Origin of the sequence: Rhizorhabdus histidinilytica (assembly GCF_900167915.1) — a bacterium.
In the GTDB taxonomy this organism is placed as follows: Bacteria; Pseudomonadota; Alphaproteobacteria; order Sphingomonadales; family Sphingomonadaceae; genus Rhizorhabdus; species Rhizorhabdus histidinilytica.
Window position 1 is genome coordinate 281358 of sequence record NZ_FUYM01000002.1, and the last position, 57671, is coordinate 339028.

The 57671-nt window shown below is 68.7% G+C and carries 46 protein-coding genes (1 of these 46 only partly in view); 17 read left to right on the forward strand and 29 right to left on the reverse strand.

The features are described from left to right. Positions 1-43 precede the first annotated feature (43 nt). From rbfA to rimP, 6 genes are all read right to left on the reverse strand, one after another. Complete coding sequence (rbfA, locus tag B5X82_RS05090; RefSeq protein ID WP_079647029.1) at positions 44-442, reverse strand: 30S ribosome-binding factor RbfA; 399 nt, start codon at positions 440-442, stop codon at positions 44-46. Between the two features lie 117 nt (positions 443-559). Beyond that, complete coding sequence (gene infB, locus B5X82_RS05095) at positions 560-3133, reverse strand: translation initiation factor IF-2 (protein ID WP_079647030.1); 2574 nt, start codon at positions 3131-3133, stop codon at positions 560-562. Positions 3134-3154: 21 nt separating this feature from the next. After that, positions 3155-3895 (reverse strand): DUF448 domain-containing protein, encoded by a 741-nt coding sequence (locus B5X82_RS05100; protein ID WP_079647031.1) that lies wholly within the window; start codon positions 3893-3895, stop codon positions 3155-3157. After that, positions 3882-4112 (reverse strand): tautomerase family protein, encoded by a 231-nt coding sequence (locus tag B5X82_RS05105; protein WP_012050002.1) that lies wholly within the window; start codon positions 4110-4112, stop codon positions 3882-3884. Before B5X82_RS05105 ends, B5X82_RS05100 begins: the two co-directional genes overlap by 14 nt. 5 nt (positions 4113-4117) lie before the next feature. Further along, positions 4118-5707, reverse strand: coding sequence for a transcription termination factor NusA (nusA, locus tag B5X82_RS05110; protein ID WP_079647032.1), 1590 nt, complete (start codon positions 5705-5707; stop codon positions 4118-4120). Between the two features lie 6 nt (positions 5708-5713). After that, the gene (rimP, locus tag B5X82_RS05115; RefSeq protein WP_079647033.1) at positions 5714-6274 is read right to left on the reverse strand and encodes a ribosome maturation protein RimP; all 561 of its coding nucleotides are present in this window, start codon (positions 6272-6274) and stop codon (positions 5714-5716) included. Positions 6275-6500: 226 nt separating this feature from the next. Between rimP and B5X82_RS05120 the strand changes: the two genes are divergently transcribed. Both B5X82_RS05120 and B5X82_RS05125 read left to right on the forward strand, forming a co-directional pair. Then, positions 6501-6815 (forward strand): hypothetical protein, encoded by a 315-nt coding sequence (locus B5X82_RS05120; protein ID WP_079647034.1) that lies wholly within the window; start codon positions 6501-6503, stop codon positions 6813-6815. Beyond that, complete coding sequence (locus B5X82_RS05125) at positions 6812-8362, forward strand: methyl-accepting chemotaxis protein (RefSeq protein WP_139385028.1); 1551 nt, start codon at positions 6812-6814, stop codon at positions 8360-8362. The genes B5X82_RS05120 and B5X82_RS05125 overlap by 4 nt, the downstream gene beginning before the upstream one ends. A 292-nt stretch (positions 8363-8654) precedes the next feature. Here the strand turns inward: B5X82_RS05125 and hemA are convergent, their stop codons facing one another. Together hemA and murI are read right to left on the reverse strand one after the other, a co-directional pair. Beyond that, a complete protein-coding gene (gene hemA, locus B5X82_RS05130; protein ID WP_079647036.1) occupies positions 8655-9869 on the reverse strand; it encodes a 5-aminolevulinate synthase in 1215 nt (404 codons plus the stop codon). A gap of 125 nt (positions 9870-9994) precedes the next feature. Then, positions 9995-10789: a glutamate racemase gene (gene murI / locus B5X82_RS05135; RefSeq protein ID WP_079647037.1), complete on the reverse strand. Its 795-nt coding sequence runs from the start codon at positions 10787-10789 to the stop codon at positions 9995-9997. A gap of 155 nt (positions 10790-10944) precedes the next feature. Between murI and plsY the strand changes: the two genes are divergently transcribed. The 3 genes from plsY (at position 10945) to topA (ending at position 15227) form a co-directional block, all read left to right on the forward strand. Further along, positions 10945-11532 (forward strand): glycerol-3-phosphate 1-O-acyltransferase PlsY, encoded by a 588-nt coding sequence (gene plsY / locus B5X82_RS05140; RefSeq protein ID WP_079647038.1) that lies wholly within the window; start codon positions 10945-10947, stop codon positions 11530-11532. Between the two features lie 5 nt (positions 11533-11537). After that, on the forward strand, positions 11538-12635 hold the full coding sequence (gene dprA, locus B5X82_RS05145) for a DNA-processing protein DprA (protein ID WP_079647333.1): 1098 nt from the start codon (positions 11538-11540) through the stop codon (positions 12633-12635). A 66-nt stretch (positions 12636-12701) separates the two neighbouring features. Further along, positions 12702-15227 carry a type I DNA topoisomerase gene (topA, locus tag B5X82_RS05150; RefSeq protein ID WP_079647039.1) on the forward strand — a complete coding sequence of 842 codons (2526 nt, stop codon included), beginning with the start codon at positions 12702-12704 and terminating at the stop codon, positions 15225-15227. A 177-nt stretch (positions 15228-15404) separates the two neighbouring features. Here topA and trpS read toward each other — a convergent pair whose 3' ends face one another. The 3 genes from trpS to secB form a co-directional block, all read right to left on the reverse strand. Continuing rightward, on the reverse strand, positions 15405-16400 hold the full coding sequence (gene trpS / locus B5X82_RS05155) for a tryptophan--tRNA ligase (RefSeq protein WP_079647040.1): 996 nt from the start codon (positions 16398-16400) through the stop codon (positions 15405-15407). 50 nt (positions 16401-16450) lie between these two features. Beyond that, entirely contained in the window at positions 16451-18028 is a 1578-nt protein-coding gene (gene murJ, locus B5X82_RS05160) for a murein biosynthesis integral membrane protein MurJ (RefSeq protein ID WP_079647041.1), read from the reverse strand. Between the two features lie 175 nt (positions 18029-18203). Further along, on the reverse strand, positions 18204-18704 hold the full coding sequence (gene secB, locus B5X82_RS05165; RefSeq protein ID WP_079647042.1) for a protein-export chaperone SecB: 501 nt from the start codon (positions 18702-18704) through the stop codon (positions 18204-18206). A 252-nt stretch (positions 18705-18956) separates the two neighbouring features. Between secB and B5X82_RS05170 the strand changes: the two genes are divergently transcribed. The 3 genes from B5X82_RS05170 to B5X82_RS05180 are packed head-to-tail and all read left to right on the forward strand — an operon-like array spanning position 18957 to position 21416. Continuing rightward, positions 18957-19607 (forward strand): Tim44/TimA family putative adaptor protein, encoded by a 651-nt coding sequence (locus tag B5X82_RS05170; RefSeq protein ID WP_047166407.1) that lies wholly within the window; start codon positions 18957-18959, stop codon positions 19605-19607. Then, complete coding sequence (mltA, locus tag B5X82_RS05175) at positions 19604-20851, forward strand: murein transglycosylase A (protein ID WP_079647044.1); 1248 nt, start codon at positions 19604-19606, stop codon at positions 20849-20851. Before B5X82_RS05170 ends, mltA begins: the two co-directional genes overlap by 4 nt. Beyond that, positions 20829-21416, forward strand: a complete 588-nt coding sequence (locus B5X82_RS05180; RefSeq protein ID WP_079647045.1) for a Smr/MutS family protein — start codon at positions 20829-20831, stop codon at positions 21414-21416. The genes mltA and B5X82_RS05180 overlap by 23 nt, the downstream gene beginning before the upstream one ends. Here B5X82_RS05180 and cml read toward each other — a convergent pair. The 3 genes from cml to B5X82_RS05195 form a co-directional block, all read right to left on the reverse strand. Beyond that, positions 21413-22612 (reverse strand): CmlA/FloR family chloramphenicol efflux MFS transporter, encoded by a 1200-nt coding sequence (gene cml, locus B5X82_RS05185; RefSeq protein ID WP_079647046.1) that lies wholly within the window; start codon positions 22610-22612, stop codon positions 21413-21415. The genes B5X82_RS05180 and cml overlap by 4 nt on opposite strands. A gap of 263 nt (positions 22613-22875) precedes the next feature. Continuing rightward, positions 22876-23718: a hypothetical protein gene (locus B5X82_RS26680; protein ID WP_079647047.1), complete on the reverse strand. Its 843-nt coding sequence runs from the start codon at positions 23716-23718 to the stop codon at positions 22876-22878. Positions 23719-23828: 110 nt separating this feature from the next. Next, complete coding sequence (locus B5X82_RS05195; RefSeq protein ID WP_235862598.1) at positions 23829-25094, reverse strand: S8 family serine peptidase; 1266 nt, start codon at positions 25092-25094, stop codon at positions 23829-23831. Positions 25095-25225: 131 nt separating this feature from the next. Here B5X82_RS05195 and B5X82_RS05200 point away from each other — a divergent pair, with 131 nt between their 5' ends. The 4 genes from B5X82_RS05200 to B5X82_RS05215 all read left to right on the forward strand — a co-directional run bounded on the left by B5X82_RS05200 (position 25226) and on the right by B5X82_RS05215 (position 28943). Then, entirely contained in the window at positions 25226-25717 is a 492-nt protein-coding gene (locus B5X82_RS05200; protein WP_079647049.1) for an RNA polymerase sigma factor, read from the forward strand. Continuing rightward, a complete protein-coding gene (locus B5X82_RS05205; protein ID WP_079647050.1) occupies positions 25714-26415 on the forward strand; it encodes an anti-sigma factor family protein in 702 nt (233 codons plus the stop codon). Before B5X82_RS05200 ends, B5X82_RS05205 begins: the two co-directional genes overlap by 4 nt. A 106-nt stretch (positions 26416-26521) precedes the next feature. Beyond that, positions 26522-26734, forward strand: a complete 213-nt coding sequence (locus tag B5X82_RS05210; protein ID WP_079647051.1) for a hypothetical protein — start codon at positions 26522-26524, stop codon at positions 26732-26734. A 106-nt stretch (positions 26735-26840) separates the two neighbouring features. Continuing rightward, positions 26841-28943 carry a malate synthase G gene (locus B5X82_RS05215; protein ID WP_079647052.1) on the forward strand — a complete coding sequence of 701 codons (2103 nt, stop codon included), beginning with the start codon at positions 26841-26843 and terminating at the stop codon, positions 28941-28943. 75 nt (positions 28944-29018) lie between these two features. Here B5X82_RS05215 and B5X82_RS05220 read toward each other — a convergent pair whose 3' ends face one another. From B5X82_RS05220 to B5X82_RS05265, 10 genes are all read right to left on the reverse strand, one after another. Further along, a complete protein-coding gene (locus B5X82_RS05220) occupies positions 29019-29414 on the reverse strand; it encodes an EF-hand domain-containing protein (protein WP_079647053.1) in 396 nt (131 codons plus the stop codon). 85 nt (positions 29415-29499) lie between these two features. Then, positions 29500-30222, reverse strand: a complete 723-nt coding sequence (locus B5X82_RS05225) for a hypothetical protein (RefSeq protein ID WP_079647054.1) — start codon at positions 30220-30222, stop codon at positions 29500-29502. A 39-nt stretch (positions 30223-30261) separates the two neighbouring features. Further along, entirely contained in the window at positions 30262-31737 is a 1476-nt protein-coding gene (locus tag B5X82_RS05230; protein ID WP_079647055.1) for an efflux transporter outer membrane subunit, read from the reverse strand. Continuing rightward, a complete protein-coding gene (locus B5X82_RS05235; RefSeq protein WP_079647056.1) occupies positions 31734-34880 on the reverse strand; it encodes an efflux RND transporter permease subunit in 3147 nt (1048 codons plus the stop codon). The genes B5X82_RS05230 and B5X82_RS05235 overlap by 4 nt, the downstream gene beginning before the upstream one ends. Before the next feature lie 10 nt (positions 34881-34890). Next, entirely contained in the window at positions 34891-36087 is a 1197-nt protein-coding gene (locus B5X82_RS05240; protein WP_079647057.1) for an efflux RND transporter periplasmic adaptor subunit, read from the reverse strand. A gap of 158 nt (positions 36088-36245) precedes the next feature. Continuing rightward, the gene (locus B5X82_RS05245) at positions 36246-36521 is read right to left on the reverse strand and encodes a hypothetical protein (RefSeq protein WP_223811024.1); all 276 of its coding nucleotides are present in this window, start codon (positions 36519-36521) and stop codon (positions 36246-36248) included. 99 nt (positions 36522-36620) lie between these two features. Then, complete coding sequence (locus B5X82_RS05250; RefSeq protein ID WP_079647058.1) at positions 36621-37115, reverse strand: GNAT family N-acetyltransferase; 495 nt, start codon at positions 37113-37115, stop codon at positions 36621-36623. Between the two features lie 8 nt (positions 37116-37123). Beyond that, entirely contained in the window at positions 37124-38251 is a 1128-nt protein-coding gene (prfB, locus tag B5X82_RS05255) for a peptide chain release factor 2 (RefSeq protein WP_079647059.1), read from the reverse strand. Positions 38252-38340: 89 nt separating this feature from the next. Next, positions 38341-40815 (reverse strand): penicillin-binding protein 1A, encoded by a 2475-nt coding sequence (locus tag B5X82_RS05260; protein ID WP_079647060.1) that lies wholly within the window; start codon positions 40813-40815, stop codon positions 38341-38343. A gap of 359 nt (positions 40816-41174) precedes the next feature. Then, a complete protein-coding gene (locus B5X82_RS05265; RefSeq protein ID WP_079647061.1) occupies positions 41175-42410 on the reverse strand; it encodes an N-acetylmuramoyl-L-alanine amidase in 1236 nt (411 codons plus the stop codon). 463 nt (positions 42411-42873) lie between these two features. Between B5X82_RS05265 and B5X82_RS05270 the strand changes: the two genes are divergently transcribed. The 3 genes from B5X82_RS05270 (at position 42874) to B5X82_RS05280 (ending at position 47748) form a co-directional block, all read left to right on the forward strand. Next, positions 42874-45525: an Rne/Rng family ribonuclease gene (locus B5X82_RS05270; RefSeq protein WP_079647062.1), complete on the forward strand. Its 2652-nt coding sequence runs from the start codon at positions 42874-42876 to the stop codon at positions 45523-45525. 82 nt (positions 45526-45607) lie between these two features. Then, positions 45608-46990 (forward strand): M48 family metalloprotease, encoded by a 1383-nt coding sequence (locus tag B5X82_RS05275; RefSeq protein ID WP_079647063.1) that lies wholly within the window; start codon positions 45608-45610, stop codon positions 46988-46990. Positions 46991-47004: 14 nt separating this feature from the next. Then, positions 47005-47748 carry a DsbA family protein gene (locus tag B5X82_RS05280; RefSeq protein ID WP_235862599.1) on the forward strand — a complete coding sequence of 248 codons (744 nt, stop codon included), beginning with the start codon at positions 47005-47007 and terminating at the stop codon, positions 47746-47748. A gap of 128 nt (positions 47749-47876) precedes the next feature. On the opposite strand, the gene B5X82_RS05285 is transcribed toward B5X82_RS05280, so the two are convergent. From B5X82_RS05285 to B5X82_RS05295, 3 genes are read right to left on the reverse strand one after another with little or no spacing between them, the layout of a single operon-like run. Then, positions 47877-48320, reverse strand: coding sequence for a DUF4112 domain-containing protein (locus tag B5X82_RS05285; RefSeq protein ID WP_079647065.1), 444 nt, complete (start codon positions 48318-48320; stop codon positions 47877-47879). A gap of 35 nt (positions 48321-48355) precedes the next feature. Further along, positions 48356-49843 carry an ABC transporter substrate-binding protein gene (locus B5X82_RS05290; RefSeq protein ID WP_079647066.1) on the reverse strand — a complete coding sequence of 496 codons (1488 nt, stop codon included), beginning with the start codon at positions 49841-49843 and terminating at the stop codon, positions 48356-48358. Then, entirely contained in the window at positions 49840-51426 is a 1587-nt protein-coding gene (locus tag B5X82_RS05295) for a peptide ABC transporter substrate-binding protein (RefSeq protein WP_079647067.1), read from the reverse strand. Before B5X82_RS05295 ends, B5X82_RS05290 begins: the two co-directional genes overlap by 4 nt. 168 nt (positions 51427-51594) lie before the next feature. Here B5X82_RS05295 and B5X82_RS05300 point away from each other — a divergent pair, with 168 nt between their 5' ends. Both B5X82_RS05300 and B5X82_RS05305 read left to right on the forward strand, forming a co-directional pair. Then, positions 51595-53325 (forward strand): DUF885 domain-containing protein, encoded by a 1731-nt coding sequence (locus tag B5X82_RS05300; protein ID WP_235862600.1) that lies wholly within the window; start codon positions 51595-51597, stop codon positions 53323-53325. Positions 53326-53430: 105 nt separating this feature from the next. Further along, on the forward strand, positions 53431-54348 hold the full coding sequence (locus B5X82_RS05305) for a DUF481 domain-containing protein (RefSeq protein WP_079647069.1): 918 nt from the start codon (positions 53431-53433) through the stop codon (positions 54346-54348). Between the two features lies 1 nt (position 54349). On the opposite strand, the gene B5X82_RS05310 is transcribed toward B5X82_RS05305, so the two are convergent. Next, positions 54350-55567, reverse strand: coding sequence for a spinster family MFS transporter (locus B5X82_RS05310; RefSeq protein ID WP_079647335.1), 1218 nt, complete (start codon positions 55565-55567; stop codon positions 54350-54352). A gap of 56 nt (positions 55568-55623) precedes the next feature. Beyond that, positions 55624-57671, reverse strand: the 3' portion of a protein-coding gene (locus B5X82_RS05315; protein ID WP_079647070.1) for a TonB-dependent receptor. 184 nt of this gene lie beyond the right edge of the window; the window shows 2048 of its 2232 coding nt (coding positions 185-2232); its start codon lies off the right edge, out of view; the stop codon is at positions 55624-55626.

Sequence of the window (57671 nt, forward strand, 5' to 3'; positions counted from 1 at the left end):
CGACAATCCATCCGGCGTGGCCGGATGGTGAACAATCCTTGCGTCAGTCGGCGTCTTGGTCGAGATCGCGGGCGATCGACGGATCGCGCAGCAATCGGTCGATATGGCTGCCCTCGTCGAAGCTTTCGTCGGCGAGAAATTTCAGCTTCGCCGCATATTTGGTGTTCACCCGCCGCGCCACCTCGCTCTGGAGGAAGGCGGTGTTGGTGCGCAGTGCCTTGATGACGATATCCTCGTCACCACCGAGCAGCGGCTTCACGAACACCGTCGCATGGCGCAGGTCGGGCGACATGCGCACCTCTGTCACCGACACCATGTGGCTGGCCAGCACGTCGTCATGCACGTCGCCGCGCATCAATATGTCGGACAGGGCGTGGCGCACCTGCTCGCCGACGCGGAGCAGGCGGACCGAGCGGCCTTCTGGGGTCTCGTTACGGCGCATGGCGCGGCCTTTCCAAAGGGTGCGTCACCCGGCGGAGGGCCGAGGTCTCAGGCGGCAGGAACGGGCCTGCGTGCAATCTCCCGAGATGCCGGCCTCCGCCGGGGTGACGCCTGACTCTTACAGCGTCCGCTCACGCTCCTCGACCTCGAACGTCTCGACGATGTCGCCGGGCTTGATGTCGGTCGTGGCTTCGAGCGTGATGCCGCACTCCAGGCCGGCGCGAACCTCGGGAACGTCGTCCTTGAAGCGGCGCAGCGACGCGATCGAGCCATTGTAGATGATGACGTCGTCGCGCATGACGCGGGCGCGCAGCTTCTGGCGGATATAGCCCTCGAGCACGAGCAGGCCGGCGGCCTTGCCGTGCTTGCCCGCCGAGAAGACTTCGCGGATCTCGGCGCGGCCGACGACATGCTCCAGATATTCGGGGCCGAGCTGGCCCGCCATCGCGGCGCGGATCTCGTCGAGCAGGTCGTAGATCACGTCATAATATTTGAGCGCGACCCCGTCCCGCGTGGCGATCTCGCGCGCCTTGGCGTTGGCGCGGACGTTGAAGCCGATGATCGGCGCCTTCGAGGCGGCCGCCAGGCTGACGTCGCTCTCGGTGATGCCGCCGACGCCCGCATGCAGGATGCGGACCTGGATCAGGTCGGTCGAGATCTTGTTGAGCGAGCCCACGATCGCTTCGACCGAGCCCTGGGCATCGGCCTTCACGACCACCGGATATTGCTGGGCCTTCTGCTCGCGCAGCGCCGAGAACATCGATTCGAGGCTGGCCGGGGCGGCGGTGGTCCGCTTCTGGTGGATCACGCCGGCGCGATAGGCCGCGACCTCGCGGGCGCGCGCCTCGTTCTCGACGACCGAGAGCTGGTCGCCCGCGCTCGGGACGCCCGACAGGCCGAGGATCTCGACCGGCAGCGACGGGCCCGCTTCCTTGATGTTGCGGCCCTTGTCGTCGATCAGCGCGCGGACCTTGCCGCTCTCGGCGCCGACGACGAAGATGTCGCCGACCTTGAGCGTGCCGCGGCCGACCAGGATCGTCGCGACGGCGCCGCGGCCCTTGTCGAGGGTGGCCTCGACCACGGTGCCTTCGGCGGCGCGATCGGGGTTGGCCTTGAGCTCGAGCAGTTCGGCCTGCAGCTCGATCTTCTCGATCAGCTCGTCGAGGCCGGTCTTCTTGAGCGCCGAGACCTCGACCTCCTGCACGTCGCCGCCCATGCTCTCGACCTGGACGTCGTGCTGTAGCAGCGCCTCGCGGACGCGCTGGGCGTTGGAGCCGGGCTTGTCCATCTTGTTGATCGCGATGATCATCGGGACGCCCGCCGCGCGGGTGTGGCTGATCGCCTCGATCGTCTGCGGACGCAGGCCATCGTCGCCGGCGACCACGATCACGACGATGTCGGTGATGTTCGCGCCGCGCGCGCGCATCTCGCTGAACGCCTCGTGGCCCGGGGTGTCGAGGAAGGTGATCTTGGCACCGCTCTTCACCTGCACCTGATAGGCGCCGATATGCTGGGTGATGCCGCCGGCCTCGCCGCTGGCGACGTCGGTGCCGCGCAGCGCGTCGAGCAGGCTGGTCTTGCCGTGGTCGACATGGCCCATGATCGTGACGACCGGCGGACGCGGCTGCAGCGTCTCCGCCGCATCGACGTCGTCGGAGGTGATCAGGTCGACGTCCGAATCCGACACGCGCTTGATGTTGTGGCCGAACTCGGTGACGAGCAGCTCGGCGGTGTCCTGGTCGATCGACTGGTTGACGGTGACGGGCATGCCCATCTTGAACAGCGCCTTGACCAGGTCGGCGCCGCGCTCGGCCATGCGGTTGGCGAGCTCGCCGACGGTGATCGTCTCCGGCACCGCGACGTCGCGAACCTGCTTCTGCTGGACGGTGCCGGCCTGGTGGGCGCGCTTGTCCTTCTCGCGGGCGCGCTTGAGCGCGGCGAGCGAGCGGGCGCGGGCGCCGCTGTCGTCGTCGAGCGCGCGGGTGACGGTCAGCTTGCCCGACTGGCGGCGATCGTCGCCCTTGCGGTCGCGCTGCTGCGGACGCGGCGGCTCGGGCCGCTTCGGGCTCGGAACCGGCGTGAAGCGACGCGGCGGCGGCATGGTGCTGCTGCTCGTGCGCGGAGCCTCCTCGGCGGTCTCGGCCGCGGCCGGGGCTTCCTCGCGCGGGGCTGTGGCGGCGGCTTCGGCCTCCGCGGCCGCGGTGGCGGCAGCCGCTGCGGCGGCGCGCTCGGCCTCTTCCTCGGCGCGGCGATTCTCTTCGGCGCGGCGGCGTTCCTCTTCGGTCGCCTCGGCCTTGGCGCGCTCCTCGCGGCGGCGCGTTTCCTCGAGCGCGGCCATGCGCGCTTCCTCGGCCTCGCGCAGCAGGCGCTCCTGCTGCTCGCGGCGCTCCAGCGGCGTCATCGGCCGGCCGGTGGGCGCCGGGGCCGGGGTGGGGCGCGGTGCGGCCGGAGCCTGCGCGGCGGGGGTGGGGGCCGGGGCGGGCGCCGCGGGCGCCGCCGCTGCGGTCTCCTCGGTCACCTGCGGCTCCGCCTCGCCCGGCCGGCCGGGCACGATGCGGCGGCGCTTGACCTCGACGACCACGGTGTTGGAGCGGCCATGGCTGAAGCTCTGCTTCACCTGGCCCGTCTCCACCGTGCGCTTGAGGCCCAGCGGTGCACGCATTCCCAGTTTCGGCTTGTCGTTGTCGCTCATCTGGTAACCGAACCCTTCACTTCAAATTTCCGTAGCGCCGATGGACCCTGCGGATCGGTTCCGCAAGGCTGAAGCGCTCTCCGAACGTCCTATGAAACCGCACCAGCGGCCCAAAGCGTCAGCAACGCGCGCGGCGGCAGCCGGCACGGTCACGCCGATATGTACCACATTGTCCCGCCCCAGCGCCATCGACAATATGGTGCGATCCGCCGGGATTACTACCCCGCGCAGGTCGCTGCCCTCCGCATCGCGGCCGACGCGAAGCGCCTGGTCGAGCTTGCGGTTGCCGTCTTCCGAGGCGTCCGCCGCGTGGAGCAGCAGCTGGACCTGCCCCCGGCGCGCGCCCTCGGCGATGCGGTCGGATCCGGTCAGCACCGCGCCGCCGCGCAGCTCCAGGCCGAGCCGGTCGAGCGCGGCGCGGCACAGGCCCTGCTCGATCCGCTCGGGCAGGTCGGCGGGGATGGTGATGTCGCCGGTCTTGAAGGCGCGGGCGAGCGCGCCCTTGAGCTTGCCTTTGGCGATCGCCGTCTCCAGCGCCGCGCGGTCGACGCCGATCCAGGCACCGCGTCCCGGCGCCTTGGCGCGCAGGTCGGGCAGCACCGAACCGTCGGGGGCGAGGGCGAGGCGGATCAGATCGGTGCGAGCGCCATGCGCGCCCGACAGGATGCATTTCCGTTCGGGAACTTGCTTGCCCGGCCGCCCCATGTCGGGGGCGGTCCCGGAAACCGGCGCTACCGCGTGCCGCTGCTCATCGTTTGCCATCCGCAGAAGCGACCTCCTGCGCAGGGCTTGCCGGGCGGTCGGCGATCAGGATGCCGCCGGCTCCGTAATTCTCGGTCGAGACTTCGATGATGTTCACCTGCACCGCGCTCGCCGGCTTGCCGAGATGCGCGCCGAGGGCCTTCGTCACGTCGGCGACGATGGCGGATTTCTGCGCACGGGTGGCGGTGCCGGCGATGCGGATGTCGACGAACGGCATTGGGCTCAGGCCTCGTCGGTGAACCAGTGGGCGCGGGCGGCCATGATGATCTCATTGCCCTGCTCTTCGCTCAGGCCATATTCGGCCAGGACGCCGCCCTTGTTCTCCTCGCGCTCGCCGCGCTCGGGGCGATCGCTGTTCTGGCGGCGGCGCTGCTCGGCGCGCTTCTTCTGGATCAGCTCGTCGGTCGCCAGGTCGGCGAGGTCGTCGAGCGTCTTGATCCCGGCCTTGCCGAGCGTGACCAGCATCGCCTCGGTCAGATAGGGCAGCTCGGCCAGAGCGTCCTCGACGCCCAGCGACCGGCGCTCCTCGCGGGCGGCGGCTTCGCGGCGGTCGAGCGCTTCCTGCGCGCGGCTCTGCAGCTCGGCGGCGAGTTCCTCGTCGAAGCCCTCGATCGAGGCGAGCTCGTCGAGCTCGACATAGGCGACTTCCTCGAGCGCGCCGAAGCCTTCGGCGACGAGCAGCTGGGCCAGCGTCTCGTCGACGTCCAGCTCGTTCTGGAACATCTCGCTGTTCTGGAGGAATTCCTTCTGGCGCTTCTCGCTGGCGTCGGCCTCGGTCAGGATGTCGATCGCCTTGCCGGTAAGCTGGCTGGCGAGGCGGACGTTCTGGCCGCGGCGGCCGATGGCGAGGCTGAGCTGATCGTCGGGAACGACCACCTCGATGCGCTCCTCCTCCTCGTCGATGACGACGCGCGAGACCTGCGCGGGCTGCAGCGCGTTGACGACGAAGGTCGCGGTGTCGGGCGACCAGGGGATGATGTCGATCTTCTCGCCCTGCATCTCCTGGACGACCGCCTGGACGCGGCTGCCCTTCATGCCGACGCAGGCGCCGACCGGATCGATCGAGCCATCATGGCTGATCACGCCGATCTTGGCGCGGCTGCCCGGGTCGCGGGCGGCCGCCTTGATCTCGATGATGCCGTCGTAGATCTCGGGCACTTCCTGCGCGAACAGCTTCTTCATGAACTCTGGATGCGCGCGGCTCAGGAAGATCTGCGGCCCGCGATTCTCGCGGCGGACGCTCAGGATCAGGCTGCGGACGCGATCGCCGACGCGGACCACCTCGCGCGGAATCTGCTGGTCGCGGCGGATGACGCCTTCGGCGCGGCCCAGGTCGACGACGACATGGCCGAACTCGACGCGCTTGACGACGCCGGTGATGATCTCGTTGGCGCGGTCCTTGAACTCTTCATACTGGCGCTCGCGCTCCGCATCGCGGACCTTCTGGAAGATCACCTGCTTGGCGGCCTGGGCGGCGATGCGGCCGAACTCGATCGGGGGCAGCGGGTCGACGATGAAGTCGCCGATCGCGGCGTCCTTCTGCAGCTTCTGCGCGTCGGCGACCGAGACCTGCTTGAAATAGTCGTCGACCTGCTCGACCACCTCGACGACGCGCCACAGCCGCATGTCGCCGGTCTTGCCGTCGATCTTCGCACGGATATCGTTCTCGGCGCCGTAGCGGGCGCGGGCGGCGCGCTGGATCGCGTCCTCCATCGCCTCGATCACGATCTCGCGATCGATCAGCTTTTCGCGCGCGACGGCGTCGGCGATCGCGAGCAGCTCGGCGCGGTTGGCGGAAATGGCGGTGGCCATGGCGACTTATCCTTCCAGTTGAATCTTGCCGGCGCCGCGACGCGGCGCATCTTCCACAATCTGATCGACGCCCTCGGTCGAGAGCGGCGCGGTGGCCTTGATGAGAGCGTCGGTCAGGATCAGCTTCGCGCTGGCGATCTGCGCCAGCGGCACCGTCACCTCACCCAGCTTGTTTACACCCAGCGTCACCGAGTCGCCATTGCTGGCGACGATGCGCCCGTCGAACTGCTTGCGGCCGTCGAGCGGCGCGGCCAGCTTGACGCGGGCGTCGAAGCCCGACCAGTCGGCCCAGTCCTTGACGCGGGTCAGCGGCCGGTCGATCCCCGGCGAGCTCACTTCGAGCCTATAGGCGTCCTCGATCGGGTCGAGCTCGTCGAACTTGTCGGAGATGCGCCGCGACAGGGCTTCGCAATCGGCGATGTCGAGCTGGCGGGTATCGGGTCTTTCGGCCATCACCTGCAGCGTCGGATCGCTCTTGCCCCCGAAGAAGGCGACGCGCACGAGGTCGAGGCCGAGGGCCTTGGCCTCCGGCTCGATCAACTTCGTCAGCGCGGCGATGTCCGCCATTCCAGCTCCCGTTCGAAACGCAGCACTTCTTGCGCCGGAAGCTTCCGCAACCGGCCTCGGCAAAGTTTCCAATGTCGAGAAGTAGGGGCGATATAGGCCAAGACTCCGGACAGGGCAATATCCGATCGGGGAAAGGCCGACTTTGGTCGAATGTCTGGTCCGCCGCCGGGAAAGCCGCGCTTCGGTTAGTCCTTCGCTAACCACTATCCCTTTACGGCGCCCCGCAATGGATGGTCGAACGCCTTTAACCCTGGCCCAGATCGGTATGGTCGTCGCGGTGATGCTCGGTCTCGCTTTCGCGCCCCCGGCGCGCGGGCGGATGCTGCTGGTGCCGCTGTCGACACGCGCGGCGGCGATGTTGCCGGCGGCGGCGGTCGACGGGGGAGCGAGGCTGCTCGGGGTGGGGCCGTTTCGCGGATCGCTGGTCATTGTCGCCGATCGAAAGCGGCTCGGGGGTGTGTCGTTGGCCGACGGCATGATCATCCTGTCGGCACCTCCCTTGTTGTGCGGTGCTGCCGAGGCGAAGGGGCAGGTGACATGAGAGTGGTCGAACTGGACGAACTGCGTATGCGGGGCATCCGGCTGATCACCTTGTGCAGCCTTGGTTTCAGCGCGTTGCTGGGGCTGGCGATGCTGGCGGGCATGATCCGCTCCGACACGTCGGCCTTCCTCCTTTCCGTACTCGTCAACATCCTGCCGAGCTGGGTCGTGCTGCGCCGCCGTTTCGACGGCCATGCGCGGATGATCATCGGCGTGCTGGCCGCCGTCCAGCCCGCGATCCTCGTCTATATGTTGCAGGGTCATCGCTGGCAGATGGACATGCACATGTATTTCTTCGTCGCGCTCGCCGCGCTGACGATCATGTGCGACTGGCGCCCTATCGTGCTGGCCTCCGGCCTGGTCGCCATCCATCACCTGCTGTTCGACTATGCGGCGCCGCATTGGGTGTTCGCAGGCGGCGGCGACCTGTTGCGGGTCGCGATCCACGCCATCGCCGTCGTGCTGCAATGCGCCATGCTGATTCATGTCACCGGCCAGTTGCGGACGCTGCTGCTCGACCAGGGGCAGGCCCGCTTCGACAGCGATCGCCTCGCTCGCGAGGCCGAGGCCGCGATGATCGAGGCGCGGGTAGCGCAGAAGGCGGCCGAGGAGGCGCTCGCCGCCACCGCCGATGCCGAGGCACGTGCCGCTGCCGAGCGCAACCTGCGCCAGGAAAGCGAGGAGGCAGCCAGCGCCGCGCGGGCGCGCGACCTGCTGGCGCTGGCCGAGCAGTTCGAAGGATCGGTCCAGCTGGTGGTCAGCTCGGTGGGCTCGGCGGCGGCGCAGCTCGAGACGACCGCCGCTTCGCTCAGCGAGCTTGCCAATGACAGCGGCCGGCAGAGTGCCGCCGTGGCCGAACGCGCCGCCCGCGCATCGGACGCGGCGCGCGCCGTTGCCGGCAGCGTCGCCCAACTGTCCACCTCGATCGCAGGAATCGCGGCGAGCGTCGACCGGCAGGCCGAGCTCGGCGCCCGCGCGCGGGCCAATTCGGCGACCGGCGACCAGGCGGTGCGCGCCCTGTCGGGGCGCGCCACCGACATCGGCGAGTTTACCGGGCGTATCCAGGCGATCGCCCGGCACACCAACCTGCTCGCGCTCAACGCGACGATCGAAGCTGCCCGGGCGGGCGTCGCGGGGCAGGGTTTCGCCGTGGTCGCGACCGAGGTTAAGACGCTTGCCGGCCAATGCGCCCGGGCGACGTCGGAGATCAGCGCATTGATCGATGGCGTCCATGCCGGCGCCCGCATCGCCGAAGGTTCGCTGGGCGACGTTTCGCGCGTCGTCGAGGAGTTGGCCGTCGCGGCGATGCGGATTCGCGAAATGCTGTCCGAACAGCGGCGCACCGCCGAGATGCTCGAAGCCAATGCGCAGAGCACCGCCGAAGGTGCCGACGAGATGGCCGACCGCATCGGCAAGGTCGCCGAGGTCGCCAACGAGGCGGGCAAGCTGTCGAGCCAGGTGCGCGGCGCGGCGGGCGACCTGCTCGGCCAGGCGATGAGCCTGAAGCAGGCAACGCAGAGCTTCGTGCAGCAGCTACGGGTGGCGTAGTTTTTGTCAGCGCCTCAGGCGCCGGCGTGCGCATCCGCGCACTTGGCTTCCCTCGGATAAGCTCGGGCGCGCGTTCGCGCTTGCGGAGCCCTGTCGGGCTCCGACGCAGAACTCATGCGGTGGAACGGGACGCGTAGCGTCCCGCAAGGATCGAAGCCGGTCCGCGGACTGCCGGGGGCAGTCCGTAGGCGGAGATCGGCTCGCAAAGCGAGCCGTGGCGGCCGCCCGAGCTTATGCGAGGAAAGCCAAGCCGGGCGGATGCCCGGCGCCCGGCGCTTGAGGGCCAAACAAACTAAGCGGCCAGCTTCATCTCCATCCGGTCCCAGATCTCCAGCAGCGCCTGGGTCAGCTCGCGCATCATTTCCTCGCTGTGCGCGGGGCCCGGCGTGAAGCGCAGCCGCTCGGTACCGCGCGGCACGGTCGGATAATTGATCGGCTGCACATAGACGCCATATTCGGCGAGGAGGATGTCCGAGACCTTCTTGGCCTTGACCGGATCGCCCACCATCAGCGGGACGATGTGCGTGTTGGTGTTCATCACCGGCAGGCCGGCCTCGGCGAACAGCCGCTTGAGGGTTGCGGCAGCGGCCTGCTGGCCGTCGCGCTCTTCCGACGATTGCTTGAGATGCTTGACGCTGGCAAGCGCGCCCGCGACCAGCACCGGCGACAGCGAGGTGGTGAAGATGAAGCCGGGCGCATAGGAGCGGATCACGTCGATGATCATCTGGTCGGCGGCGATATAGCCGCCCATCACGCCAAAGGCCTTGCCCAGCGTACCTTCGATCACGGTCAGCCGCTTCGCCGCCGCGTCGCGATCGGAAATGCCGCCGCCGCGCGGGCCGTACATGCCGACGGCATGGACCTCGTCGAGATAGGTCAGCGCATTATATTTGTCGGCCAGGTCGCAGATCGCGTGGATCGGGGCGACGTCGCCGTCCATCGAATAGACGCTCTCGAACGCGATCAGCTTGGGCGCCTCGGGGTCCTCGGCGGCCAGCAGCTCCTCGAGATGCTCGAGGTCGTTGTGGCGGAACACGCGCTTTTCGCAGCCCGAATTGCGGATGCCCGCGATCATCGAGGCGTGGTTGAGCTCGTCCGAGAAGATGATGCAGCCGGGCAGCACCTTGGCGAGCGTCGACAGCGTCGCTTCGTTGGAGACGTAGCCCGAGGTGAAGAGCAGCGCGCCCTCCTTCTCGTGAAGATCGGCCAGCTCGCTTTCGAGGTCGACGTGATAATGGGTGTTGCCGCCGATGTTGCGGGTGCCGCCCGAACCGGCGCCGACATCGTGGAGGGCCTCCTCCATCGCAGCGATCACCTTGGGGTGCTGGCCCATCGCCAGATAGTCGTTCGAACACCAGACGGTGACCGGCTTCGGCCCGTTATGACCGGCAAAGCAGCGCGCGTTGGGGAACATGCCCTTGTTGCGGAGGATGTCGATGAAAACCCGGTAACGGCCTTCGGCGTGCAGGCGGTCGATCGCCTGGGTGAATACGCGCTGGTAATCCAAGAGCCTTGCTCCACAGTGCCCCGCTTTGCCAAGGGGCTGAATCGGGTGCCTTTTACGGCCTGGCCTCGCCAAAAGCCAGTGCGAACGATTCCCAATAGTCCCTGCCGGAAAATCCCGTCTGCCGGTCACAGGATCGATATGGTGGCGAGTCCACGCGCCGCAAGCCCGGTCCGCAACGCGTCGCCGACGTCGAGCGGGGCGGTGAACACCGCTTCGCCCTTCGGCAGAGCGGGCCAGTCCTGCCCTTCGGTCAGATAGGCGACGCGCCGGGCGATGCCGGGGCCGCCGTCGACGAAACGCAGCGGTCGCGGCGCGGCGGCGGCGAGTTCGGCCTCGACCAGCGGGAAATGGGTGCAGGCGAGCACCACCGTGTCGATCCGGTCGCCACCCGGCTGGCCGAGCAGACCGTCGAGCACGGCGCGATAGGCGGCCGGGTCGGTCGGCTCGCCGCGCAGCTTCGCCTCGGCCAGTTCGACGAGCCGCGCCGAACCGTGGCGCAGCACCAGGCAATCGGCCGCGAAGCGGGCCGACAGGTCGTCGACATAGGGCTGGCGGACGGTGGCGTCGGTGCCGAGCACGCCGATCGCGCGCGCCGCCGACTGCTCGGCGGCGGGCTTGATCGCGGGTACCGTACCGACGATCGGCAGGTCGAGCGCGGCGCGCACGGCGGCCAGCGCGATCGTCGAAGCGGTGTTGCAGGCGATCACCACCAGCCGCGGGCGGTAGCGTTCGACCAGCCGGCCGAGCAGCGCGGGAACGCGCGCGGCGATCTCGGCTTCGGTCCGGATGCCATAGGGAAAGCCCCCATTGTCCGCCGCATAGACATAGGCGGCATGCGGCAGCAGAGCGCGGGTCGGGGCAAGGACCGAAAGCCCCCCTACACCGGAATCGAACATCAGGATCGGGCGGTCGTCGGCCATCGCGTCTCACTTAGGATGGTGCAGGGACGCTCGCAACAGCGACGCACGCTGCGAGCGGACATCGTACCGTTTCCGTAACTTTGTGCATTAGTGCGTGTTGCGCCAAGGGGCGCTTCGATTATGCTGTAGCCGCCATCTGGGAGAAGCCGTCGTTCATGCCGTCTGTGACCACCTTTCTGTTGCCGATCGGGGCCTATCTGCTCGGTTCGATCCCGTTCGGGATCGTATTGACGCGGCTCGGTGGCGCCGGCGACCTGCGCCAGATCGGCTCGGGTAACATTGGCGCGACCAACGTTCTGCGCACGGGCCGCAAGGGGCTCGCGGCGGCGACCCTGCTGCTCGACGGCGGCAAGGGCGCGGCGGCCGTGCTGATCGCGCAGATGGTGCAGCCGGACATGGCGCTGTGGGCAGGCGCCGCTGCGTTCATCGGTCATCTCTACCCGGTCTGGTTGAAGTTCGACGGTGGCAAGGGGGTGGCGACGATGCTCGGCATCTCGCTCGCCGCCTGGTGGCCAGCCGGCGTCGCTTTCGCGGTCGTCTGGCTGGCGATGCTGGCGCTCACGCGGCGCTCGTCGGTCGGCGGACTCTCGGGCGCCGTGGCCGCACCGATCGCGGCAGCGGCGGGGGGGCAACCCGATGCGGTGCTGGTGATGCTAGGCATGGCGCTGTTCGTCGTCTGGAAGCATCGCGGCAACATCACGCGCCTGCTCGACGGCACCGAGCCCAGGGTCGGCGAGCGCTGATCCGGATAGCCGATCTGGACGAGGGCGAACGCCTTGCCCGGCTGCGGCTGGTTCGCACGCCCCGTATCGGTCCGGTCGCCTATTCGCAGCTGATCCGCCGCTTCGGTAGCGGGATCGAGGCCCTGGCGGCCTTGCCTGCTCTCGCCCGGCGAGGGGGCGGTGCGCTGCCCGCTATCCCACCGCAGGCTGCCGCCGAGACGGAGGTTGGCTTTGTCGCGCGATTGGGCGCGCGCCATCTTTTCCGGGGAGAGGCCGGCTATCCGGTATTGCTCGATCGGATCGATACGGCGCCTCCTGTGCTGATCGTCCGGGGAGACATTGGCCTGTTCGATCGCCGCACGGTCGCGATCGTCGGTGCGCGCAACGCCAGCGGCGCCGCGATCCGTTTCGCACGAACCTTGGCGCATGACCTTGGAGAGGCAGGGTGGCTGGTCGTATCGGGCCTGGCGCGGGGGATCGATACCGCGGCGCATGCGGGATCGATCGCCACCGGCACTGCGGCGGTCATCGCCGGCGGCATCGATGTCGTCTATCCGCCGGAGAATGCGGCGTTGCAGGAGGCGATCGCCGACCGTGGCCTGCTGGTCGCCGAACAGCCACCGGGGATCGAGCCGCGTGCGCGGCACTTCCCCTATCGCAACCGGATCATCGCCGGCATTGCGGCGGGCACGGTCGTAGTTGAGGCGGCGCCGAAATCGGGATCCCTGATCACCGCGCGCCTCGCTGCCGAGTTCGGACGCGAGGTAATGGCGGTACCCGGATCGCCGCTCGACCCGCGCGCGCAGGGCTGCAACCTCCTCATCCGCGAGGGTGCCACCCTGATCCAGTCCGCGGCCGACATTGCGGAAGCGCTAAGTCCGATCGCCGGTGTCGCCGCCCGGCCCAGCGAGGCCTTCGCTCCGGTTCCCCCACCGGCCGAGGCGGACGAGCCGGCGCGTGCCATGCTGGCGGGTCTGCTGGGGCCGGTGCCGCTGCCCGTCGACGAACTGATCCGGCAGAGCGGGGTGCCCGCCGCCATGGTGCAGATGGTGCTGCTCGAATTCGAACTGGCCGGCAGGCTCGATCGCCATGCCGGCGGCCGGGTCAGCCTGATCGCCTCTTGACGACTCTTCGGCGTCCTATCCACCCTCGTACGTGTACGCATGCGTAAGAGGACAGCCTGAATCGCCATGAAGCTCGTCGTCGTCGAATCCCCCGCCAAGGCCAAGACCATCGAAAAATATCTGGGGCCGGGCCATCGCGTCCTCGCCTCCTATGGCCATGTCCGCGACCTGCCGGCCAAGGACGGATCGGTCGATCCCGACAACGGCTTCGCGATGGAGTGGGAGGCCTATGCCGACAAGACCCGCCAGCTGAAGGCGATCGCCGACGAGGCGAAGGGCGCCGACACGCTGATCCTCGCCACCGACCCCGATCGCGAGGGGGAGGCGATCAGCTGGCATGTCAAGGAAGTGCTGGGCAAGCGCCGCGCGCTGCCGAAGGACGTGCGCCGCGTCACCTTCAACGCGATCACCAAGGCCGCCGTCACGGAGGCGATGGAGAATCCCCGCGACCTGGACGAGGATCTGATCGACGCCTATCGCGCCCGCCGCGCGCTCGACTATCTGGTCGGCTTCACCTTGTCGCCGGTGCTGTGGCGCAAGCTGCCCGGCGCCAAGTCGGCCGGCCGCGTCCAGTCGGTGGCATTGCGTCTCGTCGTCGACCGCGAGCGCGAGATCGAGCTGTTCAAGCCGCAGGAATATTGGTCCGTCACCGCCGACATGGAGCATGACGGCATCGGTTTCCTGACCCGGCTGGTCCGCTGGAAGGGGCAGAAGATCGATCGGCTGACGATCGGCAACGGCAAGGATGCCGAAGCCGCCAAGGCCGATGTCGAGGCCGGCCGCTTCACCGTCGCCAGCGTCGAGACCAAGCCGCTCACCCGCAACCCGCCGCCGCCCTTCACCACCTCCACGCTGCAGCAGGAGGCCGCTCGCAAGCTCGGCTTCTCGGCCAGCCACACGATGCGGATCGCCCAGGCGCTCTATGAGGACGGCGCGATCACCTACATGCGGACCGACGGCGTGCAGATGGACGGCAGCGCCATCTCCGCCGCGCGCGGCGCGATCGCCAATCGCTACGACGCCTCCTACGTGCCCGACAAGCCGCGCCAGTACAGCGCCAAGGCCAAGAACGCGCAGGAAGCGCACGAGGCGATCCGCCCGACCGATTTCTCGCGCGATCGCGCCGGCAGCGGCGACCATGCACGGCTCTACGACCTGATCTTCAAGCGTGCGCTGGCCAGCCAGATGGCGTCGGCACGACTCGAGCGCACCACCGTCGACCTAGTCGACGGCACCGGCCAGCACGCGCTGCGCGCGACCGGTCAGGTCGTCCTCTTCCCCGGCTATCTCGCGCTCTACGAGGAAGGACGCGACGACGAGACTGACGAGGACAGCCGCCGCCTGCCGCGGATGAAGGAGGGCGACAGCCCAGCCAAGAAGAAGGTCGACGCCGAGCAGCACTTCACCCAGCCGCCGCCGCGCTACTCGGAGGCGAGCCTGGTCAAGAAGATGGAGGAACTTGGCATCGGCCGGCCGTCGACCTATGCGTCGATCCTCCAGACGCTCAAGGACCGCGACTATGTCTCGGTCGAGAAGAACCGCTTCATCCCGAACGAGAGCGGGCGCCTGGTCACCAGCTTCCTCGAACGCTTCTTCGAACGCTATGTCAGCTACGACTATACGGCGCATCTCGAAGAGGAGCTCGACGACGTCTCGGGCGGCCGCGCCGGCTGGCAGCAGGTGCTCGAGGCCTTCTGGAAGGATTTCAAGCCCAAGACGGCTGAGGTGATGGAGCAGAAGCCGTCGGAGGTCACCGCGGCGCTCGACGAGTTCCTCGCGCCCTATCTCTTCCCCGACAAGGGCGACGGTACCGATCCGCGGCTCTGTCCGGTCTGCCAGGAGGGGCGGCTGTCGCTGCGCGGCGGGCGCTTCGGGGCGTTCATCGCCTGCTCCAACTATCCTGAGTGCAAGTTCACCCGCCGCTTCGCGCAGGCGGGAGCCGCGAACGACGGCGCCGATGCGGGGCCGGTGGTGATCGGCACCGATCCGGCGACCGGGCTCGAAGTATCGAAGCGGGCGGGGCGGTTCGGGCCCTATATCCAGCTCGGCGAGGGCAAGGACGCCAAGCGTTCGTCGATCCCGAAGGACGTGCCAGGCGAGGATCTCGACCTCGGCTGGGCGCTCAAGCTGCTGTCGCTGCCGCGCCTGATCGGCCCGCACCCCGAGACGGGGCACCCGATCACCGCCTCGATCGGCCGCTTCGGCCCCTATCTGGCCCATGACGGCAAATATGCCCGGCTGGGATCGACCGCCGAGGTGTTCGAGACCGGCATGAACGCCGCCGTCGTCAAGCTCGCCGAGGCGGCCAATGGTGGCGGGCGCCAGCGCGGCAAGGCCGAGCCACTCAAGACCTTCGGCGCCAGCCCGGTGACGGGAAACGAGGTTAAGCTGATGGCGGGCCGCTTCGGCCCCTATGTCACCGATGGCGAGACCAACGCGACCCTGCCGAAGACCGCGAATCCCGACGATCTCACGGCTGAAGCCGCGCTCGAACTGCTCGCCGCCCGCGCGGCGAAGGGCCCGCCGGCCAAGGGCAAGAAGAAGGCGCCGGCGAAGAAGGCTCCAGCAAAGAAGGCCGCGCCGAAGAAGTAGCGATCAAGAACAAAATCTCTCCCTCCCCTTCAGGGGAGGGATGCAAGGGTTGGGGTACGGAGTGAAGGGGCTCGATGCCCCTTCACGAAGTTCTACGCGACGAACGAAGCAGGCTCGCTGCGCTCGCCACCCACCCCTTCCCCCTCCCTTGAAAGGGAGGGGCTTATTTTTTTCTTCTTACAACCCCATCGCCTTGTACGCCGCCGCCAGGGTCGGCGCGGCCAGCGTGCGGGCCTTCTCCGCGCCCTTGGCGAGGATCGCGTCGAGCTCGGCCGGGTTGGCCTTCAGCTCCCGCAGGCGCTCGGCGATCGGGCCGAGCTTGCTGGCGAGCAGCTCGCCGAGCGCCGGCTTGAACGCGCCGAAGCCCTGGCCGCCGAACTGGGCGAGCACATCGGCCGGGGTCGCATCGGTCATCGCGGCATAGATCCCGACCAGGTTGCGCGCCTCGGGCCGGCCCTCCAGCCCCTCGACCGTGTCCGGCAGCGGCTCGGGATCGGTTTTGGCCTTGCGGACCTTCGACATGATCGTCTCGGCGTCGTCGGTCAGGTTGATCCGGCTCATGTCCGACGGGTCGGACTTGGACATCTTGGCGGTGCCGTCGCGCAGGCTCATGACCCGCGCGGCGGGGCCACCGATCACCGGCTCGGGCAGGGTGAACAGCTCGACGCCGAAGTCGGTGTTGAACTTGGTCGCGATGTCGCGGGCCAGCTCCAGATGCTGCTTCTGGTCCTCGCCCACCGGGACATGGGTCGTCTGGTAGAGCAGCACGTCGGCCGCCTGCAGCACCGGATAGGCATAGAGGCCGATCGAGGCGCCCTCGCGGTTCTTGCCCGACTTCTCCTTGAACTGGGTCATGCGGTTGAGCCAGCCGATGCGTGCGGTACCGTTGAGCAGCCAGCACAGCTCGGCATGGGCGGGCACGTCGCGCTGGCGGAACAGGACCGCCTTGTCGGGGTCGATCCCGCACGCGACGAGCGCCGCCGCCATCTCTCGGATGTTGTTGGTGAGCGTCGCCGGCTCGTTGTGCACGGTGATCGCGTGCAGGTCGGCGAGGAAGAACAGGCACTCGCCCTCATGCTGCATCTGCACCCAGCGCCGGATCGCGCCGAGATAATTGCCGAGATGCAGGTTGCCGGTGGGCTGGATGCCCGAGATGGTGCGCTGATGTGTCATGACCGCGCGGCTATTGGGGCGCGGCGGCGGCGAGTCAAGCGGACTCGCGATCAGCGCCGGCGGCGGAGCTGTCCCTTGAGCGTGGCCAGCGAATAGGCTCCGAGAGCGAAGACCAGGCCGAAATAGACGATGACCGCAGCCGCGATCATCGCACCCAGCGCGGCGACGCGTTCGATCAGGCTGCGGCCGGTCCACGGGTCGATCCACGGATTGAGGACGAACAGGAGGGCCGCCATCGCCAGCGTCGCCGCGATCAGGCGGACGCCGGTGCGGCGCAGCCGGTCGTCGATCGCGAAATGATCGCGGCGACGGAGCGTGAGGTAGAGCAGCACCGCGTTGACCCAGGCCGAGATCGCCGTCGACAGCGCCAGGCCGACATGCGCGAGCGGCCAGATCAGGACGAGGTTGAGGACGAGGTTGACCAGCATCGCCACCAGCGCGATCCGCACCGGCGTCCTCGTGTCGGCGCGCGCGTAGAAGCCGGGGGTCAGCACCTTGATCAGCACATAGGCGGGCAGGCCGAGCGAGAAGGCGGCGAGGGCGCGGGCGCTGGCGATCGTGTCATGGGCGGTGAACACGCCGTGCTGGAGCAGCGCGCGGATCAGCGGGGTCGCCGACACCATCAGCGCGGCGGTGGCGGGCAGGGTGAGCAGCAGCACCAGCTCGATAGCGCGGTTCTGCGTGTCGAGCGCGGCCTTGGTATCGCCGCCGCCGAGCTGGCGCGACAGGCTGGGCAGCATCGCGGTGCCGACGCCGATACCGATCAGGCCGAGCGGAAGCTGGTTCAGCCGATCGGCATAATAGAGATAGGAGACCGAGCCCTGCGGCAGGAAGCGTGCGGCGAGGGTCGTCGAGATCAGCAGGTTGAACTGGACGGCGCCAGCGCCGATCGCGGCCGGGCCGATCAGCGCGAGCAGCCTGCGCACCTCGGGGCTGAGGCGCGGCAGGCGGATGCGCAGCCGGACGCCGGCCTGCCAGCAGGCGAGCACCAGCCAGGCGAGTTGCAGCGCGCCCGACACGGTGACCGCGATCGCCTGGGTCCGGGCGGTCTCGACTTCGCTATGGCCGCGGAAGAACAGCAGGCCGACGATCAGGCAGATGTTGAGAAGGATCGGCGCGGCGGCATTGACCCAGAAGCGGTTGAGCGAATTGAGGATGCCGCCGAGCAGCGACACCAGCGAGATCAGCATCAGATAGGGGAAGGTGATCCGGGTATATTGCGTCGCCAGCGCGAATTTCTCGGGGCCTCCGTCGGGGAAGCCGCCGGTCATCGCCCATACGATCGGCCCCGCCGCCAGCATCATGGCGACGGTGAAGACGATCAGGAAGGGGAGGAGGACCGACAGCACGTCCTCGGCAAAGCGCAGCGCGATATCGAGGCCGTTGCCCGGCTCCTTCGCCTCGGCCTCGGCGACGGTGCGGTTGAACATCGGCACGAAGGCGGCCGAGAAGGCCCCTTCGGCGAACAGCGCGCGGAACAGGTTGGGCAGGCGCCAGGCAATCAGGAAGGCGTCCGACGCGAAGCCCGCGCCGACGAAGCGCGCCATCAGCATGTCGCGCAGGAAGCCGAGCACCCGGCTGACCAGCGTCAGCCCGCCGATCGTCGCGCTGGCGCGCAGCAGGCTCATGCCTCAATTCCTCCCTGTCCGCAGGATGGGGAGGGGGACCACCCGCAGGGTGGTGGAGGGGTCGGCGACCCCGCCTCCTGCCTTATGAAGGTGATGTCGTGGCGCATTACCCCTCCACCGGCTTCGCCGGTCCCCCTCCCCGAGCTCGGGGAGGAATGGGGAGGGACGTCCGCTGTCAGGCTTCGCCCGCCGGCTGCGATTCGGCGAGGGCGTTCTGCTGCTCGGCCTGTTGCATGTAGAGTGCGCCGAAATCGATCGGCTCGAGCACCAGCGAGGGGAAGTTGCCGTCGCGAATCGCGTCGGCGGCGACGCGGCGCGCGAACGGGAAGAGCAGGCGGGGCGCTTCGGCCAGCAGGAAGGGAGCCAGATGCTCCTCGGGCACGTTGCGGATACCGAACAGGCCGGCATAGACCAGCTCGACGGCATAGGCGGTCAGGTCGCCCTGGGTCGCCTTGATCTCGATCTTGAGCGCGACCTCGTAGACGTCCTCGCCGGCGAGCTGCGAGCCGATGTTGAACTGAACGTCGATCTTCGGCTGCTCGGGCGCCTGGTAGATGCCGGGCGCGCTCGGATTCTCGAACGACAGATCCTTCACATATTGGGCGATCAGCGCGACCTGCGGCAGATGGTCCTCACCGTTGGTCAGCGTGTCGGCGGCGCCCGTCTCTTCACTCATTGTCTGTCTTTCCGTCGAATATGGGGACCGGTGGCGCGGGCTTCCGACCGCTTCCGGCGATGCGTCCCGCGCCTAGCAGGCGGGAAGGGGCGGAGCAATGGCGGGCGTGCGGCGGCCCGGCGACCCGTCCCGGAACGATCCCCGCCGAGGCAGGGAACCTCCGACGCGCCCGCGAGTCATTTGAATATTGCCGCCATTGTCCCTATGTTGGGAGCCCGGCAGTGTTTTTGGCGGCAGCGTATTGGAGGCCCGGTGACCACGATTGTCATTCTTGCGATGGTGTTTCTTTTCGTCGCGTTCCGTCTGTGGAGCGTGCTCGGCCGTCGCACTGGGCATGAGCAGACGATCGCACGTCCGGCCGAGGCCGCTCCTGCGCCGATCGGCGCCGGCCGATCGCTGCCCGAGAACGCCACCCCCGCCCTTCCGGCCAAGCCGGCCGTGGTCGAGCCGCGCGCCGAAGCCGGCGTCCGCGCGATCCAGTCGGCGGACGGCAGCTTCGATGCCGCCCAGTTCCTGGAAGGCGCGCGGTCGGCCTATCGCATGATCCTCGAAGCCTATTGGCGCGGGGACGAGGAGGCGCTGCGCCGCCTGACCGACGACGACGTCTATGAGGCGTTCGCCGCCGCGATCGCCGAACGCCGCGAGGCGAACGAGGTGCTCGACAACCGGTTGGTATCGATCGAGAGCGCGGTGATCGAGCAGGCGCGGATGAACGGGCAGACCGCGAACGTCACCGTGCGCTTCGACGCCGACATCGCCGCCGTCACCCGCGACGGCGATGGCAATGTCGTCGCCGGTTCGCTGACCGACGCGGTCCCGACGCACGACGTCTGGACCTTCAGCCGGCACGTCCGTTCCGACGATCCGAACTGGACCCTGGTCGAAACCGACGAGGCGGCGTGATCCGCCGTCTTTGCGCGGGGCTCGCCGGTTTGGCGATGCTCTCCGCCTGTACCGTCGTTCCGACCCCCAGTGGCGTGCCGCAGCATCGGCCTCCGGCGCATCATCCGGCGCGCCCGGAACCTGCGCCGCCGCCCGTCGTCGCACCGCCCCCGCCGGCCAAGCCGACCAATGCGGCCGACAGCGGCGTGCAGCCCGGTCCGGCCTTCACCAGCTTCGCGATCAATCCCGACGCCGCGCGCGCGGCGCTCACCGCCTTCCGCCTCTCCTGTCCTGCGTTGCAACGCCGCGCCGACCAGAGCGGGCTGACCCGCTCGGGCGACTGGTCGCAACCTTGCGCGCAGGCTAGCGGCTGGCCCGATGGCGACGCCGCGGCTTTCTTCGCGAACCAGCTCGCGGTGGTGCAGGTCGGCGACGGCCGCGCCTATGCGACCGGCTATTATGAGCCCGAGATCGCAGGCTCGCGCGCGCCTGCGCCCGGTTACGACACGCCGATCTACAAGCGCCCGCCAGACCTGATCGAAGGCGACCTCGGCGATTTCTTTCCCGAGCTGAAGGGCAAGAAGATCCGCGGCAAGGTCCAGGGCGGCAAGCTGATCCCCTATCCCGACCGCGGCCAGATCGAGGACGGTGCGCTGAAAGGGCGCGGGCTGGAGATCGGCTATGCCGCCGATCCGGTCGAATTCTTCTTCCTCCAGGTCCAGGGCTCGGGGCGGCTGCGCCTGCCCGACGGATCGGTGATGCGGATCGGCTATGACGGCCAGAACGGCCGCGAATATGTTGGCATCGGCAAGCTGATGCGCGATCGCGGGCTGCTCGGCTCCGGCCAGCTTTCGATGCAGGGCGTGATGGCCTGGCTGCGCGCCAACCCGGCCGAGGGCGATGCGATCATGCGCGAGAACAAGAGCTGGGTGTTCTTCCGCGAACTGACTGGGCCCGGCCCGATCGGGGCGATGAACGTCGCCGTCACCGGACGGGTGACGGTGGCCGCCGATCCGGCTTTCGTGCCGCTTGGCGCGCCCGTGATCCTCCAGCTCGACCGGTCCGAGGCCAATGGCCTTTGGGTCGCGCAGGACACGGGTGGCGCGATCAAGGGTGCCAACCGCTTCGATACCTTCTGGGGTGCCGGCGAACAAGCGCGCACCATTGCCGGCGGCATGAGCGGGCGCGGCCAGGCCTGGCTGCTGATCCCGCGCGCGGCGGCGGCGCGGCTGGCGGAGCAGCGTGACCCGGCGGCTCGATCCTGACGAAGCCGCGCTCTGGCAGCGCGTGACCGCGACGGTCCGGCCGATCGCCCGCAGGACATCCAAGCCATCTTCCACCGACAGCGGGGCCGGCAATGCGCCGGTGCCGCCATCGCCATCGTCCGCCGTGGCGAAGAAAGGCCGCGTGCCCCCGCTGCGGGTGCCGGCGGCGACGCCCGTCACCCAGCAGAAGCCGCTCGCCGACAGCCTCGACGGTGGCTGGGACCGGCGGCTGCGGCGCGGCGTGACCCAGCCCGACTGGACGATCGACCTGCACGGCCATACGCTCGACAGCGCCCAGCGCTTGCTCGACCGGGTGCTCGATCAGGCGGTCGCCGAGGGGATCCGCGTATTGCTGCTGATCACCGGCAAGCCGCCGCGCGACGACGATCGCGGGCTCGACGGTCGCCCGCGTCGGGGGCTGATCCGCGCCTCGATCGGCAGTTGGCTGCAGAGCTCGCGCCATGCCGCCCGCATCGCCGCCGTCCGCAACGCGCACCCGCGCCATGGCGGCACGGGTGCGCTCTACCTGATCCTCCGCCGCGACCGGGAGGATGGCGTTCGTTAGGCGGAGGCGCTTGTCGATCGGCCGCCGAGCCGTTCGAGCGCGAGCCATGTCGCCAGAGGCATTGCGAGGCAGAATGTCGCCAGCGGCCATATACCGTCAGCGGGGAGCAGCAGCGTCAATCCCGTCCCAATGGCGCCTGCGATCAGCCCTTCGAGACAGTAATGGAGCGCCGTCGCCAACCCGGCCCTGTCGCCGAACGACGCCAGCGCGCCGTTGGCGGTGACTGACACCGCAAGGACGATGCCGATCGCGGTGATCCACATCGGTGCCAGCAACGCCCAGGGCTGAGGCACCGCCGCCGCCTGGGCGGCGATCAGCAGCACGCCGCCCGCTACCATGAGGAGCATCGCCCGGCGTAGTGAGGTTTCGATGCCCCAGCGGGCGATGTGCGGCCGCAGACAGCGCCCCGCGACGATCATCATGGCAGCGACGCTGGCGAAACAAAGGCTGAATGCCAGTTCGGACAGCCCGACGCGTGTGACCAGAATGCGCGGCGCGGTGGAGAAGAAGACGAAGAAGCCGCCGAGTGCCGTCGCGAAGCCGAGGGTGTAGGTACGAAAGGCGCGATCGCGCAGGATCGGCCGGGGATCGTGCGATCCGGCTCTCGTCGTTGTCCCTGTTTCGGGCCAGCGCAGCCAGGCGTGCAGCGTCGCGACAGCGCCGAGTCCCGCGAGGAGAAGAAAGATGGCGCGCCAGCCCAGTCCCCGCATGAGGACAGCGCCGAGGATCGGCCCCAGCGCCGGCACGAAAGCCAGTATCGCGCCGAACAGGCCATAAATGGTTGCGCCTTCGGGGCGATCGGCGAAGACGTCACGCACTGTCGCGAAGGCCGCCACCAGCATTGCCGCCGCCCCGCATGCCTGCAGCAGCCGAAGCAGGAGGAAGGCCATGGCGGACGTGCTGACGGCAAGTCCAAGCGATGCCAGCGTGAAGAGCAGGCCGCCCGCCAGGACCACCGGTCGCCGGCCGATGCGATCGGACAGCGGGCCGAACAGAAGCTGGCCTGTCCCGAGCAGCACCAGATAGACGGAAAGGGTGAGCTGGATCATATCGGCCGAGCTGCCCAGCGCGGACGGCATCGAAGGGATCACAGGCAGGTAGATGTCCAGGGCGAGCGACGCGAGCACGTCGAACGGCGCCATGAGGACGAGCGAGGCCGTGACGCCATGGCGCCACGGATGGAAGGGCTTCTGCATGAAAGGGCTCCGCGAGAGGAGAAATCCCGGCGGCGTCCGTGGAGCGCCGCGGCGACATGACCCAGCGGGTCAGTCGGCGCGGCAGACTATCGTGCCGTCTTGGTGCCCTTGAACATGGCCGGCACTATGCCATTGCGGCAGTCAGAGGAAAAGGCCGTGCCGCCTCCAGGTCGGCACGGCCTCCTCGGACCTGCTGGACAGGGCCGATGGCGCGGGACTTCGGGGGGCGCGTCCCGCGTGTCGCATCCCCTTCGCGGTGTTCGTCAGTCCTTCGACGCGTTGGCCGAGCGGTTCTGTTCCTTGGCGGTCTTCTTGACCTCGCCCTTGCCCATGGCGGAGACGAGGACGTTGCCCGATCCGTTGAAATTGGCAGCGGGCAGCGTCGCGGTCGCATCGCCGACCTGCATCACCACCGACTGGACGGTGCCGCGGGCGGTCGAGCGGACGTCTTGCACCGTGCCGATCACCCGGCCGCGCGCGTCCTGTACCAGCATGCCGGGGGCGACGTCGAAGCTGCCGGCCGCATTGGCGGCGGCGCTGCCCGCGAGCGCGAGCTGGCCGAGGCCGCCCGAGGCGGTGCCGGCGGCATTGCCCGAGCCGGTGGCGCTGCCGCGCGCCGCGGAAGCCGAGTTCGCCGCGCTGCCGGCCGCATTGCCGGCGAGCCCGGCGGCCTGACCGGCGGTCGACCGCGCGGTCGAGGCGACCCCGCCGACCGCACCGCGCACCGCATCGGTGCCGACGAGCTGGGCGTCGGCGCTACCGCCGGCCGAGCCGGTGGCGCCGGCGGTGGCATTGTTGATCGTGCCGCCCAGGCTGCCGTCGGCCTGGCCGTTGCCCGAAACCTTGCCGCTGCGGCGGTCGACCTTGCCGTTGCCGCGCGCGGAGACGGCGCTGTCGGCGCTGCCGGTCACGTCGGAGCCGAGCCGGCCGACGCTGCCGCCCAGGCTGCCCGAGCCGCCCAGCGTGCCGCCGACCATGCCGCCGATCCCTCCCAGGCCGCCGCCGAGGCCACCACCCAGGCCACCGCCGCCCAGAAGCTGGGCCGGGGCCGGAGCGGCCATGATCGCGAGCGCGGTGATCGCGCTGCCCCAGAACATCGTCTTCATCGCACTGTTCCTTTCCGGTTGTGGGCGGCATCGATGCCGCTCATTAAGGCAACGGGAGGAACTTGGCTTTTCATCCCCGGCGGCGAAGAAAAATTTATTCCGTCACGATCTCAACGCGTTGCACAGTCGCCGCAGACGATGCCGCGCCCGGTCAACCGGCCCTTGCCGCGCGCTTCGGCGGCCAGCGCCGCGATCGCGCGCGCGCGCGCGGGCCGCTCCGCCGCCGCCAGCCGGGCGATCCGCCCGACGACGAAGGGGGCGGCATAGGATGTGCCGCGCACCATCCCCGTCCCGCCGGCGGCCTTGGCCGCGCGCAGGCCTGCGCCGGGGGCGGCGAAATCGAGATGGCGCGCCTTGCCCGCCTCGATCAATGGGCGCCCGCGGGCATCGACGCCGGTGACGGCGATGACCTGCGGATAGGAGGCGGGGTAGGCGGGCGGGGCGGCCGCCCCGTCATTGCCGACTGCCGCGACGATCAGCATGCCGCGCCGGTCGGCGGCGGCGATCGCGCGGGCGAGCAGCGGATTGTCGGGGCCGGCGAGGCTGATGTTGACGACCGCGACGTCGCTGGTCGCGAACCAGCCCAGCGCGCGGGCTATGGCGAGGGCGCTGCCGCCCTTCGGGTCGCGGCCGAAGATGTCGGCGACCAGCAGGCGGCTCTGCGGGGAGACGCCGCGCACCGCGCCGCGGCCGACGAGGATCGAGGCGATCGCGGTGGCGTGGTCGCCGGGCGCGGGAGCGCCGGCCGCGAAGCCGCGCTGGACGATGCCGGCGGGCAGCGCCGGATGGGCCGCGACGCCGCCGTCGATCAGGCCGATCGGCGCGCTCGGGCCGCTGGGGGAAGCCGGGCTGGCGCCGCCCGTCCGGACCGGCGCGCCGCCGCTCGGCTGATAGATGGGGTTGGACTGGACCTCGGCGCCGGGCACGAGCTGGCGAAGGCGGCGTTCGGCGCGGGCGAGGCTCATGCCGTCGGGCGTGCGCAGCCGCGCGGTGCGGATGCCGAGGCCGTCGATCGTATCCTGTCCGGCCAGGGTGAAGCCCGCGGCGGTGGCCGCCCGCAGCGCCTCGGCGGTGGCATCGATCAGGATCAGTTCGCCCTTCACCGCGGGATCGCCGCGCGCATCGATGTCCAGCGCCTCCGGATGCTGTCGGACCAGCGCGTCGAGCCGCATGATCCGCTGGCGTGCCAGCCGGTCGACCAGGTCGCCGGTGCGGTCGACCGTGTCGGACAGCCTGTCGCCGACCGTTTCGCCGAGCCGGCCGAGGCCCTGCGTCGCCTGGCCGATCGCGCCGCCGACCGGTGGCAGCAACTGCGCGACGGCACTCCCGGCCATCGCGGCCAGCGCCGCTGCCATTATAGTCTTGCCGAATCGCATCGGGATCAACTTCCTTTCACGGCCGTTATGATCAACGGATGTCGTCGCATCGGGTTGCATGGGATGAAACGGGCGAGATCATCCGTTTCATCCTCAAGGCGGTCGATGGGACGGAGCTGAGGACCAGCGATGTGACCGAGTTCGAACGTGCGTTGCTCGATCTGCTGCCGCGATTGCGGCGGTTTGCGCGCGCGCTCGCCCTCGACGCGGCCGACGCCGACGATCTTTGCCAGATCGCGCTCGAACGCGCGCTCAAGGCGGAGGCGCAGTGGGAAAAGGGCAGCAGGCTGGATTCGTGGATGTACAGGATCATGCGCAATTGCTGGATCGACGAGGTTCGAGCGCGCAAGCGCCGGTCGGAGACTTTCGTCGCCGAGGAGGAAGGGCTCGCGGTGGGCGAGGCCGATGATCGCCGGATCGAAGCGCGGGTCGAGCTGGGCCATGTCGATCGGGCGATGGCGGCCCTGCCGCCCGAGCAGCGCGAGGTGATCGCCCTGATCCTGGTGGAGGGGCTGGCCTATAGGGAGGCCGCCGAACTGCTCGACCTGCCGATGGGGACGATCACGTCGCGGCTGGTGCGCGGACGGCAGGCGCTGCTGGAGATGCTGGGAGAAGCGGCATGACCGAGGATCAGATCATCGCCTATGTCGATGGAGAGCTCGGCCCGATCGAGGCGCTGCGCTTCGAGCGGGCGATGGAGGCCGATGCGGCGCTGGCCGCCGCGGTCGGACGGCACCGCGCGCTGCGCGACCGGGTCGCCAGCCATTTCGCGCCGATCGCCGCCGAGCCGGTTCCCGCGCGCCTCGCGGCGATGGTCGATCCGTCGTCCAACGTCGTCGCCTTTCCGGCCCGGCCGCGCCGCTGGTTCGACGCGGGCGGGCGCTATGCCGCGATCGCAGCCACGCTGGTGGCCGGGCTGGTGCTGGGGCAGGTGCTGCCGCGCGGGCCGGCCGCGCCGATCGGCGAACGGAACGGCGCGATCATGGCGCAGGGTGGGCTCGCCGCCGCGCTCGACAGGGACCTCGCAGCCGCGCCGGAGAACGGCGCCTATCGGATCGGGGTCAGCTTCGTCAGCCGCGACCGGCGCTATTGCCGCACCTTCAGCGGCAACGCTGGCGCGGGGCTGGGCTGTCATGGGCCGGAAGGCTGGGCACTGGTTCGCTTCGTCGCCGGAAGTGGTAGTGAAGAGCAGGGCGCCTATCGCCAGGCCGGCAGCGCCTCGGCCGACGTGCTCGAGGCGGCGCAGGCGATGATGGCGGGCGACCCGCTCGACGCCGATGCCGAGCGGCGCGCGCGCGACTCGGGCTGGCGCCTGCGATGAACGCAGGCTGACATTTTGGGGCGGCATTCGTTGCAATGCTGAAATATGGCGGAAAGGAAAAGGCGCGAGGGAGGTTCCACGCCCCTCTTGCGGAAGGATATCGCGCATGCCGCTCCAGTCGGCTCGCGCCGCCTCTAAAGGCGCTGCCCCGTTCAAGGCCAGCGCGATCGGTTGCGAGAATGGCCGCCATTCGGCGGTCAGCGCCAGCAAGGTCGAGATCAACGGCGTCGTCCACGCCATCTGCCGCCATTGCGGCTGCGAGCTGATGCGCCTCGGCGCCTCGCGCCGGTGGTTCCGAACCGGGCAGATGGGCGGCTGATTGCATCTGTTCCTGATAGGAATAGATGTTTCAAATATTATCCAGATAGTGTGGAATGCCGGCTTGCGCTAAGCCCCGCCCATCCATTTTCGACAGCGAGGCGGCGATGAGCGACATGATCGACAGGGCGGGACTGAAGGTGGCGGACGCGCTGGTCCGCTTCATCGAGGATCGCGCGCTGCCTGGCACCGGGCTCGACGCCGCCGCCTTCTGGAACGGCACGGCGGCGATCTTCGCGCGCTTCGTGCCCGAGAATCGCGCGCTGCTCGCCACCCGCGACGAATTGCAGGCGAAGATCGACGCGTGGCACCAGGCCCGCGCCGGCAAGCCGGTCGACCCGGCCGAGTACCGGGCGCTCCTGACGGAGATCGGCTATCTCGTCCCCGAGCCCGCGCCGTTCGCGGTCGGCACCGCCAATGTCGATGCGGAGCTGGCGACGATGGCCGGTCCGCAGCTCGTCGTGCCGATCCTCAACGCCCGCTTCCTGCTTAACGCCGCCAACGCGCGCTGGGGCAGCCTCTATGACGCGCTCTACGGCACCGATGCGATCCCGGGTGCGGCCGCCGGCAAGGGCTATGATGCCGCGCGGGGCGGCCAGGTGATCGCCTGGGCCAAGGCGTTCCTCGACCAGGCGGTGCCGCTGGCGTCGGGACGCTGGGCCGATTGGGCGGGCGACGACCTCGCGCTCGCCGATCCGGCGCAGCTCGTCGGCCGCGCGGGCGACAACCTGCTGTTCCGCCACAACGGCCTGCATATCGAGGTGGTGATCGACCGAGGTCATGCGATCGGCAAGGACGATCCCGCCGGGATCGCCGACGTCATCCTCGAATCGGCGCTGACGACGATTTGCGACCTCGAGGATTCGATCGCGGCGGTCGACGCGGAGGACAAGGTCGCCGCCTATGCCAACTGGCTCGGCCTGATGAAGGGCGACCTGGAGGACACGTTCGAGAAGGGCGGAGCGATGATGACCCGCCGCCTCAACGGCGACCGCAGCTACACCGCACCCGACGGCGCCGGCTTCACCCTGCCGGGCCGCAGCCTGCTGTTCGTCCGCAATGTCGGCCACTTGATGACGACCCCGGCGGTGCGGCTCGCCGACGGTTCGGAGGCGCCGGAGGGTATCCTCGACGGCATCGTCACCAGCCTGATCGCGCTGCACGACCTGAAGGGTCTCGGCAAGCACCGCAACAGCGCCAGGGGCTCGGTCTATATCGTCAAGCCGAAGATGCACGGGCCGGACGAGGCGGCCTTCACCAATCGCCTGTTCGACGCGATCGAGGACCTGCTGGGCATGACGCGCCACACCCTCAAGGTCGGGGTGATGGACGAGGAGCGCCGCACCTCGGCCAACCTCGCCGCCTGCATCGCAGCGGTGAGGGACCGGATCATGTTCATCAACACCGGCTTCCTCGATCGCACCGGCGACGAGATGCACACTTCGATGCGGGCCGGTCCGATGATCCGCAAGGGCGACATGAAGACCAGCGACTGGATCGCCGCCTATGAGGACCGCAACGTCCAGATCGGCCTCGCCTGCGGGCTGTCCGGCAAGGCGCAGATCGGCAAGGGCATGTGGGCGGCGCCCGACAAGATGGCCGATATGCTCGCCCAGAAGATCGGCCATCCGAAGACCGGCGCCAACACCGCCTGGGTGCCGTCGCCGACCGCCGCGACGCTGCACGCGACCCATTATCACGCGGTCGACGTGTTCGCCCGGCAGGCGGAACGCAAGGCCGAGCTGGTCGCGAGTCTCGATCGGCTGCTGACCATCCCGGTGGCGGCCGGCAAGAACTGGAGTGCCGACGAGATTCGTGCCGAACTCGACAACAACGCCCAGGGCATCCTCGGCTATGTCGTCCGCTGGGTCGACCAGGGCGTCGGCTGCTCGAAGGTGCCCGATATCCACGATGTCGGCCTGATGGAGGACCGCGCCACGCTGCGCATCTCGTCGCAGCACATGGCGAACTGGATGCTGCACGGCGTCGCCACGGCCGAGGAGATCGACGCCGCGCTCAAGCGCATGGCGGCCAAGGTCGACGCGCAGAATGCCGGTGATCCGCTCTATCGGCCGATGGCCGGGAACGAGGATCGCAGCCTTGCCTATCAGGCCGCCCGCGCGCTGGTGTTCGAGGGCGTCGAGCAGCCCAACGGCTATACCGAGCCGCTGCTCCACAGCTTCCGCCAGAAGGTGAAGGCGGCGGCCTGAGCGCCGCTCGCCCGCTCTCCTCCTCGTCCGCCATTCCCGTGAAAGCGGGAATGGCGATGAAGCGGTTCCTGTTACCTACTTCATGAACAGCATCGCCACCGACTGCTCGGCGACGCTGGCGACGCCGTCGCGGTTGGCGTCGGCCATGTCGAACAGCCCGAGCGGACGGGCCTGCGCTTCGGCCAGGCTCACCCTGCCGTCACCGTCGGTGTCGCATTTGTCGAACCAGCTCCGCCCGATATGGGTCAGGCCGCGGCCCTGGTCGGGCCGGGCGTTCTGGATCTCGCGATAGCGCTCGAACTCGGCGGGGCTGACGAAGCCGTTCTTGTCGGCGTCCATCTCGGCGAACTGCTTCTTCGCGACGGCGGCGACCTCGGCACGGGTGATCGGGCGCTGGCCGAGCTCGAGCCCGGCATGGGCCGCGCTCGCGGCGGACAGCGAAAGCAAAGCAACGAACATCAAGCGGGTCATGGTTTCGATCCCATGGTGAAAACGCGGTTCTGCTAGCCGGGATCAACTGACCGGGGCCTGAATGGGTTGCCTGCAGCCGCCGAGGCTACTTCACCACGCCGATCTGGAAATCGAACAGGATGCGGACCCAGACGCCCATTTGCGGCTTGCCGCCGATCCTGGGTGGGCGGATCTTGAACTGCCATGCCGCCTGCCGCAGCGCGCGCGCCAAGCCCGATCCGCGCGGAAATTCCCCCAGCTCCTGGCAATCCTCGACGCGATAGTTGGGTACCGTCCGGCAAGCGATCATCCCCCAGCCGGCCTGTCGCTGCTCCTTGATGTAAAAGGCCATTTCTGCCGGGGTCGGCTCGACATACCAGTCCGCGGGATAGAGCTTCTCGCCGCCGGGGCCTTCGCCCGGCCCCTCGCCCTCGCCGCTGCCGGCATCGGCGGCGCCGGGCGCGCTGTCGGCGCGCTGCGGGCGGATCTTGGAGATATCGCTCGCCCGGAAAACCTCCGAGCTGACGATCATCATCTTGAGCGGGGTCGGAGGCGGCGGGGGCAGCGGCGGCGGGGGCGGCGTCTTCTCGGTTTCCCGGCGCTGCGCGCGGGCCGAGGCCGCTGGCTTGGGCGCGGGATTCTCGGAAAAGGACAGCAGCGGGAAGCTCTTCAGTTCGGGCGTCAGCTTCTGCAGGGTCGCCGGAGTCAGCGACATCAGCAGGAAGAAGCCCAATATGTGGACGATGATCGCCAGGATGACGCCGGTTGCGCGGCGGCCGAGCAGGTCCCGGCGGATCGTCCATGATGGCGGAACGGAGGGCAGGCGCATCGGCTGGTCCTGCCCGGCGAGAGCCGAGCGGCGTGAGGGTTACTGAGCGTCCTCTGGCCAGGCGCGACTGCCGCCCTTAGCCGTTGCCTGGGTGTCGATCAACTGGTCGCCGCCCAGCGCCTGGTAGAGGGTCACCAGATTCTGCCCCTTGAGCAGCCGCGCCTGAGCGAGGGTGCGTGCGGCGCCATAGGCGGTGCGCTGGGCGTCGAGCATGTTCAGATAGGGATCGATGCCCTCGCGGTAGCGGGCATTGGCGAGGAACAGCGAGTCGCGCGCCGAGGCGTCGAGCCGGGTGCTGGCGGCGAGCTGCCGGTCGATCGTCGCGCGCCGGGCCAGCGCGTCGGCAACGTCGCGGAAGGCCGACTGGATCGCCTTCTGGTAGTTGGCGAGCGCCAGGTCGCGCTGGGCCTTCGAATAGCGAAGATTGCCGAGATTGGCGCCGCCGTCGAAGATCGGCAACGTCGCCGACGGCGCGACGCTCCAGGTGAAGGCACTGCCCTGGAACAGGCTCGACAGCGCGCTGCTGGCGAAGCCGGCGAGTGCAGTCAGCCCGATGCGCGGGAGAAAGGCGGCCCGCGCCGCGCCGATTCGGGCATTGGCCGCCCGCAGCGCATATTCGCTTTCGACCACGTCGGGCCGGCGCAGCAGGATCGACGAATCGAGGCCGGCCGGCACCTCGGCGAACTGCCCGTCGAGGCTCTCGATCGACGCGGGCAGAAGATCGTCCTCGATCGCAGCGCCGACGAGGAGCTGGAGCGCGTTGCGGTCCTGCGCGACGGCGGTTTCGAGGCTGGCCTCATCTGCCTCCGCCTGGGCCAGCACGGTCTCCGCCTGGCGCAGGTCGGTGCGCGGGGCGACGCCGCCCTTGAGCAGCGCCTGGGTCAGCTCGACGCTCTTGGCCGCGCTGGTGCGGGTCTCGGTGGCGATGGCGAGCAGGCTCCGGTCGGCGGCGAGCGCCAGATAGGCGTTGGCGACCCCGGCGACGAGGCTCAGCCGCGCGCCGCGCTGGGCGGCCTCGCTGCCAAGATAGGTGCTGAAGGCGGCATTGTTCAGGCTGCGGAGCCGGCCGAACAGGTCGATCTCCCAGCTCACCCCCAGGTCGGCATTGTAGGTAGTGCGGCGGCCACCAGTGCTCGCGCCGTTGCCGTTGCCGCCCGTCGCACCGTTGCCCGTGCCGCCGCGCGTCTCGTTCGAGCTGTCGCCGGTGGTGAGCCCGGCCGATCCGTCGATCTGGGGGAGCAGATCGGCGCGCGCGACCGTCACCAGCGCGCGAGCGGAACGGACATTGGCCAGCGCGGCCTTGAGGTCCTGGTTGTTGGCGAGCGCTCGGTCGATCAGCGTGACCAGCCGCGGATCGCGAAACATCTCGCGATAATCGAGCTTGGCAGGCGCTTCGCCCTGGCCGGCGTCGGGGAGGGCGGCGGGGACGGCGGGCGCGGGTCGGTGATAGGCGGGCTCGAGGCTGCATCCCGCGAGCGCGGTCATCGCCAGCAGCGCGGCGGTGCGGCGGATCACGTCGCGACCTCCCCGTTGCGCTTGCGCGGGAAGAGCTTGCGGACCAGCACGAAGAACAGCGGCACGAAGAAGATCGCGAGCAGGGTGGCGGTGAACATGCCGCCCAGCACGGCGGTGCCGATCGCGACGCGCGCCTTGGCGCCGGCGCCGGTCGATATGGCCAGAGGCAGCACGCCGAACATGAAGGCGAAGCTGGTCATCAGGATCGGGCGCAAGCGGATGCGCGCGCCTTCGATCGCCGCCTGCAGCGGCGTCTTCCCCTCATTTTCCGCCATCACCGCGAATTCGACGATCAGGATCGCGTTCTTGGCGCTCAATCCCATGGTGGTGACGAGGCCCACCTGGAAGAAGACGTCGTTCTCCAGCCCGCGCAGCAGAACCGCCAGGGTCGCCCCGATCAGGCCGAGCGGGATGACCATCACGACCGCGATCGGGATTGACCAGCTTTCGTAAAGCGCGGCCAGGCACAGGAATACGACGAGCAACGACAGGCCATAGAGGATCGGCGCCTGCCCGCCCGACAGGCGTTCCTGATAGCTGAGGCCCGACCAGTCTACCGAGACGCCCGGTATCTGCGCGGCCAGCTCCGTGATCCGCTGCATCGCATCGCCCGAGCTCTTGCCCGGCGCGCCCTGGCCCTGAAAGGTGAAGTTCGACACGCCGTTGAAGCGGGTCAGCACATTGGGGGTCTGGGCCCAATGAACCGTGGCGAAGGCCGAGAAGGGCACCATCTGTCCCGACGAGGAACGGACATGCCAGGCGGCGAGATCCTCGGGCCGGCTGCGGAAGGGGGCGTCACCCTGGACGAAGACGCGTTTGACGCGCCCCCGGTCGACGAAATCATTGACGTAGAGGCCGCCCCAGGCCGCCGAGAGCGTCTGGTTGACCGCAGCCTGGCTGACGCCGAGCGCGCCGACCTTCTCCGAATCGATGTCGACGGCGAGCGTCGGCGTATCCTCGAGCGTGTTGAGGCGGACATTGGCGAGGTCGGGGTCGGCGGAGGCCATGGCGAGGAGCTGGTCGCGGCGCTGCTTGAACTCCTCCCGGCTGAGGTCGCCGGTGTTGAGCAGCTCCATCGAGAAGCCGGTCGACTGGCCGAGGCCCGGGATCGACGGCGGGGTCAGGACGAAGATCTGGGCATCGCGGATCTTCGACAGCGCCTGGGTGGCGCGATGGGCGATCGCCTCCGAGTTGTTCTCCGGGCCCTTCCGCTCGTCCCAGGGAGCGAGCGCGATGAAGCCGCGGCCGGCATTCTGGCCCTGGCCGGCGGAGCTGGTGCCGCTGACGGTGTAGAAGGTCTGGATGTTGTGCGGCTCGTTCTTGGCGAGATAGGTCTCGATCTCGCGCGCGACCGCGACCGTCCGGCTCATCGTCGCGCCGGGGGCCAGGGTATATTGGGTCTGGGCGATTCCCTGGTCCTCGGTGGGCACGAAGCCGGTAGGCAGGCGGAAGAAGACGAGCACCAGCGCCGCGATCACCAGCACGAAGATGATCATCGCGGTCCGTACATGGCCGAACAGCTTCGAGACGGTGTCGCGATAGCGGTCCGACACCCGCTTGAACCAGTCGTTGAAGCGATCGCCCTGGCGGTAGGCACGCCCGACGAGACCACCCTGCGCGGCGCGCTTCTCCTTGTCTGGGCGCTTCAGCACCGTGGCCGCGAGCGCCGGCGACAGGACCAGCGCGACGAACACCGACAGCGCCATCGATGCGACGATGGTGATCGAGAACTGGCGATAGATCACGCCGGTCGAGCCGCCGAAGAAGGCCATCGGCAGGAACACCGCCGACAATACCAGCGCGATCGCGATCAGCGCGGTGTTGATCTCCGCCATCGACTTGATCGTCGCCTCGCGCGGACTGATGTCGGGATCCTCCTCCATCACGCGCTCGACATTCTCGACCACGACGATCGCGTCGTCCACGAGCAGACCGATGGCGAGGACCAGGCTGAACAACGTCAATGTGTTGATCGAGAAACCCGCTGCAGCCAGCACGCCGAACGTTCCCAGCAGCACGACCGGGACGGCCACCGCCGGGATCAGCGTCGCCCGCCAGCTTTGCAGGAAGACGAACATGACCAGGACGACGAGCAGGATCGCCTCGAACAGCGTCTTGACCACTTCCTCGATCGACAGCTTGATGAAGGCGGTCGCATCGTTGACGAAGACGTGGCGATAGCCGGACGGGAAATGCTCGGCTGCCTTGTCGACATAGGAGCGGACGATCTCGGACGTCTTGAGCGCATCCGCGCCGGGGGCCAGGAGAATCGCGATGCCGGCGCCCGGGTGGCCGTTGAGCCGGCCCACGATATTGTAGGACTCGCTGCCCAGCTCGACCCGCGCGACATCCTGCAACAGCACTTTCGAGCCGTCGGTCTGCGTCTTGACGATGATCTTCTTGAACTCGTCGGCATTGGTCAACCGCGACCGTGAGGTGACGATCGCGTTGAGCATCTGCTCGTCGGACGATGGCACGCCGCCGATCTGCCCCGCCGCGACCTGGGCGTTCTGCGCCTGGAGCGCGGAGGTCACGTCGTCGGGGGTCAGCCCGAAGCTCGCCAGCCGGAACGGATCGAGCCAGATGCGCATCGCATAGGGCGCACCGAACACGTTGACGTCGCCGACGCCGGGAAGGCGGCCGATGCCGTCCTGGAGGGTCGAGGTCAGATAGTCGGCGACGTCGAGATTGCTCGCCCGGTCGCTCTCGTCATAAACCGACACCACCATCAGGAAGTCGGGGTTCGACTTGGTGACGACCAGGCCCTGCTGCTGGACCTGCTGCGGCAGGCGCGGCAGGGCTTGCTGCACCTTGTTCTGCACCTGGACCTGGGCGATGTCCGCATCGACGCCCTTGTCGAAGGTGACGGTGATCTGTGCCCGGCCCGCCGAACTGGAAGAGGACGAGAAATAGAGCAGCCCGTCGATGCCCGAGAGCTGCTGCTCGATGATCTGGGTGATGTTCGACTCGACCGTCTCGGCCGAAGCGCCGGGATAATTGGCCCGGATGTTGACCGAGGGCGGAGCGATGTTCGGATATTGCGACACCGGCAGGCTGAGCAGCCCGCCCGCGCCGAGCAGCATGATCACGATCGCGATCACCCAGGCGAAGATCGGGCGATCGATGAAGATGCGCGATATCATCGGCGAGGGCTCAGCCGGCCTTGGCCCGGCTGCCCGCCGCTGCCGGGGATAGCGGCGGCGAGCCGGCGGGAACCGGCCTGATCGCCTGGCCCGGCCGAATATTGCCGAGGCCTTCGACGATCACCTTGTCGCCGGGTTTCAGCCCCGACGTCACCAGCCATTTGTCACCCACCGTCCGATCGGCGACCACCTCGCGCAACTCGGCCTTGTTGCCTGTCCCGACCAGGACCACGGTGGCCTGACCCTTCGGGTCGCGGCTGACTCCGATCTGCGGGACCAGGATGGCATTGCGCGCGGTGATCTGCGACAGGCTCGCGCGGACGAACATGCCCGGCAGCAGCAGGCCGTCGGGGTTGGGGAAGCGGGCGCGCAGCGTGACCGTGCCGGTCTGCGGATCGACCATCGCTTCGGCGAATTCGAGCCGCCCCTTGATCGGATAGTCGCTGCCGTCCTCCAGTTTCAGCGTCACCGTCGCCGATGAGGTGGAACCGTTCCCGGCGGCGAGCTGACGGCGCAGCGCGAGCAGATCGGCGCTCGACTGCTGGATGTCGACGAAGATCGGATCGAGCCGCTGGATCGTCGTCATCGCGTTCGCCTGCCCGGCGGTGACGAGCGCGCCGGTGGTGACCAGCGACCGGCCGATCCGCCCGCTGATCGGCGCCGGCACGTTGGTGAAGCGCAGGTTGATCCGCGCGGTGTCGAGCAGCGCGGCGTTCTGCGCGACCGCGGCCTCGGCCTGGCGCGCTGCGGCCTCGGCGTCGGTATAGTCCTGCTTGCTGACCGCCTCGATCTGGGCGAGCGGCTTCAGCCGCTGGGCACGCGAGACCGCCGCCTGGCGCTGTGCACGCGCATTGGCGAGATTGGCGGCCGCCTGGTTGACGGACGCCCGGAACAGGCTCGGGTCGATCTGGTAGAGCGTCTGACCGGCGCGGACGATGCTGCCTTCCTCGAACAGGCGGGCCTTGAGGACCCCCGTCACCTGCGGCCGGACCTCGGACGTTTCGAATGCGGCGGTGCGGCCCGGCAGCTCGATGAACAACGGCACCGACTCCGTGCGCATCACGACGAAGCCTGCTTCCGGCGCCGGCGGCGCGGGTTTCTGCTTGGAACAGCCGGCAGCCAGCGCACAGGCGAGGAGAAGGAGCCCGCTACGGCGGCCCACCGTGTTGGAAATCATCGAGCAACCTTCGCGAACTGCGGCGGGCATCCTGCTCTGCTAGACGCAGCCGAACACCAAAACAATCATCGGCCTGTGCAGTCGCGACCTTTTTTCCGTGTCTGATGCGGTTAATTTAACGTATCCCCCCTCCCGGCCGGGAGGGGGGATGTTGCTGCGTTGCAGCGTTACGCGGCTTGTTCCTGGCGTCAGCGGCAGACCCGTACCCGGTGGTTCCAGCGCCATTCGGTCCAGCAGCGCCGGCCATGATGGCGACGATCCCAGCGCGCGTCGCGGTGCCAACGGCGATCCCAATGGCGGTCGCGATGCCAGCGGCGATCGCCGTTCCAGTGGCGGTCATTGTCCCAATGGCGATCATGCGACCAGCGGCGATCGTCCCAGCGGTCCCTGGCCTCGGCCGTGCCGCTCATGCCGAAGGCGGCGACGGCAAGGCCTATGGCGGCGAAGATGGCTTTCATCTGCATGGCTCAACTCCTCTCAGCCCCCGTCGACCGTCGATGATAGGGAAGAGGAGTCGTCGCTACGCTGAACGGCCGCTTCATCCGCCGTACAGGAAAGATCGGTCAGCCCGCGTCGAAGGCCGGATGGTAGGTCACCTGCCCGCGCGCGGCCGGGCCTGCGAGCGAGAGATACTGGAAATAGGGCGAGGCTTCGTCGCCATAGCGAAGCATCGGATCGCTGACGAAGCCGAAGCGGCGATAATAGGCCGGGTCGCCGAGCAGCACGCAGCCGGCGGCACCCGATGCGCGAAGCCAGGCGATTGCCGCCTCGACCAGCCCGGCGCCGATGCCGCGTCGTTGTCGGGCGGGATCGACCGACAATGGGCCGAGGCCGAACCAGCCACCCTCGACGCCGTCGATCCCTACGGGCGAGAGCGCGACATGGCCGACGATCGCGTCACCCTGGACCGCGACCAGCGATAGGCTGAGCGCTCCCGCCGCGCGCAATGCGTCGACGATCGCCGCCTCGGTGCCGCTCGCATGCTCGGCGACGGCGAAGGCGCGGGTGATCAGCGCTGCGATGGCCGGGGCGTCGCCGGCTCGTTCGTCGCGGATCACGGCCGGGATCAGTCGACGTCCTCAACCTCGACCGTCTCGCCGGTCACGCGCTGCGACAGGGCGGCGGCCATGAAGCGGTCGAGATCGCCGTCGAGCACGTCGGACGGCGTCGTCGAGGTGACGCCGGTGCGGAGATCCTTCACCATCTGATAGGGCTGGAGTACGTAGGAACGGATCTGGTGGCCCCAGCCGATCTCGGTCTTGGCGGCATAGCCCGCCATCGCCTCGGCCTCGCGCTTCTGCAACTCCTGCTCATAGAGGCGCGCCTTGAGCTGCTTCATCGCTTCTGCGCGATTCTTGTGCTGGGAGCGCTGGTTCTGGCACGCGACGATGATGCCGGTGGGGAGATGGGTGATGCGCACCGCCGAGTCGGTGGTGTTGACATGCTGCCCACCCGCGCCCGACGAGCGGTAGGTGTCGATCTTCAGGTCCTTCTCGAGCACCTCGATGTCGATGTCGTCGTCGACCTCCGGATAGACCCAGACCGACGCGAAGCTGGTGTGCCGGCGCGCCGCCGAGTCATAGGGGCTGATGCGGACCAGGCGATGGACGCCGCTCTCGGTCTTGGCATAGCCATAGGCATTCTCGCCGCGCACCAGCAGGGTCGCCGACTTGATGCCGGCCTGCTCGCCGGCGTGGAAGTCGATCAGCTCGACCTTGTAGCCGTGGCGCTCGGCCCAGCGGGCATACATGCGCTGGAGCATGCCTGCCCAGTCCTGGCTCTCGGTGCCGCCAGCGCCCGAATTGACCTCGATATAGGTGTTGTTCGCGTCGGCCTCGCCCGCCAGAAGCGCGCCGATCTTGTCCTTCTCGGCTCGTTCCGCCAGCGCGGCGAGCGCCTGCACGCCGTCGTCGACCAGCGCGGTATCGCCCTCCGCCTCGGCGAGCTCGATCAGCTCGATCGTGTCGTCGCGCTCCTGCTCGATCGCCTTGACCGCGGAGATCGCCTCGTCGAGCCGACGCCGCTCGCGCATCACTTCCTGCGCGGCCTTGGCGTCGTCCCACAGCTTCGGGTCCTCGACCCGGTTGTTGAGCTCGTCGAGCCGGCGGAGCGCGCGGTCCCAATCCAGGAAGCGGCGGACGAGCGCCATCGCCTGGTTGATCTGATCGACACTGGCTTGCGCTTCGGCGCGCATAATCGGAACTCCGGATCGAAGGGCGTCATTCCGGCGGAGGCCGGAATCCCGGGAGGCATATAGGCACTGCGTCCCTGGTGCGGCAGGCCCTAGTAGATGCCGTCCTGGCTTTGCAAGAACTCGCTGTCGGTGGTGGCCCGCGCGGCGGGGGCGGCGCGCTTGGCGATCTCGTCCCGGCGGATGGTGCGGCGCGGCTCGCTCTCGGGCTTGAAGGCCTCCCAGATCACCGGGCTATAATAGCTGCCGTCGGGCCAGGCACCGAACACGCGGCGGCCGGTCTTGCGGTCGATCCGGATCATCCGGATGCCGGGCGGCGCGCGGAACGGGACGACCGGCATGTCCTTCATCGCCTTGGCGGCGAAGGCGCGGAAGATCGGCGCCGCGATCGTGCCGCCCTGGGCGTAGCCGCCCATCGAGCGTGGATTGTCGTAGCCGAGATAGAGGCCGCCGACCATGTCGGCCGATCCGCCGACGAACCATACGTTGGTCGGGCCCGACGAGGTGCCGGTCTTGCCGAACATCGGCCGGCCCAGGTCGCGCAGCACCGTCGCCGTGCCCCGCTCGACCACGCCCTCCATGATGTGGAGCATCTGATAGGCGGTCATCGCGTCGATCACCTGCTTCGAGCGCAGGCGCGGGCGCGGCATCGGCCGGCCGTCATATTGCGCCATGTTGCAGCCCTCGCAGGCGCGCTTGTCGGCGCGCCAGATCAGCTTGCCGTTGCGATCCTGAACATAGTCGATGACGGTCGGCGTCACCGCGCGTCCCTGGTTGGCGAAGATCGAATAGGCGTTGACGATCTGCTGCACCGTTGTCTCGCCCGCGCCCAGCGCATAGGCGAGATAGGGCGGATAGTCGCCGATCCCCATCACCTTGGCGGTGCGGACGACCTTGTCCATGCCGATCTGGCTGGCGGTGCGGACGGTCATCAGGTTGCGCGACTGTTCGACACCCCAGCGCATCGTCTGCTGGCCGGCATTGGAGCCCGAGAAATTCTTGAAGCATTTCTGGCCGAGCCGCGCCGACTGGTAGACGCAGAAGGGGCCGTCGATGATGATCGACGCCGGGGTCATGCCATTGTCGAGTGCGGCCGCATAGACGAAGGGCTTGAAGGTGGAGCCGGGCTGCCGCTTCGCCTGGGTGGCGCGGTTGAACGACGAGCCGCGCGAATCGAAGCCGCCCTGCATCGCCAGGATCTGGCCGGTGTGCGGGTTCTGGACGACCATGCCGCCCGAGATGCTGGGGATGCTGCGCAGCGTCCAGCCGCCATTGCCCTCGCGCCGCACGACGATCACGTCGCCGGCCTTCAGGAAATCGAAGGCGCGCCCTCCGACTCCCGCCTTCGGCATCGTCGCGCCCGAGCTCGGCAGTGTACCGCGCGATCCGTTCTCGAAGCCGATCTCGGCCTCTGATCCCTGCTTCGACAGGACCACTGCAGGAGACCAGTTCGAATAGCCTGCGCCGACGTTGAGGTTCGCCAGGCTGCGCGCCCAATCGTCGTCGATGTCGATGCGGGCGATCCGGCCCCGCCAGCCGGCGGCGGCCTCGAAACGGACCAGCCCGTCGCGCAGCGCATCCTCAGCCGCTTCCTGGACCTTGCCGTCATAGGAGGTACGGACCCACAGGCCGCCCGAATAGACGGAGTTCGGTCCGTCCTCGGCGGTCTCGCCATAGCGTTCGATCAGCTGGCGGCGGACCTCCTCCATGAAATAGCCGCCGACGCTGGCGCGCGGGGCGTAGCGCGGCACGATGCCCAGCGGCGCGGCGGCCGCGGCCTGGCGCTGTTCGGCGGTGATGAAGCCGTTCTCCTGCATCTGCTGCAGGACATAGTTGCGCCGCTCGAGCGCGCGGTCGGCATGGCGCTCGACCGTATAGTTGGACGGCGCTTTGGGGAGGATCGCCAGATAGGCCGCTTCGGGCAGGGTCAGTTCGCCGACGTCCTTGCGGAAATAGGCACGGCTGGCCGACTGGACGCCATAGGCGTTGCGGCCGAGGAAGATCTGGTTGAGGTAGATTTCGAGGATCTGCTGCTTGGTCAGCGCGCCTTCGATGCGGAAGGCGAGGATCGCCTCGCGGATCTTGCGCGAGATCGAATAGTCGTCGCCGACGATCAGGTTCTTCGCGACCTGCTGGGTGATCGTCGATCCGCCCTTCGCGCGCCGGCCACTGCCGAGCTTGGTCGTATAGTCCCATACCGCGCCGGCCAGACCGCCGACGTCGATGCCCGGATGGCTGAAGAAGGTCTTGTCCTCGGCCGAGATGAAGGCGTCGATCAGGACGGGGGGATATTCCGCATAGGATAGCTGCACGCGCCGCTCGCGCGCGAAATCGGCGATCGGCTCCCCGTCATAGCCGCGGACGTTGGTCGGCAGCGGCGGCTGATAGGCGAGCAGCGCGTCCGCCGAGGGCAGGCCGCGCGCGAACAGGAACCAGATCAGCAGCCACAGGAATGCGGCCGACCACAGCACATAGCCCGACCAGCGCCAGCTTCGGAACGTGCGGAGGTGGCGCACCTGGTCGCGCCAGCCGGGGAAGGGGTTGTGGAAGGCGGGTAGCTTCGGCACCGGCGCGCTCTAGCAGGTTTGGAGGGGTTTGGAAGTGTCGGGAGTGTTTGTTGTTTGGCCCTCAGACGCCGGGCGCCGGGCATCCGCCCGGCTTGGCTTCCTCGCATAAGCTCGGGCGGCCGCCACGGCTCGCTTCGCGAGCCGATCTCCGCCTACGGACTGCCCCCGGCAGTCCGCGGATGGCGCCGATCCTTGCGGGACGCTGACGCGTCCCGACGCAGAGCTTATCGTCGGAGCCCGACAGGGCTCCGCAAGCGCGAATGCGTGTCCGAGCTTCTGCGAGGAAGCCCAGGCCAGCCGATGCTGGCCGCCCGGCGTTTGGGGGCCAAACAAGCAAGGGCGAACGAAAGCGGCTGCTTTCATTCGCCCGCCAGCCGCCGGGCGAAATGGATCTCGACCGCCTTGCGCACCCCGATCGCGATGTTGCGGCGATATTGGGAGGAGAGCAGCAGGCCGAGATCGTCCTGGTTCGAGATATAGCCGGTCTCGAGCAGCACCGAGGGAACGTCGGGCGCCTTGAGCACGATCAGCCCGGCGAAGCGGTGTGCGTCATCCTTGAAATGGACGGTCGGCGACATTTCGCGCTGGAGCAGCGTCGCGAATTGGGAGGAAATGTTCATCGTCTCGCGCTGGGCGAGGTCGAGCAGGATCGAGGAGACCTCGTTGTTCTCGCCGCCCAGATCGATGCCGTTGAGGATGTCGGCGCGGTTCTCCTTGGCGGCGAGCTGCGCCGCTACCCGGTCGGACGCGACCTCCGACAGGGTATAGATGCTCGCGCCGCGCGCGGCGGTGTTGACCGCGCTGTCGGCATGGACCGAGATGAACAGGTCGGCCTTGAGCCGGCGGGCGATCTCCCGCCGCTCGCCGAGCACGAGGAAGCGGTCGTCGTTGCGGGTCAGCGCGACCCGTACCCGGCCCGATTCGACCAGCTCGTCACGGATCGCCTGGGCGATCCGCAGCGCGATGTCCTTTTCCTTGTAGCGGCCGTCGGTCGATTGCGACCCCGGATCGTGGCCGCCATGGCCGGCGTCGATCACCACCAGCGGCCGCTTGGTGCCGCGCGCGCCGCTGACCGCGGGGACCGGCAAGGGGCGCGGCGGATCGAGCGGCACGGTGATGCCGCCGCGCTGCGCCGACCGCGTGTCGACCGACTTGTCGTCGAGCCCGAACAGCTGGCGCCCCTTGCGCACGGCTCGCGCGAACAGGCTTTCATTGACCGGCTTGAGGGTGAGGGTCAGCGTCCGGTGGTCGGCCGAAAAGGTCGCGTCGGATACGATCGCGGCGCGGTTCAGCTCGAAAACCACCCGCGCGGTGTCGGGATCATATTGTCCCTGCCGGGTGGCGGCGATCAGCCCGCCCGATGCGGTGGTCCGCCCCATCCGCGCGCCGGGCAGGTCGACGGCGATCCGCCGCGGCCCCGACAACATGAAGGCGGAGGCGGTCGCGACCGGCTGGTCGAACCGCAGAGTCACGCTCGTCGTACCGATCTCGACCGCCGACACCATCGCCGCGGCGTGCAGCGCCGCAGGCAGGAACGACAGCAGCAGGGCGCAAAGAGCGAGGACGAGACGCTGGCTGAAACCTGTTTCTGGCAAGATGGCCCCGCGATACCCGGCCGGTCGTGAAATGCCGACTGCCAAATAGTTTAACCAAAGCTTGGCGGTGCTTGTCCAGTACGGTGAATGCTTGCCCCGTCTCCGATCGGATGCTAGCAGTTTTTATCCGGATGTCGGCCGGTCCCCGTAAAGGCGGGGCGATAGGCGCCGTTCCGGCCTTACCGTCGCCCTGTGGCGGCGGCGTAACAGGTTGACGATCGCATGAGTCATTCTTCGCCCCGTCCCATAGGCTGCCAGATTGTTGGCGGCGCGTGGAGCGGTGCCTTTTTTCCGGCGCGTCGCGCCGGAAATGACGATGCGACGGCTGCGAACACCCATTTTTCACCTTCGATGACGCTTCCGGGGACGACACGGCTTGCCGCTCCCCCCGGCCGCGCATCCTCAGCATATCGCGCGTCGAGGCCCGGCCACGCTGCCGGCTCCCGCGCCTGGAGAGCTTTGAATGACAACCCGCATGCTTATCGACGCACGCCACCGGGAGGAAACCCGCGTGGCGGTCGTCCAGGGGAACCGAATCGAGGAATTTGACTTTGAGTCTGCCGAGCGCAAGCAGCTCAAGGGGAATATCTATCTCGCCAAGGTAACGAGGGTCGAACCGTCGCTGCAGGCGGCGTTCGTCGACTATGGCGGCAACCGCCATGGCTTCCTCGCCTTCTCGGAAATCCACCCCGACTATTATCAGATCCCGAAGGAGGATCGCGAGGCGCTGCTGCGCGAGGAGGCGGAGCACGCCGCCGAGGAAGAGGCGCTGCGCGCCCGCGAGGCGGAGCATGAGGATGGCGCCGACGAGATCGACGGTGACGCCGATCATGAGGACGACCATCACCATGACGGCGACGAGGAGGACGCTCCGCGTCCGCGCCGCGAATCGGTCGGCGGCGGTTCCGACGACGGCGCGGTGGAGAACCTGCGCCAGCGCCGGATGAACCTGCGCCGCCGTTACAAGATCCAGGACGTGATCCGCCGGCGGCAGGTGCTGCTGGTCCAGGTCGTCAAGGAGGAGCGCGGCAACAAGGGCGCGGCGCTGACCACCTATCTGTCGCTGGCCGGCCGCTATTGCGTGCTGATGCCGAACACCAGCCATGGCGGCGGCATCAGCCGCAAGATCTCGAACGCGGCCGATCGCAAGCGGCTCAAGTCGATCATGGCCGAGCTGAACCTGCCAAAGACGATGGGCTGCATCGTCCGCACCGCAGGCCTGCAGCGCACCAAGACCGAGATCAAGCGCGACTTCGACTATCTCGCCCGGCTGTGGGACGAGATTCGCGAGAACACGCTGAAATCGCAGGCGCCGGCGCTGATCTACGGCGACAGTGATCTGATCAAGCGCGCGATCCGCGACATCTATAACCGCGACATCGACGAGGTCGTGGTCGAGGGCGAGGAGGGCTATCGCCAGGCCCGCGCCTTCATGAAGCTGCTGATGCCGAGCCACGCCAAGAAGGTCGGGCTCTATGCCGACGCGGTGCCGCTGTTCCAGCGCTACGGCGTCGAGGACCAGCTTGCGGCGATGTACCAGCCGATCGTCCAGCTCAAGTCGGGCGGCTATCTGGTGATCAACCCGACCGAGGCGCTGGTATCGATCGACATCAACTCGGGCCGGTCGACCCGCGAGCATAATATCGAGCAGACCGCGACCGCGACCAACCTCGAGGCTGCGCACGAGATCGCCCGTCAGCTCCGTCTGCGCGACATGGCGGGCCTGATCGTCATCGACTTCATCGACATGGAGAACAACTCCAACATCCGCAAGGTCGAGAAGGCGATGAAGGAGGCGCTCAAGAACGATCGCGCCCGCATCCAGGTCGGCCGCATCTCCAGCTTCGGCCTGTTCGAGATGAGCCGCCAGCGGCTGCGCACCGGCGTGCTCGAGGCGTCGACCCGTCAATGCCCGCATTGCGAGGGCACCGGCCTGATCCGCACCGCCTCCTCGGCGGGCCTGTCGGCGCTGCGCATGCTCGAGGACGAGGCCGCGCGCGGTCGCGGCTCGCGCCTGCTGCTGCGCGCCAGCCAGGAGGCCGCCTTCTACGTCCTCAACCGCAAGCGCGCCGAGCTGGCGGAGATCGAGGAACGCTACGGTGTCGTCATCGAGATCGTCTCCGACGGCACGCTCGAAGGCGCGCGGATGAGCGTCGAGGCTGGCGGTCCGCCGCCGAGCCACGCGCCGCGCCTGCCCGCGCCGCTCCCGATCGAGGCCGATGACGACATCGAGGAGGAGGTCGAGGACGAAGAGGAAGAGATCGCCGCCGAGGATGAAGGCCAGGAGGATGGCGAGCGTGGCGAGGGCGGCCGTCGCCGTCGCCGCCGTCGCCGCCGTCGTGGCGGTCGCGGGCGCGATCAGGATGGCCAGGGCGAAGCCGGCCAGGGTGATGAGGGCGGCGAGACCGGCGAAGCGGCCGAGGTCGCCGAGGAAGAGCGCGAGGCCGCCGAGGAGGCTGTCGCCGAAGATGGCGGCGGCGAAGCGCGCGGCCGTCGTCGTCGCGGCCGCCGTTCGGGCCGTCGCCGCGGTGGCGAGGGCCCCGAGGGTGCCGAGGGCGTCGAAGTGGAGGGCCAGCAGACCGAGGCTGCGGTGAACGAGCCGGAGACGGCGGAATCGCCGGCCGCGGCCGAGCCCGAAGCGGTCGCCGAAGAGGCTGCTCCTGCCGAGCCGGCGCCCAAGACGCGCCGCCGGCCGCGTGCCCGCAAGGCCGATGCCGCCGCCGTTGCCGAGCCCGTCGAGGCGTCGGTCGAGGAAGCGGCTCCGGCCGTGGCAGAGCCCGAGGCCGAACCGGTCGCTGAAGCGCCCAAGCCGCGTCGTGGCGGTCGCCGCAAGAAGGCCGACGTCGAAGCGGAAGCCGCCGCGACGCCCGCACCCGTCGAGGCTGCACCCGTCGAGGCTGCGCCGATCGAAGCCGCTCCGGAGCCCGAGGCGACGCCGAAGCGTCGCACCCGTTCGCGGGCAAAGGCAGCCGCTGCCGCGCCCGCCGAAACCGTCGAGGCTGCGGCCGAAGCGCCCACCGCCGGAGAAGCTGCCGGCGAGACCGCCCCTGCGGAAGAGGCGGAGGACGGCGGTTCCCCGCGCCGTGGCTGGTGGCAGCGGACCTTCGGCGCCTGAGCATGCGGGGCAGGCCTTCGCTGGAGGGTCTGCCCCGTCGCTTCACGCGCGGTTCAGCCGATCGGCGCCAGGAAAGGCGGGCATGAGCCTCGTTGCCCCATCGACCCGCCGGCTCGGCCGGATGCTGCGGGCGCTGCTGGCCGCATCGCTCGCGCTGACGCTCACGGCGCAGCCGGTCATGGCCCAGTCGATCCTGCGCGACGCCGAGACCGAGGCCTATCTCAAGGAAATCTCCGCCCCGATCGTCGCGGCGGCGGGGCTGCAGCCCGGCAATGTCGACATCGTCCTTGTCGGCGACAAGGAGATCAACGCCTTCGTCGCCGGTGGCCAGGCGGTCTATATCCATAGCGGCCTGATCGAGGCGGCCGACAACACCAACGAGATCCAGGGCGTGATCGCCCACGAAGTCGGCCATATCACCGGCGGTCACGTCATCCGCTTCGGCGAAGGCGCACGGGGTGCCACCGGCATAACCCTGCTATCGCTGCTGCTCGGCGCGGCGGCGATGGCGGCGGGTTCGGCCGAAGCGGGCATGGGCGTGATGATGGCCGGGCAGCAGGCGGCGCTCGGCAAGTTCCTCGCCTTCAACCGGGTGCAGGAATCGAGCGCCGATGCCGCGGGCGTCGGTTTCCTCAACAAGGCCGGCATCTCGGGCAAGGGCATGCTCAGCTTCTTCCTGAAGCTGCGCAAGGAGGAGTATCGCTACGCGTCGACCTATGCCGAGGTCGATCCGTTCATGCAGACCCACCCGATGTCGGGCGAGCGCGAGGCGACGCTGTCGGCCGACGTGTTGAAGTCGCCCGCTTACAACAACAAGACCGATCCCGCGCTCGACGCGAAGTTCAAGCGGATCAAGGCCAAGCTGATCGGCTATATGGACGATCCGACCACGGCGCTGCGCAAATATCCCGAAAGCGACCAGAGCGCCGCCGCCCATTATGCGCGTGCCTATGCCTGGCATCGCGGCGCCTATCCCGACAAGGCGGTCGAGGAGGTCGAGAAGCTCGTCGCCTCCGATCCCAAGGACCCTTATTATCGCGAGTTGCAGGGCCAGATATTGCTCGAATCGGGCAAGCCCAAGGAGGCGATCGGACCGCTCAGGATCGCGGTGCAGGGATCGCGTTCCTCGCCGTTGATCTCGTCGCTGCTCGGCCATGCCTTGCTCGCGACCGAGGACCCGGCGCTGGTGCCGGAGGCGCGCGACGTGCTCAAGGTCGCGGTCGCCCGCGATCGCGACAACCCCTTCGCCTGGTACACGCTCGGCATGGCCTATTCGCGGCTGGGCGATGAGCCACGCGCCCAGCTCGCCACGGCGGAGCGTTATGCGCTGCTCGGCAATGATCGGTTGGCGATGGCCAGCGCGGAGGCGGCGATGACGCGGATTCCACGCGGGACGCCCGATTACATCCGGGCGGAGGATATCGCCTTGTCGGCACGGGCCGCGGCAAGCCAACGGAAGAAATGATGATTCGCGATTTCATGACTCGGCACCGGCGCATCGCCGCGACGATCGGCGCGGGCTCCGCCGTGCTGATCGGCGTCGGCGCCGCCATGCTGGCCCACAGCCGCCGTGCGCCCGAGCCCCCGACCGACAAGGCTCGTATCGAGATGGTCGTGCGCGACTATATCCTCGCCCATCCCGAGATCATCCCGCAGGCGATCGAGAAGCTCCGCGACAAGCAGGGCAGGGATGCCTACGCCGCCAACAAGGCCGCGCTCGAGACGCCCTATGAATCGGCCTGGGCCGGCGACCGCAACGGCGACGTCACCCTCGTCATGTTCACCGACTATGCCTGCGGCTATTGCCGGTCGAGCCTGCCCGACATTGACCGGCTGCTCGCCGACGACCCGAAGCTGAAGGTCGTGTGGCGCGAGATCCCGATCCTCGGCCCCGGTAGCGAGATCGCCGCCAAGGCGAGCCTGGCGGCGGCGCGGCAGGGCGCCTTCCGGACCTTCCACGAACGGATGTTCGCGGCGGGGCGGCCCGACGGCGCCAAGGTGTCGGAGGTGCTCCGCTCGATGAAGCTCGACCTGGCGAAGGTGCAGCGCGACGTCGACAGCCCCGAAGTGATGGCCGAGTTGCGCAAGAACCTGGAACTGGCCGGCAGGATCGACGATTCGCTGGCGACGCCGACCTTCCTGGTGAACGGGCAGATGCTGAAGGGTGCGGTCGGCTACGACGCACTCCGCCAGGCGATCGCCGAGGCGCGCAAGCGGGCTTAGCTTAGGCTCACTGCCCGTCATCGCGGCGAAAGCCGGAATCTCACTGCCTATCCACCTTCGAGACGGAAAGGACGAAGAAAAGGGAGATCCCGGCTTTCGCCGGGATGACGAGGAATGGTCGTAGGCGTTCAGCGCCGCCGCACCACCCCGCCTTCGATCGTCGCGGTCGCCGGATGGTGGCGGTCGAGGTGCCGCTTGAGCAGCTTGAGGTTGCGGCTGTTCGAGCGGAAGAAGAAGTCGGGGATCGCGCCAACCCACGGGATCGCGCCGAGCAGCAGGTCGATCCCGACATTGCCGAACATCCGCGTCATCTGCCATTTCGACAGGCCGAGGTTGCGGGCTTCCCAGACCAGCCAGCTTCCCATCACCGCGCCGATCGCGGGGCCGACCACCGGGATCAGGTCGAGCATCACGTCGAGCCCCACCGGCCGGTTGAGCCCCGGGATAACGAACATGCGTTCGAGCAGGCCCTCCATCGCCTCGACCCGGCGGCGGACCGAGGCGGGGTCGGTACCGACGCCGGGCAGCTTGTCGGCCAGGCTGTCGAAATCGGCCATGGTTGGGCGTTTCATCCGATCATCTCCACGATCCATGCAGCCTGATCGCATCAGCGGCCATTTTGGTTCCCCAGCAGCGGCGCCAGCGGATGGACCGCTCGGGCATTGAGCTGGAAGCCGGTCAGGTCGGGCGCCGCCAGTGACCAGCGCAGCGGTTGCGCGATCGGGATGAACGGGGCGATCGCGGCCAGCCGCTGCTCGACCTCGCCGATCAGGTGCGCGCGGCGCGCAGGATCGGTCGCCGCGCGGGCAAGATCGAACGCCTTGTCGGCCTCCTCGCTGCAGGGACGGCCCTCGGCACAGAGGAAGTGGGCGAGATACCAGTCGGCCTGGTCGGCGGGGGCAACCTCGTCGATCAGCCGCAGGTCGGCGGCGTCGCGCGGGCCGACGCGGGTCGCATCGACGCCGATCGCCCACCATTGCCGGCGGATCGCGGCGAACAGGATCGCCGAGCCCGGGCCTTCGGGCATCGCGACGGCGATCCGTACCGGTCCGTCGCCGCCATGCTGGGCGCGCCAGATGCCGACGATCCGCCTGGCGGTCTGGACCCGGCTGTCGAACGCCTGCCGATCCGACCCGCGGACATTGGCGAAGGCCTGCGCCCAGAAAGGCCGGCTCGGCGCGGCGACGTCGGTCAGGCCGGGCGGCAGGATCGCCTGGGCCGGCCGCCACCCCGTCGCCCCCAGCGCGGCGCCGAGCGCGTCGCGATCGAGCGCCATCGACAGCGCCTGGCGGATCTCGGGCGCCATCGCCGGGGAGGAGGCGCGCCCTACCCGGAAGCCGAAGAGCCCGTTGGCGGGATCGACCTGCAGGTTGCGCGGCGGGACACCGGCGAGACGGGTGTAGATGAAGTCGTTATAGCCGCCGCCGGTGACGAGCTGGATGTCGCCCTGGGCGAAACGCGCGACCGCCAGCGCGGCGCGCTCCCCGCGCAGGTGGATGCGCCGCTTGGCGAAGGCCTTCAACCGTTCGTCGTCGATCGCGTCGGCGACCGGTTTGGGGCGCAGGACGGTATGGCGCCCGACCGATCCGTCCACCAGCAGCGGACCGGTGCCGCCGCCGGCCGGCAGCGCATAAGCGGGTCGGGCGAGCAGCGCCAGCAGCTCGGGCCGCGGCGCCGACAGGCGGATCTCGATGACCTCGGGAGTCACGGCCACGATCTCGCGTACCGCGTCGATGCGGATGCCGGGCGCCGCGTTGCGATAATGGCGGATCAGGCGGCGGAGCTGGACGGCGATCCGATCGGCATCGGCCAGCTCATGGTCGAGCCGGAAGGTATAGTAGAGCCCGTCGTCGGAGATCGCCCAGCGGATCGCCAGTCCGGGTTCGACCTGGGCCGCCGCGTCGAGCCGTACCAGCCCTTGTGCGACCGCGCCGAGCAGCGCCGCATCGGCCTGGCGCGGTAGCCGGGACGCCGGATCGCGCAGCCGCGTCTCGCGCCCGATCACGCTGACCGAGACTTGTCCGCCGCGGTCGTTGCCGCCACAGCCGGCGAGCAGCAGCGCGGTCGACAACGCGATCAGGAGGGGCCGGTTCATTTCAGGCTCAACGTCCAGCTCGGATGGGTGTTCGGTGCATTGTCGTGCCAGCCCACGACCCGCGGGGCAACCAGCGCGCGGCTGACATAATGATAAAGCGGGACCAGCGGCGCGTCGGCGACCAGGATCGCTTCGGCCGCGCGCATTGCCCGGGCGCGGGCGGCGGGATCGGCGATCGCCATCGCCCGGTCGAGCGCGCGATCGAAGGCGGGGCTGGCATAGCCTGAATAGTTGAGCATCCCGGCGTCCGAACGGTGGACGGCGAGATAATTCTCGGGTGCGGCGACGTCGCCGATCCAGCCCGACCGGGCAAAGGCGAAGTCGCGGCGGCGCAGGCTGGCGAAGTGGAGCGAGGATTCGCTGTTGAGCAGATGCGCCCTGACCCCCAGCGGCCGCCACATCGCCGCCATCGCCACCGCGACGCGGCGATGATCGGTGTCGCTGTTGAAGCGGATGTCGAAGCGGAGTGGATGACGCGGTCCATAACCTGCCTCCGCGAGCAGGCGCCGCGCTTCCGCGAACCGCCGTTCGGGGTTCCACGCCGCCCAGGCCGGGCGATAGGCGCCGGGCGCGCCCGCCACCGCCGGCGGGACCACGCCCCAGGCCGGCCGGGTGCCGAGCCCGATCAGCCGCTCGGCGATCCACCGGCGGTTGACCGCCAGCGACAGCGCGCGACGGACGCGGACGTCGTCGAACGGCGGGCGGGTGGTGTTGAACACGAAATAATAGCTGCCGTTGAACGGGGCGACATGCGCTGCCCCCGGCCGCCGCGCTTCGATCCAGGCGGCACGCGTCGGCGGGAAGTCGTTGGCGACATCGGCCTCGCCCGCGGCGAAGCTGCGCAGCGCGGTCAGCCGGTCGGTGACGGGGCGCCATTCGACGCCGGCGATCGGCGCCGCCCCGTCATGCCAATGGGGATTGGGATCGAGCCGAAGCCGCTCGTTGAGCCGCCATTCGGTCAGCCGATAGGGGCCCGACGTCACCAGCGGCCGCTCGCCCGTCCAGCCGTCGCCCACCCGCGCGATGCGGTGCATTGGCAGCGCCGCGAGCGACGGCAGCGCGAGCAACTGGGGTAGCGCCGGCATCGGCGCGCGGAGATGGACGATCACCGCCGGTCCTGCCGCCTCGATCCGGTCGATGTCGGCGAACAAGGCGGCGTTGGGGGAGGCGGTCGCAGGGGCGCGCAGCCGCGCGAACACCCGGACGAAGGTGCCGCCGTCGATGGGCGTCCCGTCCGAGAAGCGCAGGCCGGGCCGCAGCGGGAAACGCCAGGCGAGCCCGTTGGCGGAGACGGTCCAGCCGCTCGCCAGGCCCGGTTCGGCCTCGCCCATGCCGTTGATGCGGGTCAGCCCCTCGAACTGGTCCTGCCCGATCCTGATCGTGGCGAGGTCGGAGGATTTCTGCGGATCGAGTGTCTTCACCTCGTCATCGGCAAGCCGGACCAGCCGATCCGGCGGCAGCGGTGTGCGCGGCCCGTCATGGCAGGCGGCGAGCAGCAGGAGCAGGGGGAGGATCAGGCGGCGCATGGGCGACGGGATTTGGCCCGATGGGCGGGCAAGGCTCAACCCCAAATCACCCGTCATGCTGAACTTGTTTCAGCATCTACCCAGCCAGTCAGGCTGGTCACGACAATGAGGCGGGCGTTCGCAGCAGGAACCCGATCGCCGAATCCAGCCTCCCGGTGGATGCTGAAACAAGTTCAGCATGACGTCCCGGAAAGGATTTGCCACAGTCTCGCCATGCATAAGCTCATGATCATCGCTGCTGCGGCGGCGCTCGTCGTCGCCCCCGCCTTCGCCAATCCCGCCGACGACCGCTTCGACGCGCTGAGCGCGAAGGAATGGACCTGGCGGCAGCAGAGCTTCCAGAGCGAGGAATCGAACAAGGGTGGCATCCCGAAGCATCTGCCCGATGAGAGCCTCGCGACCCAACAGGCGCGGCTCGCCACCTGGACCGACACGCTGAAGCAGCTCGACGCAATCCGCCCTACCGACCTGTCGCCCGGCAAGCAGGAGGATTATGGGGTCTATCGCGCGCAGATCGAGACGCTGCTCGACGCGCAGCGCTTCCGCGATTTCGAGAAGCCGCTGAACTCGGACAGCAGCTTCTGGGCCGATCTCGGCTATTATGCGCGCCAGCCGATCCGCACCGAGGCGGATGCGCGGGCGATGCTGTCGATGATGGCCGACATCCCGCGCTATTTCAGCCAGAACATCGCCAATATGCGCGCCGGCCTGAAGCGCGGATTCACCCCGCCCAGGGTGATCATGAAGGACCGCGAGCAGTCGATCGCGCTGGTCGCCGAGGCGAAATCGCCGCGCGACACGCTGTGGTTCGAGCCGTTCGCGAACCTCCCCGCCACGATCCCGGCAGCGCGGCAGGAGGCGTTGCGCGGCGAGGCCGGGGCGCTGATCCGCGATCGGATCATTCCCGCCTATGCCGATCTGCTCGCCTTCATGCGCAAGGATTATCTGCCGCATCTGCGCGAGGGGCTGGCGGCCGAGGGCTGGCCCGACGGCAAGGCCTATTATCGCGCGCAGATACGTGCCTACACCACGCTCGACCTGCCGCCCGAGGAGATCCATCGCATCGGCCTCGCCGAGGTCGCGAAGATCCGCGCGCAGATGGACGCGATCATGAAGGAGGTGAAGTTCCAGGGCGACTTCCCGTCCTTCCTCCATTTCCTGCGCACCGATCCGCAATTCTATGTGAAGACTCCGCAGGCGCTGCTCGACCGCGCCGCCTGGACCGCCAAGCGCTTCGACGGCGTGGCCGCGCGCTGGTTCGGGCGGATGCCGCGCGGGCGCTTCGGGATCGTGCCGGTGCCGGCCGACATCGCCCCCTATTACACCGCCGGGCGCGGCGGGCAGGACCGCTACCTGCTCAACACCTACGACCTGCCGTCGCGCCCGCTGTTCCAGCTCACCGCGCTGACCCTCCACGAATCGGCGCCGGGGCATAGCTGGCAGACATCGATGGCCGCCGAGAATGAGGACCGGCCCGATTGGCGGCGCTACACCTATGTCTCGGCCTATGGCGAGGGCTGGGCGCTCTATTGCGAGAAGCTGGGTGTCGAGATGGGGATGTACGACACGCCCTATGAGCGTTTCGGCATGCTGAGCTACCAGATGTGGCGCGCGGCGCGGCTGGTGATCGACACCGGCATTCATTCGAAGGGCTGGACCCGCGAGCAGGGGATCGCCTTCCTCCGCGACAACAGCGCGCTCAGCGAGCATGAGATCACCACCGAAGTCGACCGCTATATCGGCTGGCCGGGACAGGCGCTCTCCTACTATCTCGGCCAGCTCCAGATCGAGAAGGAGCGCGCCCGCGCCAAGGCGGCGCTGGGCGACCGGTTCGACATCCGCGCCTTCCACGACATGGTGCTGTCGCTGGGATCGGTGCCGCTGCCGGTCCTCACCACCCGCACCGACCGCTTCATCGCCGAGGGCGGCAAGGGGCCCTGGCCGCTGTCCAACTGAGCGCGTGGGACGGCCCGGCCGAAAAATCCGCCGAAATCCGCGAAGGTCGGCTGCCGTTCAGAAGGATCGTGGTAGCGGAGCCCGGTTTTCTGAGCGGAGGAAAGATTGAAGCGCATCCTCTGGGCGACGGTGATCCTGTCGGCGGGCAGCCCGGCGGCGGCCGCGCCCCTTCCCGATCCGGTACGGGCGATGATCGAGACGGCGCTCGCCACGGACGAGCCACAGACCATCGCCGCGGTGATCGCCGTCGCGAAACGCGCCAACCCCGACAGCGTCGCCGAGATCGAGGCGATGACCGCCGACCATGAACGCGACCTGGCCGCCAAGGCCCGGGCGAAGGCCGACGCCGAGCGCGAGCGGCTCGCCTCGGCCGGCGTCTTCTCGCTGTGGACCGGGCAGGTCGAGCTCGGCGGAAGCTGGTCGACCGGCAATTCGCGGACGCTGGGCCTCTATGGCGGGGCGAAGCTGAAGCGGTCCGGCCTCGACTGGCAGCACGACCTGTCGCTGCGGGTCGACTATCAGGAGACCGACGGGCAGACCACGACCGAGCGCGCCGTCGCCGCCTGGCAGCCGCGCTACAAGATCAGCCCGAGCTATTACGCCTACGGCCTCACCCAATATGAGCATGACCGCTTCCTCGGCTATCAGCATCGTCTGACCGCCGGCGCCGGCCTGGGCGTGGTGGCGGTGAACAATTCCAGGCTGCGGCTCGAATTCGATGCCGGTCCCGCCGTCCGCTATACGAGCTTCTATGACGGTGCGCCCGACGAGCAGCGGCTGGCGGGGCGCGGTGGCCTCAACATGAAATGGACGCCCTGGCCGCGCCTCACCCTGGCGCAGGAACTGGCCGTCTATGTCGAGAAGGAGAATACGACGGCGGCCTCGACCACGTCGATCGAGACGCTGCTGTTCGGGCCGCTGAAGGGCCGGCTGTCCTATGCCGTCCAATATGAGCGCGACGCGCCGCCCGACCAGAAGCGGACCGACACCGTGTCGCGCGCGTCGCTGGTCTACAGCTTCTGATTCAGCCCTGGTGCCAGTCGCGCGGCAGGCGCCAGGCGGCGAGCAGCAGGAAGAACGTGGCGAGGACGTAGAAGCCGGTGCCCGACAGGATCGCGTAGCGCAGCGCTTCCTCGCCATATTGCGCCTTGAGATGATCGGAGATCCAGCCGATCGCCGGGGTGCCGATCCCGATGCCGATCAGGTTGTTGACGAACAGGAAGATCGCCGAGGCGGTCGAGCGCATCGACGCCGGCACCACCGCCTGCACCGCCGCGATGACCGGGCCCAGCCAGACGAGGCCGAGCGCGGTCGGCACCAGCAGCAGCGCGAGGCTGAGCAGTAGCGACTGGGCCGAGATGCCGAGCGCGTAGAAGGGGAGGGTGCCGACGAAGGCGAGCGCGGGCACGAGCGCATAATAGGCCTTCGACCGATTGGCGAGTCGGTCCGACAGCGCACCGCCCATCCAGATGCCGGCCAGCCCCGCGACCAGCAGGATCGCACCATAGCCGAGCGAGGCTTCGAGCAGGCTGATCCCGAAGCTGCGGACGAAGAAGCTCGGCAGCCAGAAGAACAGGCCATAGCCCATCATCGACGAACAGGCGGCGCCGACGCTGAGCAGCCAGAAGCTGGGCTTGGTCAGCAGCGTGGCGATGACGGTACCGAGGCCGACGGCGGTCGCGCCCGCCGCCGGGCGGTCGCCGCGCGGATCGCGGACGATGCGGCGGAACAGCGGGGCGAGCAGCAGCCCGGCGGCGCCGACGATGAAGAAGGCCGATCGCCAGTCGATCAGCGTCGCGATCACCCCGCCGAATACGATGCCGGTGGCACTGCCGATCGGGATGCCGAACGAATAGAGCGCCAGCGCGCGGGCGCGCCGTTCGGGCGGGAACAGGTCGGCGATCAGCGTATAGGCCGGGGCGACGCCGCCCGCCTCGCCGACGCCGACGCCCAGCCGCGCGGCGAAGAGCTGCCAGAAATTCTGGGCGAAGCCGCACAGTGCGGTCATCAGGCTCCAGATCGCGAGCGCCGCGGTCATGATCCGCGACCGGTCCCGCCGGTCGGCGAGCATCGCGATCGGGATACCGAGCCCGGTGTAGAACAGCGCGAAGGCGAGCCCGCCCATCAGGCCGAGCTGCGCGTCGCTGAGCGATAGGTCGGCCTTGATCGGCACCGCGAGGATGCCGATGATCTGCCGGTCGATGAAGTTGAGCGTATAGGCGAGCAACAGCATCGCCATCATCAGGGTGGGCGAGGCGGCCCTGGCCACCCCGCCCCCCGATGTCGCCGCGGTCCCGTTCAGAAACGTACCTCGCCGGTGACGGTGAAGGTGCGCGGCGGACCGTAGAAGCCGATCACCGAATTGCCGGTCAGCGCGCCCGGGAAGTTGTAGCCGCCGACGCGATATTTGCGGTCGAACAGGTTGCGGCCATGGCCCGAGATCGAGAAGCGCTTGTCGGGCGAGGTCCAGACGATCGACAGGTCGACCAGCTCATAGGCCTTCTGGTCCAGCACCGGGTTCGGCACCTCGAACAGCGAATAGCCGCTGCGGAAGGAGAGCGCCGGGGTGATCGTCACCCGGCCCAGCCCGTCGAAGTCGTGGCCCAGCGTCGCCGAGACGTTGGCGGTGTATTTCGGCGTGTTCTGGAACACCCGCTCGTCGGCGAAGTCGCGGACCTTGAGCGTGAGCGGATCGAGGGTCAGGAACTCCTTGAACTTGGCATTGGTATAGCCGACCGACGCCTGCACCTGGAAGTCGCGGTCGGGCACGGCGCGCAGCTCCAGCTCCCAGCCGTAGATGCGCGACTTGCCGACGTTGTCGACCGAGGAGACGACCGTGGCGCCCGACAGGAACTGGGTCGTGACCTGCTGGTCCTTATAGTCGGAGTAGAAGCCCGCGACGTTGACGAACAGGGTGCGGTCGAGGAAGGCGCCCTTCATGCCGGCCTCATAGGCGGTGACGGTCTCGGGCTTGTAGCCGTTGACGGTGCCCGGCGTGAAGATCGCGTCGCCGCGCGGATCGAAGCCGCCCGACTTGTAACCGCGCGACCAGGACGCATAGAGGTTGACGTCCTCGACCGGCTTGTAGCTGAGCGACAGGCGCGGCGTGAACTTCTTGTCGGTGCGGCTATTGGTATAGTCGGTGCGGATGCGGAACGGCACCGCCGTCGGCCGGCCGAACAGCGGCGAGCGCAGGCCCAGATAGTCCGCGCGGAACACGGTGCCTTCGCGCTTGTCGCTGGTGTAGCGGCCGCCGACCGAGACCGAGAACTGGTCGCTGAGCTTGACCGAGACGTCGGCGAAGGCGGCATAGGACTTGGTGTCGACGTCGCCCGAGGTCAGCGTCGTCAGGTTGGCGTTGCCGATCACCGTGTCGAACGCGCCCGAGGCCGATCCGTTGAGATAATAGAGGCCGAACACGCCCTGCACCCGGTCGCTCTGCAGCAGCGCCTGGAATTCCTGGGTGAACTGGTGGTCCTTGTAGAAGGACGGGATGTCGAGCACCGGGCCCGGCGTGCCGTCGAAATCGATCACCGTGTCGGTATGGCCCTTTCGATAGGCGGTGATCGACTTGAGGGTCAGCAGGTCCGACGCCGCATATTCGATCGTGCCCGACACGCCCTTGGTCACGACCTTGTTGTCGTCGCCGACGCCGGCGCGGGTGTCGTAGACGTCGCCGATCGGGTTGAAATCGGGCAGCCCGCCATTGGGCAGCAGGCGATAGCCGTGGCGCGGGTTCGAATTGTCGCGGGTTTCGTCGGCCGCGAGGCGGACCGAGAGCTGGTCGGTCGGCGTCCATTCGGCCGAGACGCGGCCGGCGAGCACGTCCTTGTTGTAATGCTCGGCGCCGGTGAACAGGTTCCTGCCGAAGCCGTCGCGCTTGTAATAGGCGACCGCGCCGCCGATCGAGAAGGTGTCGGTGAGCGGCACCGTGACCGACGCGACGACCTCGCGCTGGTTGTAGCTGCCATAGGAGGCGCGGATCTTCGCCTCGAAATCATGGCTGAGGCGGCGAGTGACATACTTGATCGCGCCGCCGATCGTGTTGCGGCCGTAGAGCGTGCCCTGCGGGCCGCGCAGCACCTCGACCCGGTCGATGTCGAAGATGTCGAGCACCGCGCCCTGCGGGCGGGCGATGTAGACGTCGTCGACATAGAGGCCGACGCCGGGCTCGAAGCCCCACACCGGGTCCTGCTGGCCGATGCCGCGGATGAAGGCGATCAGCGTGCTGTTCGATCCGCGTGCGACCTGCAGGGTCATGTTCGGGGTCTTGTCCTGCAGCGTGGTGATGTCGATCGCGCCGGTGCGCGACAGCGCGTCGCCGCTGATCGCCGACACCGAGATCG

Excerpts from the sequence above, each read along its gene's own strand:
- rbfA (WP_079647029.1), bottom strand. The coding sequence starts at position 442 with ATGCGCCGTAACGAGACCCCAGAAGGCCGCTCGGTCCGCCTGCTCCGC.
- infB (WP_079647030.1), bottom strand. The coding sequence starts at position 3,133 with ATGAGCGACAACGACAAGCCGAAACTGGGAATGCGTGCACCGCTGGGC.
- B5X82_RS05100 (WP_079647031.1), bottom strand. The coding sequence starts at position 3,895 with ATGGCAAACGATGAGCAGCGGCACGCGGTAGCGCCGGTTTCCGGGACC.
- B5X82_RS05105 (WP_012050002.1), bottom strand. The coding sequence starts at position 4,112 with ATGCCGTTCGTCGACATCCGCATCGCCGGCACCGCCACCCGTGCGCAG.
- nusA (WP_079647032.1), bottom strand. The coding sequence starts at position 5,707 with ATGGCCACCGCCATTTCCGCCAACCGCGCCGAGCTGCTCGCGATCGCC.
- rimP (WP_079647033.1), bottom strand. The coding sequence starts at position 6,274 with ATGGCGGACATCGCCGCGCTGACGAAGTTGATCGAGCCGGAGGCCAAG.
- B5X82_RS05120 (WP_079647034.1), top strand. The coding sequence starts at position 6,501 with ATGGATGGTCGAACGCCTTTAACCCTGGCCCAGATCGGTATGGTCGTC.
- B5X82_RS05125 (WP_139385028.1), top strand. The coding sequence starts at position 6,812 with ATGAGAGTGGTCGAACTGGACGAACTGCGTATGCGGGGCATCCGGCTG.
- murI (WP_079647037.1), bottom strand. The coding sequence starts at position 10,789 with ATGGCCGACGACCGCCCGATCCTGATGTTCGATTCCGGTGTAGGGGGG.
- plsY (WP_079647038.1), top strand. The coding sequence starts at position 10,945 with ATGCCGTCTGTGACCACCTTTCTGTTGCCGATCGGGGCCTATCTGCTC.
- topA (WP_079647039.1), top strand. The coding sequence starts at position 12,702 with ATGAAGCTCGTCGTCGTCGAATCCCCCGCCAAGGCCAAGACCATCGAA.
- trpS (WP_079647040.1), bottom strand. The coding sequence starts at position 16,400 with ATGACACATCAGCGCACCATCTCGGGCATCCAGCCCACCGGCAACCTG.
- murJ (WP_079647041.1), bottom strand. The coding sequence starts at position 18,028 with ATGAGCCTGCTGCGCGCCAGCGCGACGATCGGCGGGCTGACGCTGGTC.
- secB (WP_079647042.1), bottom strand. The coding sequence starts at position 18,704 with ATGAGTGAAGAGACGGGCGCCGCCGACACGCTGACCAACGGTGAGGAC.
- cml (WP_079647046.1), bottom strand. The coding sequence starts at position 22,612 with ATGCAGAAGCCCTTCCATCCGTGGCGCCATGGCGTCACGGCCTCGCTC.
- B5X82_RS26680 (WP_079647047.1), bottom strand. The coding sequence starts at position 23,718 with ATGAAGACGATGTTCTGGGGCAGCGCGATCACCGCGCTCGCGATCATG.
- B5X82_RS05195 (WP_235862598.1), bottom strand. The coding sequence starts at position 25,094 with ATGCGATTCGGCAAGACTATAATGGCAGCGGCGCTGGCCGCGATGGCC.
- B5X82_RS05205 (WP_079647050.1), top strand. The coding sequence starts at position 25,714 with ATGACCGAGGATCAGATCATCGCCTATGTCGATGGAGAGCTCGGCCCG.
- B5X82_RS05210 (WP_079647051.1), top strand. The coding sequence starts at position 26,522 with ATGCCGCTCCAGTCGGCTCGCGCCGCCTCTAAAGGCGCTGCCCCGTTC.
- B5X82_RS05215 (WP_079647052.1), top strand. The coding sequence starts at position 26,841 with ATGAGCGACATGATCGACAGGGCGGGACTGAAGGTGGCGGACGCGCTG.
- B5X82_RS05220 (WP_079647053.1), bottom strand. The coding sequence starts at position 29,414 with ATGACCCGCTTGATGTTCGTTGCTTTGCTTTCGCTGTCCGCCGCGAGC.
- B5X82_RS05225 (WP_079647054.1), bottom strand. The coding sequence starts at position 30,222 with ATGCGCCTGCCCTCCGTTCCGCCATCATGGACGATCCGCCGGGACCTG.
- B5X82_RS05235 (WP_079647056.1), bottom strand. The coding sequence starts at position 34,880 with ATGATATCGCGCATCTTCATCGATCGCCCGATCTTCGCCTGGGTGATC.
- B5X82_RS05240 (WP_079647057.1), bottom strand. The coding sequence starts at position 36,087 with ATGCCCGCCGCAGTTCGCGAAGGTTGCTCGATGATTTCCAACACGGTG.
- B5X82_RS05245 (WP_223811024.1), bottom strand. The coding sequence starts at position 36,521 with ATGCAGATGAAAGCCATCTTCGCCGCCATAGGCCTTGCCGTCGCCGCC.
- prfB (WP_079647059.1), bottom strand. The coding sequence starts at position 38,251 with ATGCGCGCCGAAGCGCAAGCCAGTGTCGATCAGATCAACCAGGCGATG.
- B5X82_RS05270 (WP_079647062.1), top strand. The coding sequence starts at position 42,874 with ATGACAACCCGCATGCTTATCGACGCACGCCACCGGGAGGAAACCCGC.
- B5X82_RS05275 (WP_079647063.1), top strand. The coding sequence starts at position 45,608 with ATGAGCCTCGTTGCCCCATCGACCCGCCGGCTCGGCCGGATGCTGCGG.
- B5X82_RS05280 (WP_235862599.1), top strand. The coding sequence starts at position 47,005 with ATGACTCGGCACCGGCGCATCGCCGCGACGATCGGCGCGGGCTCCGCC.
- B5X82_RS05285 (WP_079647065.1), bottom strand. The coding sequence starts at position 48,320 with ATGAAACGCCCAACCATGGCCGATTTCGACAGCCTGGCCGACAAGCTG.
- B5X82_RS05290 (WP_079647066.1), bottom strand. The coding sequence starts at position 49,843 with ATGAACCGGCCCCTCCTGATCGCGTTGTCGACCGCGCTGCTGCTCGCC.
- B5X82_RS05295 (WP_079647067.1), bottom strand. The coding sequence starts at position 51,426 with ATGACGGGTGATTTGGGGTTGAGCCTTGCCCGCCCATCGGGCCAAATC.
- B5X82_RS05300 (WP_235862600.1), top strand. The coding sequence starts at position 51,595 with ATGATCATCGCTGCTGCGGCGGCGCTCGTCGTCGCCCCCGCCTTCGCC.
- B5X82_RS05310 (WP_079647335.1), bottom strand. The coding sequence starts at position 55,567 with ATGATGGCGATGCTGTTGCTCGCCTATACGCTCAACTTCATCGACCGG.